We start from the raw sequence: 57,671 nt of genomic DNA, 5'->3' as shown, positions 1-57,671 counted from the left end.
AGGTGTTCGATTATGCGCTTGCGTTCCTCCCGGTCGGAAGAGGCGATTTTGATTTTGATCAGCTCGTGGTGCGTCAGGGTGCTTTCCAATTCCAGCATGAGGTTGTCGGTTACACCGTTGGCGCCAATTAAAATGGTTGGGTTTAGGCCATGACCAAGACCTTTTAAAAAGCGTTTTTGGGTGTTGGTGAGTTTTTTAGATGACATTGAATTTCCAAGAAAGAAGAGTGTGAATGACCCGGTTGAAAGGTGGCCGGGGGATGAATTTCGATAAAACCGTATTTTAGCGGAAAAAGTGATAAAACACGATGGCAAGAAGTAAATCCAGTGCGAGCTGGTTAAAAGAACATTTTGATGACTATTATGTGAATAAGGCCAAACAGGATGGCTGGCGTTCCCGAGCCATCTATAAATTACAGGAAATCGACGAAAAAGACCGCCTGTTTCAAAAGGGCATGACCGTAATTGACTTGGGTGCCGCGCCCGGCGGTTGGTCACAGTGGACGACCCAGCGTGTCGGTGAGAGTGGCGGTGTGTTTGCCTTGGATATTTTGCCTGTTGAACCCTTTGCTGGGGTGACGTTTATTCAGGGGGATTTTCAGGAAGACGCCGTCTATCAAGCGTTGCTGGCGGCTTTGGATGATCGTGAAGTGGATTTGGTGATGTCCGATATGGCACCGAATATGACGGGGAATAAAGGGGTGGATATTCCCCGTGCCATGTATTTGGTGGAGCTCTGTGTCGAGTTAGCCGAGCAGGTGCTCAAGCCGGAAGGGGATTTGCTCATGAAGGTGTTTCAAGGAGAGGGGTATGAGGCGCTTTTGAATCGGTTAAGAACCGATTACACCAAAGTCCTTACGCGTAAACCCAAAGCATCGCGGCCAAGAAGCAAGGAAATTTACGTTTTAGCCCGCGGTAAAAAAGCTTGATCTGAAGGTTAAGATTCGAGCTTAACAGCGGTCATAATCAAGCTTGGCAATGGTTGTGATTAAGAAAAACAATCAGGTTTGACGGCCTCTAATAAACGTTATTAATGACGTTTTGTGGTAAAGTGATCGCAATTAACTCGGAAACGTTTATAAGTTAGGCTAAGTTCGGCACTGTCGCGCCTGCGCCTTGATGCAAAATGACGAATTTTCGAGTTAACCCGATGGTAACGGTTTCGGGTTAACAGACAAAAACACCCAAAGTGTTAGATTCCAAAGGTGGATTATGAAAAATGATATGTTGAAAAACATTTTAATTTGGACAGTGGTCGCGACGGTGATGTTGTCCATTTTTAACCATTTCAGCAGCCAGAAACTTTCTGGAAGCACTTCTCAGCTAGCCTATTCGGACTTTATCGACCAAGTCAGACAGGGAGCGGTCAGTCAGGTTTCGATTGAAGGGGGCACCATTCACGGTGTTTTCACCGACGGCAAGGCTTTTACAACCTATAACCCCGGTGATGCCGGTTTGATGGGGGATTTGCTGAATAATAATGTGAAAGTGACGGCGCGGCCACCTGAAAAGCAAAGTTTGCTGATGCAAATTTTCATTTCCTGGTTCCCGATGTTGTTGTTGATTGCCATTTGGATTTTCTTTATGCGCTCCATGGGCGGCGGTTTGGGCGGCAAAGGCGGTCCTATGTCGTTTGGTAAAAGCAAGGCGCGTATGTTGACGGATGATCAGGTGAAGGTCACGTTGGATGATGTGGCCGGTGCGGATGAGGCCAAGGAAGAAGTCGGGGAGATTGTGGATTTCTTGCGCGATCCGGAAAAATATCAGAATCTTGGCGGTAACATTCCACGCGGCGTTCTGATGGTGGGACCACCTGGAACGGGTAAAACATTGCTGGCCAAAGCCATTGCCGGTGAAGCCAAGGTGCCGTTTTTCAGCATTTCCGGTTCCGACTTTGTGGAAATGTTCGTCGGGGTAGGGGCGTCTCGTGTGCGTGATATGTTTGAGCAGGCGAAAGCGCATTCGCCGTGTATTATTTTCATCGATGAAATTGATGCCGTGGGTCGTAGTCGTGGTGCTGGCATGGGCGGTGGCAACGATGAGCGCGAACAGACACTGAACCAAATGTTGGTGGAGATGGATGGTTTCGAAGGCAGTGAAGGCATCATCGTTATCGCGGCGACTAACCGTGCGGATGTCTTAGATCCGGCTTTATTGCGTCCAGGGCGTTTTGACCGTCAAGTCACGGTTGGTTTGCCGGATGTTCGCGGTCGCGAGCAGATTCTGAAAGTGCACATGCGAAAGGTGCCTTTGGCTGAAGATGTGCGTCCGAGCTTTATTGCGCGTGGTACGCCTGGTTTTTCCGGGGCAGACCTGGCAAATTTGGTGAACGAGGCTGCGTTGTTTGCGGCGCGTAATAATGATCGATTGGTGACGCAGTCCCACTTTGAGAAGGCCAAAGACAAAATCCTCATGGGGGTCGAGCGTAGAAGCATGGTCATGAGTGAGGATGAGAAAAAACTCACCGCTTATCATGAAGCCGGTCATGCCATTGTCGGCTATTTGGTGCCCGAACATGATCCGGTTTATAAAGTCAGTATTATGCCGCGCGGACGAGCGCTGGGCGTGACCATGTATCTTCCGGAAGAGGATTCATACAGTTACAGTAAACGTAAGCTTGAAAGTCAGTTATCGAGTTTGTACGGTGGCCGTATTGCGGAAGAAATGATTTTCGGTGCCGATGCGGTGACCACAGGCGCGAGTAACGACATTATGCGAGCCACGCAGATTGCTCGTAACATGGTGACCAAGTGGGGGCTGTCCGATAAGTTGGGGCCTTTGATGTACGAAGAGGACGATAATGGTTCCTTGATGGGGACTTCTCGTAACGCTAATGTCTCCGGTGAGATTTCGAAAGAAATCGATCACGAAATCCGTCACTTGATTGATCGTAATTATCAGCGATCTCAGCAGATTCTTACGGAAAAGCTGGATGTGTTACATGCGATGGCAGACGCCTTGATGCAGTATGAAACCATTGATGCCGATCAGATTAAAAATTTGATGGAAGGCAAGGAACCAGGTGAGCCGAAAGATTGGCATGAACGTTCTAATGACTCGGATGATCCCTCCTCGTCGGCGGTGGTGTCGGGTGATGGTGTCTCTGACGCAAAGGCCACACACGATTCGCAATCGGATATGACCTCTGACGAGGGCGTTGAAGGTGGTGAGCCGAAATTGCATTGAAGCAATTCGGTGTAATGAAAAACCCCTTAACTGGGGTTTTTTTATGGGGAGATTGGTGTGAATTTGATAGAAAGGTTGCAGGAAGCGCATCAGGCTAGACCGCTGGTAATGGGGATTTTGAATGTCACGCCGGATTCCTTCTCCGACGGCGGGCAGTTTGTTTCCAAAGAGGCGGTCATTCAACAGGTGGTGGCGATGACAGAGGCCGGAGCGGACATCATTGATGTGGGCGGGGAATCGACCAGGCCTGGTGCTGAACCGGTGCCTCTGCAGATGGAATTGGATCGGGTGATGCCGGCGATTGAGTGGGTGAAGCAATATTCAGATGCGTATGTGTCGGTGGATACCTATAAGCCCGAGGTGATGCAACAGGCTTTGAGGCTCTCGGTTGATCTGATTAATGACATCAATGCGTTGGAAGCGGAGGGTGCGATGGCGCTGGTGTCGCAGTCCGATGTCGCAGTGTGTCTGATGCACAAAAGTGGCGACCCTCAGACAATGCAATCGCAGCCGGATTATCCTCAGGGGGTGTTTGATGCGGTTTATGACTACCTCAGTGAACGTGCCCGAGCCTGTGAGATGGCGGGGATTCAATCGTCTGCTATTTTACTGGATCCCGGGTTTGGTTTCGGTAAGAACCTGAGTCATAATGTGACCTTGTTTGAGCGTCTCGAAGAGTTTACGGCGTTAAATTACCCCTTGCTGGTGGGGGTCTCGCGAAAGCGTATGATTGGTGAGTTATTGGGTGAGCTGCCGGTAGACAAACGCCTGGTCGGCAGCGTCGCAGCCGCGAGTCTGGCAGCCATGAAAGGCGCAAAGGTGGTGCGGGTGCATGATGTGGCTGAGACGGTTCAGGCTTTGGAGGTCACCTTGGCGCTTTTGTAAAATCGGTTCGTTGGGGGCACGATCGCCCGCCCTTGCAGCTGAGTATGGAATGGTTTGCAGCGTGATATGGAAGCATTATGAAAAAAAAATATTTCGGAACGGATGGAATTCGTAATCAGGTGGGTAAAGGTTTGATTCGCCCAGATCAAGTGTTGAAGCTTGGCTGGGCAACGGGTCAGGTTTTGAAGTCGCTGGGTGGTTCGAAGGTGATGATCGGTAAGGATACGCGCATTTCCGGTTATATGTTTGAGTCGGCACTGGAGGCAGGGTTTATTTCAGCTGGCATTGATGTGTTGCTGCTGGGCCCCATGCCGACGCCGGCCATTGCTTATTTGACGCAAACGTTTCATGCGGATGCGGGGATTGTCATCAGTGCTTCTCACAACCCGCATTACGATAACGGCATAAAATTTTTCGGTGCCAACGGTCAGAAAATTTCCGATGAAATGGAACTGCAAATTGAGAAAGTGTTTGAGCAGGAGTTAACCATTTGTGACTCCTCCGAGTTGGGGCGCGCCCGGCGAATTGATGATGCGCCAGGGCGCTATATAGAGTTTTGTAAAAGTACGTTTGACAGTGCTCGTAAATTGGATGGCATTAAGCTGGTGTTGGATTGCGCTCATGGAGCCACCTACCATATTGCACCGGCGGTTTTCACTGAGCTGGGAGCCGAAGTGGTGACGATTGGGGTGCAACCTAATGGTGTGAATATCAACCAGGAGTGCGGGGCAACCGATCTGGAGCAATTGCAGGCTAGAGTGCTGATGGAGAAGGCGCAATTGGGCATTGCCTTTGATGGCGACGGCGATCGTGTCATGATGGTGGATGAGCAAGGTGCGGTTTTGGATGGTGATGAAATACTCTACATTTTGGCGAGCACCGCTCCCCCTTCTGTCAAAGGGGTTGTGGGAACGGTCATGAGTAATCTTGGGCTTGAAAAGGCGCTGCAGGAAAAAGGAATAACATTGCATCGAACGCCCGTGGGCGATCGTTATGTGATGTCGGCGTTGGTGGAACGTGGATGGTTGCTGGGGGCTGAGCCTTCAGGTCATGTGCTTTGCCTGAATAAGACCTCAACGGGCGATGGGATAGTGGCGGCACTTCAGGTGGTGGCGAGATGGTTGTCTTCCGGGCATCGACTGTCCGAACTGAAAGCGGGCATGAAAAAGTATCCCCAAATTTTGAAAAATGTGCGCATTGATGGGTTGGCCGATATTCAGTCGAATCAGGCTTTGGAGGCGGCTGTGAAAGCGTCCGAGCTCAGAATGGGCGGTAAGGGGCGAGTATTGATTCGTGCTTCGGGCACGGAGCCTTTGATTCGGGTGATGGTGGAAGGTGAAAATATCGAGCAGGTAGAGAAGGAAGTGTCTGAATTGACACGTGTTGTCGAAACAGAATTTTGTTGAAATTGTCAAGATTGTAATTTAAAAAAGAAACCGCTAATATAGGTGGAATTTTGCGTCGGAGACTAAATGGAATGAGACGATTATTCGTTGCGGGTAACTGGAAAATGCACGGGGATAAAGCCTCAATCAAGCACTTAGTAACTGGACTGAACGCTCAGGCCGAAACCGTTGGGGAAGTGGATGTGGCGATTTGTCCGCCGTCTGTTTATCTGGATTATGTCCAGTCCTGTCTGACGGTTGGAGCCGTTTCTCTGGGGGCTCAGAATATGGCGGTGGAGCCAGTGAGTGGGGCTTTTACCGGCGAAATTTCCGCAGCAATGCTCAAGGATGTGAGTTGCGAATATGTTATTCTAGGACATTCGGAACGTCGCGCGCTTTTTGGTGAAACGGATACGGTTATTGCGCAAAAGGTTAAGACGGCTTTGGCCGCTGGGCTGACACCGATTTTATGCGTCGGGGAAACATTGGAAGAGCGTGAATCTGGTCGCCTGGAAACGGTGATTTCAACCCAGATGCGTGCTGTTCTAGATGTGGTTGGGGTCGCGGCTTTTGAAAAAATTGTGGTCGCTTATGAACCGGTCTGGGCCATTGGCACAGGCAAAACGGCCTCCGCTGAACAGGCGCAAGAGGTGCATGCCTTTATTCGTGGTCTGGTTGCAGGTGACGATGCAGGTGTGGCGGAAAAGTTAGTGATCCAATATGGCGGCAGTGTTAAGCCGGACAATGCGGCTGAATTGTTTGATCAGCCGGATATTGATGGCGGCCTGATTGGTGGTGCGTCTTTGAATGCGGATGACTTTATCGCCATCTGTCGTGCAGCGGGAGCACAATAATATGTTTCAGATCGTTTTGGCGATTCATCTGGTCATCGCGTTTATTTTGATTGTATTGGTGCTGCTGCAACACGGCAAAGGCGCAGACGCCGGTGCCAATTTCGGAGGCGGGTCATCGCAATCTGTTTTTGGTAGCAGCGGCTCCAGTGGCTTTTTACTGAAGGTGACGTCTGTGGTAGCGGTGGTCTTTTTTGTCACCAGTCTGACACTGGCTTATCTGGGAGCGCAACAGGCCAAAGGTTATGAAAGTGTTGTGACCAAGCCAGTGACGCAGAAACTTGAAGAGACAGCGCCGAATACACCGGTTGTACCGGAGTAAAACGAATTTTAATTAATTGAATTAGCCGATGTGGTGAAATTGGTAGACACGCTATCTTGAGGGGGTAGTGGCGAAAGCCGTGCCGGTTCAAATCCGGCCATCGGCACCATATTTAAAATCTGCCAGGCCTGGCAGATTATTGATGCAGTGAGTGCAGGACTGTGCTTACACCATCAAGACGATGCTTAGTCTTGAATCAGAGGGGCTTGAAACCTATGCTAGAAAATTACTTACCCATTCTTGTTTTTATTGTTCTGGGTGTTTTGTTCGGGGTTGGGCCTATTTTAATTGGCTATCTACTCGGTCCGCAGAAGCCGGATTCCGAGAAGCTTTCTCCTTATGAATGCGGCTTTGAAGCCTTCGAGGATTCTCGAATGAAATTTGATGTCCGCTTCTATCTAGTGGCGATTCTGTTCATTATTTTCGATCTTGAAATCGCCTTTCTCTTTCCGTGGGCCATTGCTTTGGAAGAGGTCGGTACCTATGGCTTGCTGGCCATGGCGGCCTTCTTGTCCTTACTGGTCGTTGGATTTATCTACGAATGGAAAAAAGGAGCGCTCGAGTGGGAATAGAAGGCGTTTTGAAAGAAGGGGTGGTGACCACCTCTGCAGATAAATTAATCAACTGGGCACGAACGGGTTCCTTATGGCCGATGACATTTGGCCTAGCCTGCTGTGCGGTTGAAATGATGCACGCTGGTGCGGCTCGCTACGATTTAGACCGTTTCGGGATTATTTTTCGACCGAGCCCGCGTCAATCGGACGTGATGATCGTCGCCGGAACACTCGTTAATAAAATGGCGCCTGCTTTGCGTAAAGTGTACGATCAAATGGCAGAACCTAGATGGGTCATTTCTATGGGGTCTTGCGCCAACGGCGGAGGTTACTATCATTATTCGTATTCGGTCGTGCGAGGGTGTGACCGCATCGTCCCTGTCGATATATATGTCCCAGGCTGTCCGCCAACGGCTGAAGCCTTGCTCTATGGCATTATCCAATTGCAGAATAAAATTAAACGCACCAATACCATCGCGCGTTAGTTTTTGCCTAACAGGAAAATGATATGAAACAATCGGTACTCGATTTACAAGTTCGTGTTCAAGCGCTTCTAGGGGAACAGCTAGTGTCATCTGACATAGTGTTCGGTGAGTTGACACTTGAGGTTTCGGCTTCAGAGGCGTTTTCGGCGCTTGAGTCGATTAAAAATACGTTGCAGTTTGCACAACTCATTGACTTGTGTGGCGTGGATTACCTGGCGTACGGCGAGGTTACTTGGGAAACACGAAAAGTGACATCCCAAGGTTACAGTCGAGGCGTTTTTGACTTTGAAGACACTGAGGAAGCTTCCGAATTGGAGCAACCCAGACGATTTGCCGTTGTTTATCATTTGTTGTCCATTGAGGATAACCTTCGGCTGCGCGTCAAGGTCTACCCAGATGATACTCGCTTGCCGGTAGTGGATTCTGTGGTGTCACTTTGGGCGTGTGCGGATTGGTATGAGCGCGAAGCTTTTGATTTGTTTGGCATTGTTTTCCAAGGGCACCCTGATTTAAGACGAATTTTGACCGACTATGGTTTTGTGGGTCACCCTTTGCGCAAGGATTTCCCACTGATTGGGCAGGTTGAGATGCGTTATGATGCTGACCAGTCACGTGTGGTTTATCAGCCGGTCTCAATTGAAAATCGCGTCAATGTTCCGCGTGTTATTCGCAGTGATGCTGAACCTAATGGATAAGTTGAGTTAATTATGTCTGAAATTCGTAACTACACCCTAAATTTTGGTCCGCAGCATCCATCGGCGCATGGTGTACTTCGACTGGTTTTGGAACTGGATGGCGAGACAATTGTACGCTCCGATCCACATATCGGTCTTTTGCATCGTGGCACGGAAAAACTCGCGGAATATAAACCTTATAACCACTCCATCGGTTATATGGATCGTCTGGATTACGTTTCCATGATGTCGAACGAGCACGCCTATGTCATGGCGATTGAAAAAATGCTCGACTTGGACGTGCCGGAACGCGCGCAGTACATTCGCGTGATGTTCGATGAAATTACCCGTATTTTGAATCACTTGATGTGGCTGGGAGCGCATGCTTTGGATATCGGCGCCATGACGGTTTTTTTGTACGCTTTCCGTGAACGCGAAGACTTAATGGATTGTTATGAAGCCGTTTCCGGTGCTCGTATGCATGCTACCTATTATCGTCCAGGTGGCGTTTATCGGGATCTGCCGGATACCATGGCGAAATACGAGGAGTCCGAATGGCATTCCGGTAAAAAATTGGATCAGCTGAACGAAACACGCGAAGGTTCGTTGCTGGACTTTATTGAAGCTTTTACAGAGCGTTTCCCGGGTTACGTCGATGAATATGAAACGCTTTTGACCGATAACCGAATCTGGAAGCAAAGAACGGTGGATATCGGTATTGTATCGCCAGAGCGCGCGATGCAGTTGGGCTTTACTGGCCCGATGTTGAGAGGTTCGGGCATTGCATGGGATTTGCGTAAGAAACAACCGTATGAAGTCTACGATAAGTTGGATTTCGATATCCCTGTCGGACAAACCGGTGATTGTTATGACCGCTACTTGGTACGTGTCGCGGAAATGCGTGAATCCAATAAAATTATCAAACAATGTGTGAAATGGCTGAAAGAAAACCCAGGCTCGGTCATTTCTGAGGATCATAAAGTGACGCCGCCTTCTCGTGAAGACGCCAAGTCAAGCATGGAGGCGCTTATCCATCACTTTAAACTCTTTACGGAAGGGTATTCTGTTCCGGAAGGAGAGGCCTATGCCGCGGTTGAACACCCAAAAGGTGAATTTGGGATCTACATGGTTTCGGATGGCGCCAATAAACCCTATCGCCTGAAAGTCAGAGCACCTGGGTTTCCACATCTGGCCGCACTGGACGAGATGGCAAAAGGCCACATGATCGCCGATGTGGTTGCTATTATCGGAACGCAGGATATTGTATTTGGGGAGATTGATCGATGACAGCAGCCAATTCATCCATGATTCAAGGTGACGTGAAAGCGCGGATTGATCGCTGGATTTCACATTATCCGCAGGATCAGAAGCGTTCCGCTGTCATGTCGGCGCTTCGTATTGTTCAAGAAGTCAATGGCGGGCATCTCACCACGCAACTGATGGATGAAGTCGCCGACTATCTTGATATGACGCCGATTGCCGTCTACGAAGTGGCCACTTTTTATTCCATGTATGAACATCAGCCGGTTGGTAAGCATAAGATTTGTCTCTGTACCAATATTTCGTGTATGTTGCGCGGCAGCGATGAGATTCTGGAACATCTCGAGAAAAAATTAGGGGTTGGGGTCGGTGAGGTGACCGATGATGGTCGTTTCTCTATCAAAAAGGTGGAATGCCTTGGTGCTTGTGGCGGTGCCCCTATGATGATGATCGGCAAGGAATATTATGAAAACCTGACCGAAGCGTCTGTTGATGAAATTTTAGATGGCTTGGAGTAGTGAAGATGATTCCGTTAAATGAATGTTGCTACCGCTTAAATCATCTAGAGAATCCATGGGATATTGAAACCTATGTGGCCAATGGCGGTTATGCGATTTGGAAAAAAGTGCTGGCGGGTGAGATTTCGCCACAAGAAATCATTGATGAGGTGAAAGCGTCCAATATCCGTGGTCGCGGGGGCGCTGGTTTTCCAACCGGTTTAAAGTGGAGTTTTATGAATCGTGCCGCTCCCGGCCCCAAATACATTCTGTGTAATTCAGATGAAGGGGAGCCGGGAACCTTCAAAGATCGTGACATTATTCGTTACAATCCGCACCAGTTGGTTGAGGGCATGATGATAGCTGGTTATGTGATCGGCGCCTGTGCAGGTTATAACTACATCCGCGGTGAGTTCTGGGAGCCTTACAAGCGTTTTGATAATGCCATTAACCAGGCACGTGAAGCAGGATTGCTTGGAAAAAATATTTTAGGATCCGGCTTCGATTTTGATTTGTACACCCATTTGGGTGCCGGTGCCTATATTTGCGGTGAAGAAACCGCACTGGTCGAATCGATTGAAGGTAAGAAGGGTCAGCCGCGTTTCAAACCGCCTTTTCCTGCCAGTTATGGTTTATACGGTAAACCCACAACGATTAACAATACCGAAACCCTGGCGTCCATACCGGTGATTCTAGCGAAAGGGGGGGATTGGTTCGCCGATCTTGGGGTGCAGAATGCTGGCGGTACAAAGTGTTTTGCGGTTTCAGGTCATGTGGAAAAACCGGGTAATTTTGAAGTTCGTATGGGAACGCCTTTTAAAGATCTTTTAGAAGCCGCTGGTGGCATCTGGAAAGGACGTACCTTAAAAGCGGTCATCCCGGGCGGCTCTTCCACAGCGGTATTGCCTGCCGAAAAAGCGTTGGAAATGAATATGGATTACGATTCTATTGCCAAAGCAGGTTCCTTCTTGGGTGCGGGCTCTGTGGTCATTATGGATGACAGAACGGATATGGTTAAAGCGCTTGAGCGTTTAACTTGGTTTTATTATGAAGAATCTTGTGGTCAGTGTACCCCTTGTCGGGAAGGCACGGGATGGTTATATCGCGTCGTCCATCGTATTCGTCAAGGCAAAGGACGCTCTGAAGACTTGGAATTGCTGAAGAATATCTCTGGAAAAATCATGGGGCGTGTTATTTGCGGTTTGGGAGACGCCTCCACGATTCCGGTCACCAGTTTCTTGCAGCATTTTGAGCATGAGTTCCGCCATTATATTGAGCATGGCTGCAGTATTTACGATAAATAAAATTCCGTGTGCTGTGGCACCCATCCAATAACTTTAGGTTTGAATTATGGTAAAGATTGAGATTAACGGTCAAGTGGTCGAGGCTCATGAAGGTGATATGTTAATTGATGTCGCCGATGAAGCTCACATCTCTATTCCGCGTTTTTGTTACCACAAAAAACTGTCAATCGCGGCGAACTGCCGGATGTGTTTGGTTGAAGTAGAAGGTGCGCCTAAGGCGTTGCCAGCTTGTGCGACTCCGGTCACTGACGGGATGAAGGTGCACACCAAATCGGCTAAAGCGCTGACGGCTCAGAAATCTGTGATGGAATTCTTGCTTATTAATCACCCGCTCGACTGCCCTATTTGTGATCAGGGTGGAGAGTGCGAACTGCAGGATGTTGCCATGGAATACGGCGATGACATCTCTGAGTATTCCGAACCTAAGCGTATTTTGGGCGATAAAAATATCGGTTCTTTAATTCATACCGATATGACACGATGCATTCATTGCACACGCTGCGTTCGGTTTGGACAAGAAGTGGCCGGTATGATGGAGCTGGGGGCAACGGGTCGCAGTGAGTGGATGGAGATCGGAACCTATATTGAGCGTTCAGTGACGTCAGAAATGTCGGGCAATATGATTGACTTGTGTCCAGTTGGGGCCTTAACGTCCAAGCCGTTTCGTTACTCAGCACGTCCCTGGGAGCTTAAAGCGCATAAATCCATAGCACCACATGACAGTATTGGTTCGAATATTATCCTGCACTCTAAAGAGGGTGTCATTAAACGGGTGGTGCCGGATGAAAACGAATCGATCAATGAAATTTGGATTTCCGATCGTGATCGTTTTTCATATGAAGCTTTAAATGCTTCGGATCGCTTAAAGACCCCAATGCTTAAAGAGAAAGGTAAATGGAAAGCCGTTGACTGGGAAACCGCCTTGGGCTTTGTAGCGGATAAGCTGAAGCATTATGCGCAGGATGATGCTTCCAAAGTGGGGGTGTTTGCCTCTCCGAATGCAACCTTAGAAGAATTGCAGCTGTCACAGAAACTGTTTCGTGGTCTGGGCATTGAAAACCTAGAGCATCGTTTGCGTCAGGTCGATTTTGAGATGGATGCTTTTGGTGGCATGATGGCACCGAAATTGAATCATGCCTTAGATGCTGTGGAGTCTTTGGATGCGGTTTTGTTGGTTGGCAGTTATCTGCGTAAAGAGTTGCCGCTTTTGAATCACCGTGTTCGCAAGGCGGCATTGAAGGGTGCCTCGGTGATGTCTGTCAATCCAGTTGATTTTGATTTTAACTACGCCGTTTCGAATGCCTTCGTGGCGGAAACGATGTTGAATGAATTGGCGGCCTTGGCCAAGGCGGCGTTGGAACTGAATAACGAAAATGACCAGGCCTGGTCAAAATCCATTAACGTTACCGACGCCCATCGACAAGCGGTTCAGTCTCTGAATGAGGCTACAAACGCGTCCATTATGGTTGGGCAGATCGCACAGTTGGATGCGAACTACACCAAATTGGTCAAATTGGCCAGCTTAATAGCTGAAACGACGGGCGCCACATTGAATGTCTTACCCATGTTCGCGAATGAAGTGGGCGCGCACATGGTAGGTTTTGTTCCGAAAGCCGGTTTGAATACCCGTGCTATGTTGTCGGAAACTATGCGTTGTTTTATTAATTTAAACGTTGAACCTGAAAAAGATATGTACGATGGCGCTCAGGCCTTGCAAGCAATGCAGCAGGCGGAATGTGTGATTAACTTTACGTTGTTTGACAGTGATGCGCAGCGTGAGTATGCCGATGTCATGCTGCCCATTGCGTCTTTTGCGGAAACGGCCGGAACCTTTGTGAATGCCTGTGGTTTAAAGCAATCTTTTAAAATGGCTGTTGAGCCTGTCGGCGATGCCAAAGCGGCCTGGAAGATTTTCCGTGTGCTGGGCAATTTGTTGGAAATGGACGGTTTTGACTACACGCATAGCAATCAAGTGTTGGCTGACGTTTCCGATGATTTGCGTGCAATTAACGTTTCCGGTATGACGCTAGAATTGCCGGAAAACGCCGACTTGATCGGGACGCAATGGCTTTCAATGTATCAAGTGGATTCGCTGGTTAGACGTTCACCGTCTCTACAGGCCACGCCGGATGCCCAAGCGGTAACAAATTAAAGGTAGAGGGTAAAATAATATGTTTAATGCGTTACAGGCTTGGCTTTCTTCCTTTTTGTATGATTGGTTGGCGATCTTAATCACGTTGTTGCTACAAGCCATAGTGGTGATTTTACCGGTGATGCTGGCGGTGGCTTGGCTCACTTTTGCAGAACGTAAAGTCATAGGTTACATGCAGGTGCGTATGGGGCCAAATCGTGTTGGACCAAAGGGTTGGTTGCAACCGATTGCAGATGCCTTGAAACTGATGTTTAAAGAGGTGGTATTGCCGTCTCAATCCAACCTTTATCTGTTTGTGGTGGCGCCAGTCTTAGCCATCGCACCCGCCGTAGCGGTTTGGGCGGTGATTCCGTTTGATGCCGATGGCGTGGTGGTCGCTGACATCAATGCCGGTTTATTGTATGTATTGGCGGTGTCTTCCATTATTGTGTATGGTGTGATTATTTCTGGTTGGGCATCGAATTCCAAATATGCTTTTTTAGGCGCCATGCGTGCTTCGGCACAAAAGATTTCCTATGAAATTGCCATGGGCTTCGCTTTGGTCACGGTTTTGATGGTGGCGGACAGCATGAACCTGACCGACATAGTCAATGGTCAACAGGGCGGCATCTGGAATTGGTATTGGATTCCGTTATTGCCGATGTTCTTTGTGTATTTTATTTCGGGCGTGGCTGAAACCAACCGAGCGCCGTTTGATGTGGCGGAGGGTGAGTCTGAAATTGTAGCGGGCTTCCATGTTGAATATTCCGGGATGGCGTTTGCGGTCTTCTTCTTAGCCGAATATGCGATGATGATTCTGATTTCGTTTATGACGGCAATTATGTTCTTAGGCGGTTGGTTTTCGCCTTTTGAGGGTATTCCCGGTCTTGAGACGCTGTTCGCATGGGTGCCGGGCTTTGTCTGGCTGTTTATCAAAGTCGCCTTCCTGCTGTTCTTGTTTTTATGGTTCAGAGCGACCTTTCCACGCTACCGATACGATCAGATCATGCGTCTCGGTTGGAAGGTTTTGATTCCTTTAACCATCGTATGGGTTTTCGTCGTCGGAATCATGGAATATTTTAAATTTGGCTCTTGGTTTAATTAATAGAGGTTGCTCATGATTGCTTTTTTGAAACACCAGGTTAAAACCTTTGGCTTAATCGAACTCTTTAAAGGGCTTGCCGTGACCGGTAAGTATCTGTTTAAGAAAAAAATCACCGTTCGTTATCCGGAAGAAAAAACCCCTTTGTCGCCTCGCTTTCGTGGACATCATGCCTTGCGTCGCTATGAGAATGGTGAGGAACGTTGTATTGCGTGTAAATTGTGTGAAGCCGTCTGTCCCGCCAACGCGATCACCATCGAATCCGAAGAGCGCAGCGATGGCAGTCGTCGAACCACGCAGTATGACATTGATATGTTTAAGTGCATCTACTGTGGTTTTTGTGAAGAGGCCTGCCCAGTGGATGCCATTGTTGAAACGCGCGTGTTCGAGTATGAATTTCATGAGCGCGGTGCGAACATTATGACCAAAGAAAAATTATTGGCATTTGGTGATCAACACGAAGCGCAAATCGCAGCCGATCGAGCTGCGGATGCGAAGTACCGTTAAGCCGCCCTGTAAAGAAGAGACTCTATCCCATGACTTTTGAGCAATTTATTTTTTATCTTTTGGCCGCTATCGCCGCCTTTTCTGGCTTGATGGTGATCAGTGTTAAGAACCCAGTCAAAGCGGCTCTCTGGCTGGTGTTGGCGTTTATTGCCACGGCCGGTGTCTGGCTGACCGCTCAAGCTGAATTTTTGGGTCTGGTATTAATTCTGGTGTATGTCGGCGCGGTCATGGTGTTGTTTTTATTTGTGGTCATGATGCTTGACATTAATGTAGCCCAGCTCAAAGAAGGGTTTACCCGTTATTTACCGCTGGGCGCATTGACGGCGATTGCGATTTTTGCACTGATGTATATGGTACTTGGGCCAGAACGGTTCGGTCTGGCACAGTATGCCGCCCCAACCGCAAACGCAAACGCAGAGGATGTGAGTAATACGTTGTCGATAGCGATTCCGTTGTATACCGAACATGCTTATCCCTTTATTCTGGCGGCGGTCTTGCTGCTGGTCGGTATTGTAGCGGCGATTACCCTGACGTTACGCCGCCGTGCGCCGGGTGTAGTGCTTTATCAGGATATTGACAAACAGGTTAAGGTGCAAGCGTCGGATCGGTTCAAAATGGTCAAAATGGCGCCCGTCGTGGAAAAAGATGTCCCAACCAAGGAGAAAGACTGATGATAGCCTTATCCGATTACCTTATTTTCGGAACCATCTTGTTTATGATCAGCATGGCTGGGATTTTTCTCAATCGTAAAAATGTGATTGTGCTTCTAATGGCGATCGAGTTGTTGCTATTGGCGGTTAATACCAACTTGGTCGCCTTCTCACATTATCTTAATGATGTGACGGGACAAATATTTGTGTTCTTTATCTTAACGGTTGCGGCGGCTGAGGCTGCAATTGGTTTGGCGATTATTGTGCTGGTTTTCCGAAATCGTAAAAGCATCAATGTTGATGATTTGGGTTCAATGAAAGGGTAATCTTGCAATGATTTTAAAATTTTTATTAACCATTATCCTTTTATCGCCACTGTTTGGCGCGATAGCAGCCGGTTTGTTCGGACGCCGTATTGGGCGACGTGGTGCCCATACGGTTACTATCTTCGGGGTCGCCGTTTCAACGATTCTGTCCGCCTATGTGTTCTGGCTGTTTGTATTCAATGGTCATGCGACTTATAACGATTCGCTTTACACTTGGTTGGTGTCCGATGGTATCCGTTTTGAAATTGGTTATATGATCGACAGCCTTTCGGCGACGATGATGCTGGTGGTGACGTTTGTGTCGCTGATGGTGCATATTTACACCATCGGTTATATGGATCACGACGAGGATTACGACCACAACAACCCTTACTATCAACGTTTTTTCAGTTACATTTCTCTGTTTACTTTTTCCATGCTTTCGTTGGTGATGGCCAACAATTTTTTACAGCTTTTCTTCGGTTGGGAAGCGGTTGGTCTGGTGTCCTATCTGCTGATTGGTTTCTATATGAAACGAGAGTCGGCCATTCAAGCCAACCTAAAAGCTTTCTTGGTGAATCGTGTGGGTGATTTTGGCTTCATTCTCGGTATTGCCGTGGTGGTGATGTATTTCAATACGCTGGATTACGCGGAATTTTTTGCTGGGCTCGACGCCCACGTCGGCACCCAAATGAGCTTTTTCCCAGGCGCGGAATGGTCGGTGATCACGGTTCTGTGTTTGCTGTTATTCATCGGCGCCATGGGGAAATCCGCTCAGATGCCGCTGCATGTTTGGCTGCCGGAATCTATGGAAGGCCCGACACCGATTTCGGCGTTGATTCACGCAGCCACAATGGTCACGGCGGGGATCTTTATGGTCGCGCGTTTATCGCCAGCGTTCGAATTGTCGGAAGTGGCCTTAAGCACAGTTTTGATAATCGGTGCCACAACCGCGTTCTTTATGGGAGTTCTCGGGATTGTTCAAAATGACATTAAACGTGTGGTGGCTTATTCAACTCTTTCACAGCTGGGCTACATGGTCGCCGCGCTGGGGGTCTCTGCCTATGCCGCTGGTATGTTCCATGTGCTGACGCACGCCTTCTTCAAGGCATTGCTGTTCCTAGCGGCCGGTTCGGTCATTATCGCCATGCATCATAAGCAGGATATGCGCGACATGGGAGGACTACGCAAGTATATGCCAATCACCTATGCGACCATGCTGATCGGTTCGCTGGCCTTGATTGGTTTCCCCGGGTTCTCAGGCTTCTTCTCTAAAGACAGCATTATCATGGGGGTGGGTGAATCGGTCATCTTCGGTGCGCAGTACGCCTATTTCTTGTTGGTCATCAGTGTGTTTGTTACTGCTTTCTATACGTTCCGAATGTTCTTTATGGTGTTTCACGGTAAGGAATCTGACTATGTCCGCAGCCACTCAATCCCTGAGTCGCCCAGAGTGGTCACGGTGCCTTTGATTTTGCTTGCGATACCGGCCGCGGTGCTGGGGATTATGATGGTGGGCAGTATTTTGTCCGGCAGTTACTTTGCCGATGCGATCACCGTATTGCCGCAAACGGATGTGTTGGCTAAAGTCTATGCTGCGGATTTCCAAAACGGGGCTTTGGGCATGATGCTGCATGGTTTTATGACGGTGCCGGTCTGGCTGTCTCTCGCTGGGGTTTTCCTGGCCTGGCTGTTTTACATTAAGCGTCCTGATTTGCCGAGTAAAATTCGCCAGGCCTGCCCGCGGGGGCATGCCTTGCTGGATAACGCTTACGGCTTTGATAAATTCAATGAAATTGTATTTGTCCGTGGTGCGCGACGCTTGGGTGATTTCTTTTGGAAAGCCATTGACGTTAAGGTGATTGATACCGGTATCGTTACAAACAGCTTTATGTCGGTTGCCAATGCGGCCTCGGCCTTGAGGCTGAGTCAAACAGGTTATCTGTATCACTACGCCTTTGTGATGATTTTCGGCCTGCTGGCAATGCTGGTGTGGGTACTTTGGTAATGATGATAAGAACACGAGAGAAGGGAATTACATAACATGATTTTCGATTTACCTATTTTAAGTACCCTTATTTGGCTGCCGATATTGGGCGGTCTTCTGATTCTGCTGGTCGGGCGTAACCGAGATGCGTTTGCCAAGTGGTTTGCGCTGTTCATTTCCATTGTGACCTTTTTGTGTTCCATTCCCCTGTGGACCGATTTCGATACCACGACGGCCAGTATGCAGTTTGTGGAAAAGGTTTCATGGATTCCGCAATTTAATATTTATTACATTCTCGGGGTGGATGGTCTCTCCATGCCGCTGGTGCTGCTAACCACCTTTACACAGGTACTGGTCATTGCATCGGCTTGGGATGTCATTAAAGAGCGTGTTGAACAGTACATGGGCGCCTTTATGATTATGCAAGGTCTGATGATTGGGGTATTTGTTGCGCTCGACGGCATTTTGTTCTATGTCTTTTGGGAAGCCTTGCTGATTCCGATGTTTATCATCATCGGTAAGTGGGGTGGGCCGAATCGTGTTTATGCCACACTGAAATTCTTTTTGTATACCTTCTTCGGTTCGGTTTTCATGTTGGTGGCTTTTTTGTACATGTATTTCCAGTCCGGCAGTTTTTCGATTTTGGATTTCCATACCATGTCACTTGGGCATATGGCGCAGATTTTGATTTTCCTGGCCTTCCTGCTGGCATTTGCCGTCAAGGTTCCCATGTTTCCGGTTCACACCTGGTTGCCGGATGCACACGTTCAAGCGCCTACGGCCGGCTCGGTTGTTCTGGCGGCGATCATGCTCAAGATGGGGGGCTATGGCTTTGTGCGCCTCAGCTTGCCGATTACCCCAGATGCCGCCATGGAGTTGGATTGGTTGGTCATCGTCCTTTCTCTAATCGCGATTTTCTATATCGGCTTAGTGGCGATGGTGCAGTCGGATATGAAAAAGCTGGTCGCTTATTCTTCGATTTCTCACATGGGCTTTGTCACCATCGGTATGTTCTTGGTGTATGACATTGTTCAGAACACCGGCAGTGCGCAAGGTGCCATGATTGGTATGGAAGGGGCGATGATTCAAATGATTTCGCATGGCTTTATTTCCGGTGCTATGTTCTTGATGATTGGGGTTCTGTACGATCGCATGCACACGCGTGAAATATCCGCTTACGGCGGGGTCGTCAATACCATGCCATGGTTTGGTTTCTTTGCCGTTCTGTTCGCCATGGCGAACGCCGGTCTTCCAGGTACTTCCGGTTTCGTCGGGGAGTTTATGGTCATACTCGCGTCTTTTAAAGCGAATGTCTGGTACGGTGTGGTTGCGGCTTCGACGCTGATTATCGGTGCGGCCTATACTTTATGGATGGTGAAGCGGGTGTTTTTCGGTGCGGTTGCCAATGATAATGTGGCGCAACTGAAAGACTTGAACAAACGTGAATTTGCTATTATGGCGATCCTGGCGTTTGCGGTAGTGCTGTTAGGGGTTTACCCAGCACCGTTGATTGATGTCATGCATTCATCTGTTGCGAACTTGTTAATTCAAGCCACTACCTCAAAACTATAAGAATCAAATAGGTGAGTTAATCGTATGAACTTTGTACTTCCCAGTTTTACCCCTGCAACGCCTGAGATTGTTTTGCTGGTGCTGACCTCTTTGTTATTGGTTGCAGACAGTTTCTGGTCCAAGCGTAGTGAATTCGCAACCTATTATGCTTCACAGTTTATTCTGCTGCTGGTGGGGGCGCTGGTCTTATTGAGCTTTTCCAGTCAACCGGAAGTGACGTTCCATGGCGGCTTTATCCGCGATGCTTTCGGTGATGTGCTGAAGTTGTTTATTGTGGTGCTGACAATATTCACCTTCTTGTTCTCTAAAGAATACCTGCTACAGAACAAATTTTACCAAGGTGAATACTTTACCCTTGGACTCTTTGGTGTTCTGGGGATGTTCGTCATGGTGTCCTCTTATAACCTGATTACGCTGTATCTTGGCTTGGAAATTATGTCACTGGCCATTTATGCCATGGTTGCCATGCGTAAAGATAATGCCCTAGCCCTGGAGTCTGCAATGAAGTACTTCGTGCTGGGGGCTTTGGCGACGGGGATGCTTTTGTACGGCTTCTCCATGCTTTACGGTGCCACTGGCACGATTCAGTTCGATGCCATGGCTCAGCAGATTGCTTCAGGTTCGATTGATCATGTCGTCCTTTCGTTCGGGGTGGTGTTTGTCGTAATCGGTCTGGCCTTTAAACTGGGGGCGGTTCCGTTCCACATGTGGGTGCCGGACGTTTACCAGGGTGCGCCGACGTCGGTGACCCTGTACATCAGTGCGGCACCCAAGCTGGCCGCTTTCGCCATTTTGTATCGTCTGCTGGTGGAAGGAATGCCGGGGCTTGTCGCTGATTGGCAGACACTGATCGTGATGATTTCCATCCTGTCATTGCTTGTCGGTGCGGTGGTAACACTGGTTCAGGAGAATCTTAAACGCCTGCTGGCCTATTCGGCGATTGGTCACACCGGCTTCCTGCTGTTGGGGGTCATTGCCGCCAATCCAGATGGTTATTCAGCGGCTTTGTTTTATGTGATTGTGTATGCAATTACTGCCGTCGCCGGTTTCGGTATGATTGTTGCCCTTGCACGCACCGGTAACGAATTTGAAATGATTGCCGACTTTAAAGGGATGAACAAGCGAAATCCTTGGCTGGCTCTGATGATGCTCTTTATCATGTTCTCTATGGCGGGCATTCCACCGTTTGTCGGTTTTTATGCCAAGGTGGTGGTCATTGAAGAAGTGGTTGCCGCCGGATTTACTTGGCTGGCGGTGCTGGCAGTGGTGACCGCTGTTATCAGTGCGTTCTATTATTTGAAAGTGGTGAAGGTGATGTATTTCGACGAGCCGGAGTCCAACGCCTTTAAAGTGGAGCCGATCAGCCGTCAGTTGAATTGGGCGGTGAGTTTGTTAGCGGTTTCATTGTTGATACTGGGGCTGATGCCATCGTCACTCATCACCTTGACATACGCCAGTTTGTAACATTTTATAGAACCCGCACAGCGGGTTTTTTGGGTTAAGAGGATACATTGATGACATTAGATACAGCGGTTTGGGTGCTTTTGGTAACGGCAATCGTGTTGGCGAATATTCCATGGCTGCTCAGTCAGCGTGTGCTGATTTTCATTCCACTGCCCAAGCCTAAGTCTATTTGGTTGAATTTGGTTGAATGGTTCTTTTATTTCCTCCTAACCGGCGTTTTTGCTTACTTGCTTGAACAAAAAGCCATGGGTCATATTCAGCCTCAGGACTGGGAGTTTTATGTGGTGACATTATTTATGTTTGCTATCTTTTCGTTTCCAGGATTCATATATTGTTATAATCTCAAGATGTTCTTAGACCGTGTACGTTCAACGCACTCGTGATGAGATTTTTTTAAAAATGAATTTGGGCTAGGTTAAATTTCACCTCACCTGATTCACGGAGTGGATGGAAAAAATATGACAACATCACATAAGAATGAAACGTCTGATACAGGCTGCCAACAATGCCATAAATCCTTGGGGTTTGATTTTTCATTTGCTTTTCAGCCGATTGTGGATGTCAATCGTCATGAAATGTTTGGTTATGAAGCCTTGGTTCGTGGAACAGATGGTCAGGGAGCCTATTCGATCTTATCGCAGGTGGATGCGAATAATCGCTACGCGTTTGACCAGGCCTGTCGAGTTAAAGCGATTGGTTTGGCGGCGCAGTTGAATCTTCAAAGCGTCATCAGCATTAACTTTCTTCCTAATGCCGTCTACCAGCCGGAGCATTGTATCCAGAGTACATTGAAGGCGGCTCATCAATTTCAGTTTCCAATCGATCGCATTATGTTTGAAATCACCGAATCTGAGCAGGTTTACGACTTGGATCACATGACGCGAATTTTTGACTACTATCAGAAGAGTGGGTTTGTTACGGCTTTGGACGATTTTGGCGCGGGGCATGCTGGGCTCAATACCTTATCGCGTTTCATTCCTAATATTCTGAAAATTGATATTAATCTGGTTCGTGATATTGATGTCGATACCGTTAAGCAATCCATTTTTAAGGGATTGGCTTCAATTGCTAAGGATCTTGAATTTACGTTGCTGGCGGAAGGCATTGAAACAGAAGCGGAAGCTATGTACTTTAAAGGTTTTGGTGTGTCTTTGATGCAAGGGTATTATTTTGCCAAACCTGGTTTTGAAACCCTGCCAGAAGTGGATTTTTCCACCCAAGTCTTCCGCTGAACTCGGAGCTGTCGAGCCTTCCTTTCTCTCAACACGATTGCCAAACCGGTTAGAGTAATCACCCCAGCTGTAATGACACTCGTGCATAACCACTAGGATTTGGAACCAAATCCTAGGGAATCCCAGTGGTTGCTTTGGAATTGAAGCGATGCACGGCTCAGGTGGTACTGACTTTTTTGAATTTTACTAGAGTGTATTCCACTTGTCTTTTCGGGTCGGCATTCTGAAAAAGCGGCCCAATAATAAGCCGAGTAATAAAACGCCACCGCCGGTTAAAAACCATTGCCGTTCGACCACATCTTCCGCCTGATCGATCTGTTCTCGCATAATGGCATTTTCATTTTTCAATTTTTCAATTTGCTGAGCCATTACTTGGTTTTCTTCGTTTAACTGCATGGTTTGACCGGATATGGCTTGGATGTCTTCCAGCTGTTTGTTCAGTTCGAAGTTCTGTTGTTTGACACTTTTCAGTTCGGTATCGGTTTCGTCAAAGCGACTTTGAAGCGTTTCTTTTTCCAGCGTCAGTTGATTCAATTCTTTCTCGATGCGGGCAATTTTTTTGTCTTTTTCTTCCAGCTGCTGCTTGGCAATGGGTTGGCTTTGGATCACACTGGATGGCATCCAGCCTTCTGTTTTACGATTGCCTTGTTTGTAGAGTAATTTAACCCATCCGTCTTCGTTGACTTCCAGAATGGTGACGGGGGTGCCGGATCTTAGCATTCGCTTGATTTTATATTTGTAGCCTGGCTGACTGCGTAATGGAATTTCGATTGAGTCGGTTACGTAATGGGTGTAGCCAGCTTGCAGTTCAGCATACGCTGGTATGGGGCTGAGTAGGGCGCCGGACAAACCAGTTGCCAGAATAATTTGGGCGATTTTGGTTTTAAATTTGGCTGATTTTTGCATATTGATCCTTTAAGTTTTTCAATGCTTTTTCAGTATCACTTAATTTCTGCTTTTCGTTTTCAACGACATCTACTGGTGCTTTTTGGACAAAGTTTTCATTCGAAAGCTTACCGGAAATGCGCTTCACTTCACTGGACAAACGATTGATTTCCTTTTCCAGTCGTGCCATTTCAGCGTCTTTATCAATCAATCCGGCCATGGGAATGAGAATTTTCATTTCACCGACCAGCGCGACAGCCGATTCCGGTGCATCGTTTTCGTTTGACAAGCATTCGATGTCGTTGAGCTTGGCCAATGTTTGTAGGAACAGTTGGTTGCGATTCAGCCATTGCTGATCTTGGGATGATGGATTCGCCAGTAAAATGGCCAGCTTTTTACTGGGAGCAATATCCATTTCTGAACGAATCTTGCGCACGCCCATGACGACTTGTTTGACCCATTCGAGTTCTTGTTCACTGGTCTCATCGACTAAAGCTTCATTGCTGATAGGGTAGGGCTGCAACATAATGCTGTCGCCATTCTTGTCAGCCAAAGGTGCAACGACTTGCCAGGCTTCTTCGGTGATAAAAGGCGTGATTGGGTGCAATAGGCGCAACAGTGTTTCCAGAACGCGCACCAGCGTTCGTCGGGTACCGCGCTTTTGTGCGGCGCTGGCGTCATCCGAATTTAAGATGGGTTTGGAAAGCTCTAGGTACCAGTCGCAATATTCATTCCAAGTAAATTCGTATAAAGTGCTTGCCGCCAAATCGAATCGGTACTGATCAAAATAGCGCGCGGTGTCAGATTCAATTTTCTGCAGTTTGGACACAATCCATTTATCGGCCAACGACAATTCAATTTCCTGAGTATCATCCAAGCCGGTATCCTGGTTTTCGGTGTTCATCAGGACATAACGGGTGGCATTCCACAGCTTATTGCAGAAGTTGCGATAGCCTTCGCAGCGATTTAAGTCAAAACGGATGTCGCGCCCGGTGGAGGCGAGGGAGGCGAAGGTAAAGCGCAAGGCATCGGTGCCGTAAGACTCGATGCCATCGGCGAACTGTTTGCGGGTGGCTTTTTCGATTTGAGCGGCTTTTTCCGGTTGCATCATGCCGGTTGTGCGCTTGGCGACAAGGCTTTCCAGGTCGATGCCGTCAATCAGGTCAATCGGATCCAGTACATTGCCTTTGGACTTTGACATTTTCTGGCCTTCGCCGTCTCGTACCAAACCGTGGACATATACTTGTTTAAACGGCACCTGTCCGGTGAATTTCAATGTCATCATAATCATCCGAGCGACCCAGAAGAAAATGATGTCGAATCCGGTGACCAGAACGGAGGTCGGGTGAAACTTTTCCAGTTCCGGTGTTTTCGCCGGCCAACCGAGTGTGGAGAAGGTCCACAAGGCCGAACTGAACCAGGTGTCCAGGACGTCGTCGTCTTGGTGCAAGGTTGTGTCGTCCGCAAGGTGGTAGTGTTCACGGGCGTCGGCTTCGCTGCGTGCCACATAGACGTGACCGCTGTCGTCATACCAAGCCGGGATACGGTGCCCCCACCAGATCTGGCGAGAAATACACCAGTCCTGCAGGTTGTTCATCCATTCGAAATAGGTGTTTTCCCAGTTCTTCGGGACGAACTCGATGTCGCCGTTTTTGACGGCATCAATGGCCGGCTTGGCCAGTTCCTGCACCGCCACATACCACTGGTCGGTTAGGTAGGGTTCGATAACGGCGTGGGAGCGATCACCGCGTGGTACCATCAATTTATGCGGGACGATTTTTTCCATCAGATCAGCGGCTTCCAGGTCGGCGACGACTTGCTGACGCGCTTCATAACGATCCAATCCTTGGTATTTTTCCGGTACTTCGTCATTCATGGCGGCATCGACTGTCATCACATTCAGCAGCGGTAACTCGTGACGTTTGCCCATTTCGTAGTCATTGAAGTCGTGTGCCGGGGTGATCTTGACGCAACCGGTTCCAAATGCCATATCGACGTAATCATCGGCGATAATCGGAATTTCGCGGCCGACGAGCGGAAGGGTGATGGTTTGGCCGATGAGGGCTTGATAACGTTCGTCGTCCGGGTGAACCGCGACGGCTTGGTCGCCGAACATAGTTTCTGGACGGGTAGTAGCGACAATCAAGTGACCGGAACCGTCAGTCAATGGGTAACGCATGTGCCACAGGCTGCCCATTTCTTCTTCGGAAAGCACTTCCAGGTCGGAGACGGCGGTGTGCAGAACCGGGTCCCAATTGACCAGACGCTTGCCACGGTAAATCAATCCTTCATTGTATAACTGAACAAAGACTTCTTTAACCGCATCGGATAGACCGTTGTCCATGGTGAAACGCTCACGGCTCCAGTCCGGTGACGCGCCTAGGCGACGAAGCTGCTGGGTGATGGTGCCGCCGGATTCCGCTTTCCATTCCCAGATTTTTTGGGTGAAGGTGTCACGTCCCAAGTCGTGTCGGCTCAAACCTTGTGCGGCCAGTTGGCGTTCGACCACCATTTGGGTGGCGATACCGGCGTGGTCTGTTCCGGGTTGCCAAAGCGTTTCATCCCCCTTCATACGGTGGTAACGAATTAAGGTGTCCATAATGGTGTCTTGAAAAGCATGCCCCATGTGCAGACTGCCGGTCACATTGGGTGGCGGAATCATAATGCTGTAGGTGTCGCCGGATGAACTGGATTGCGGTTTAAAGTAACCGCTTTTTTCCCAGGTTTGATACCACTTTGTTTCAATTGATTTGGGGTCGAAATGCTTTTCCATGTTAGGTTCGTGTCTTCTCGGTCTTGTGTCGGTTGCGGTTGGGTCATCGCCAGCGGTTTCTCGGGTGAATACTCCCCGGAAAAGCCTGCGCGGTTAATTTGTGAAATTCTTGGGATTATAGCAAATAGCAGGCCTTTGCACGAGTCAATGACATGGCTAAAAAAGTTTAATCCGAAAAATTCATAAATGCGGCACTCTCTCGCTTGACCTTAATTCTTCAAGCCACATTTTCTCAGGCAGTCGCAATCGGGGGGGGATGACGTCTCTTCGAGAATTCTCCTGTGAAAGCAGAGGGTTGCGGGAACTCGGCGCAAATTTAGCCATCGAGTAATCAAAGGTAAAAATTCGACTTAGGCTTGCGTCATTTGCGCAGGTGAATACACGCCTAGATGAGTGTAATGAGACATGGTTATGCCCCGGCGGTTGTCGGTCTTGAAGGAAAGGCCGGACACCGGGGCGAATCGGAAGAGTTAATATAAAATTATGATTATGTCGCTAAAAGGCTTAAAACGTTTTCATAACTTTGATTGCCTTGTGCCTGCATGGCGACCGAGGCATTGGCCAGAACTTGCTGTCGATTTTGTTCGCTGAAAACCCTAGCCATGTCGGCATCACTGATTTGACTGCGTGCAGCTTGGGTGTTGATGTTTTCGCTGGCGATCGCGTCAATGCTGGCGGTTAAGCCATTTTGCTGGGCTCCGAACTGAGATTGGCTTTCGGTGACAATGCCCAGTGCGTCTTGAAGTCGTTGCTGAGCTACTGCCGCCTGGTCTGGCGAGTCTAAGGAGGCACCTGCAAGACCAAGGCCATCTAAGGTTAGGTTGGGCAAGGTCAAAGTCGTTTCGGTGTCGTCGAGCGCGATTTGAACTGATGCGGTTTCCGCATTGAGTAAGTTGATGCCATTGAATTGAGTGGTGTCCGCCATCTGATTGAGGCTTTCCATTCCTTGCTGAAAGGCTTGGTTGAGCATGTCTCTTTGGCTGTTGGAATAGGTGCCGTTCATGGCCTGCTGGCTCAAAGCGTTTAGAGATTGCAGTTGTTCGTTAATGGATTGCGAGGCGGCATCGGCAGTCTGAATGAGATTGATGCCGGTGCTGGCATTGCGCACAGCCATGTCTTGGGCACCGATTTCAACGGTGAAAGCGGACATAATGGCTTGACCGCTTGGGTCATCGGCCGAGTTGTTGATGCGCAGCCCAGAGGCGGCACTTTGGTTGGCCTGCTGCAGGCGGTTTTCGGTGTTGTATAGGAATGAATCTGACGATGGAATCGAATCGATGGCCATAAGCTGCTCCCAGTAAATGTTTGGGTTAAGGTTGCTATTTTTATAAGTTATTATTTATTATACGCTTTTTGAATCGGGATGAAAGTGGGTTCTTCAAATGTCATGTTGTTCGGCTAACTATTGCCAGTTTCAGTTTCCAGAGGGGCCGCCGCTGACCGATTATGCGGTGACGAATCTAAATGCACGTTATTTGTTTCTCCCTTATGGCACCTTGTTGGAAGAAGGCGAGGTGATTCGTATCTGGATGGAGTCGGGCGACACCAAAACGGTGTTGCTGGAAGCTAAAATTCCGTTGCAGATCTTGCCAACCGGACCCAGTAGCGACTTGCCGGATGTGTTTTTACCCTGGCAATTGATTGCTTTGGATTCGGGTCTGTCGGAAGACGATATTCAGAAATGGTACTTTCACCCGCTTCACAATCCCGATGCTCAGGCGGTGGTATTGAAATTCAAGCACCCTTTGGAGACGAAAGTCACTTGGAAAATGCGTTGGCTGCAATGGCTCTATAAAATCCGAACTTTGTAAGGCTTATAAAAAAACCGCCAGGTCTGGCGGTTTTTAATTCATGCGTCTCAGCGACTGTTTTTTATTTGCTGAATTCCGGATAAGCTTCCATGCCGCATTCGGACTGATCCGCTCCGGCATACTCGTCTTCTTCCGAGATGCGGATGCCCATGGTGGCTTTCAAAATGCCCCACACAATCAGACTGGTGACGAATACCCAGCCAAAGATGACCGCAATACCAATCAGCTGCGCGACCAAGCTGGCATCTGGGTTGGTGAAGGTGACCGCAATCAAACCGAAGACACCGACAACACCGTGCACTGAAATCGCCCCAACCGGATCATCGATTTTGAATTTCGAGTCGAGAATCAAGATGGAGAAGACAACGATGATCCCTGCAACCAATCCGATGATCGATGCGGACAGCGCCGTTGGTGTCAAAGGTTCAGCGGTAATTGCCACCAGACCGGCCAGTGCCCCGTTCAACATCATGGTCAAGTCCGCTTTGCCGAACTTGAGCTTCGACATCAACAGTGCGCCGATCACACCACCGGCCGCGGCCATGAGCGTGTTGACGAAGATCATGGCCACAGCATTGGCTTCTTCGACGTTCGAGATTTTAAGCTCAGAGCCGCCGTTAAAGCCAAACCAGCCCAACCACAGGATAAAGGTTCCCAGTGTGGCCAGCGGAAGGTTCGCGCCGGGGATGGCGTAAGATTCACCGTTGGGGCCGTACTTGCCTTTACGAGCGCCCAGTAGAAGCACACCTGCCAGTGCCGCTGCCGCACCCGCCATGTGAACGATACCGGAACCCGCGAAGTCCAGGAAACCAAGACCGTCCAGGAAACCGCCGCCCCATTTCCAGTAACCTTCAATCGGATAGATCACGCCCGTGAAGATGATGGCGAAAACGAAGAAAGATATCAGCTTCATACGTTCCGCCACCGCACCGGAAACAACCGACATGGCGGTTGCAACGAATACGACTTGGAAGAAGAAGTCAGACATGTTTGAGTAATAAGGTGCGTCATCGCCACCGGCAATAACCGCAGCCGTTGCATTATCACCGCCGATGAAGAAGCTTAGACCAGGAATGATCGAGCTGATGGCATCACCGTACATAATGTTATAACCCACAAACATATACATAATACAGGCAATGGCAAACAGCCCGACGTTCTTAGCTAAGATTTCCGTGGTGTTTTTGGTTCTGACCAGGCCGGCCTCCAGCATGGCAAAACCAGCGGCCATCCACATGACCAAAGCGCCAGACATTAGAAAATAAAACGTATCCAATGCATAGCCGAGTTCTAATACTTGTTCCATAATAAGCTTCCTTTTAGATCAAAAAATCACTATCGTGTGCAGGGTTTAAAGAGCCACTTCGCCTTTTTCCTCGGTTCGAATGCGAACCGCCTGCTCAATTGGGCTGACAAAAATTTTGCCATCTCCGATTTTGCCTGTGCGAGCGGCATTGCCAATGGCCTCGATCACGCTTTCAACCTTGTCTTCCGCAACCGCAATTTCAATGCGGACTTTGGGTAGAAATTCGATGGCGTATTCGGCACCGCGATAAATTTCAGTATGGCCTTTTTGGCGGCCAAAACCTTTGGCTTCGGTGACGGTCATGCCGTGTACATCGATTTCGTGCAAGGATTCACGAACATCATCGAGCTTAAAAGGTTTGATAATTGCGACTACAAGTTTCATACTAACCTCTGTTTTTGTTATGAAAAAAAGGATTACAGAGCCTTCATAGCTTGGCGTGTGCCATCTGATTTTTGTTATTTAAAATCATGTATTTAATTTGGTTTTGTTTGTTTTTCTATAAATAGGATATTCATTTATGGTGCGTAAATGGTTTAATCTGGTGCATGCAAGGGGCGGTGAATGAGTTGGCTTCGGTCGCGCCCTAAAATTGTGCTGGCGCTGTTAGGGCAGCTGATCGCGCTTGCGGTGTTGGCGGTGGTGGTTTGGTTTCTGCCATGGGTGTTGGAGCCTCCGTATCCGTTATGGGCGTTGGTGTTGGCTCAGGGGGTATTGGCTGCGTTATTGAGTTGTCGGATGGGCTTGCCCTGCTGGTGGCGCATTATTCAGTTTGCACTGCCGGTTGGCCTCTATGCAGGGCTGCATTTTGACATCCATCCGCTATGGGCTTTGGGTGCCTTCTTCTTGCTTTGGTTGGTCTTTTTCAATGCCGTTCATGAAAGAGTGCCTTTGTATTTGACCAATGCCACCACGCGACAAGCCCTGAAACGCCTGATAAAGCGCCGTAAAAATGTCCGGTTTTTGGATCTGGGTTGTGGCCTTGGTGGTAACGTGGTGTTTATGGCGCAACAGGTGAATGTGACGGTTTCCGATGGGGTGGAAACCGCCCCGATTCCCTATGTGCTGGCCAAGCTTTATTCGTTGAGCCGAGGCGGTTCCGTGTTTGCCATGGATTTGTGGAAAACACAGTTGGCGCATTATGATGTGGTTTACGCGTTTCTGTCGCCGGAGCCAATGGCGAAACTCTGGCAAAAGGTTCTGGCGGAAATGCGAGAGGATGCGGTATTTGTATCCAATAGTTTTGCGGTGCCGGATGTGGAACCCAGTGATGTCTGGCGCCTGTCCGATCGCCGACAAACAACATTGTATGTATACTATCTAAGCGATTTTAACTCGAAATATTTGAGTTAAACTTCTGCGAGGCGCTTGCGGCGTCGTGATGTGAATTTTCACCAGGCCTGGGTGTTTTTGAAAACTCCCGCTTGGGGTGTTAAACGGATTGAAATAAGAGAAGCGAATCATGCACGAAATTACGATGGAGCAAGTGGCCGACTGGAGTCAGTTTGTCGCGCGAGAAGGTGGGCGTTTTCCAGAATTGTTGCTCGAAGATCACTGGCGGACGGAATACCCGGCGGGTGAAATGGTATCCCGTCTGCATACGGCCTTAGTCGCGTCCGCCAGCTTGGCGCAATTGAATCAGCTTCTCAGGCAGTTTCGTCGTGCCGAAATGGTGCGCATCGCTATTCGTGATTTAAAGGGGTTGGCAGACCTGGCCGAAACCTTGCGGGATCTGTCGGATTTGGCCGATGGCTTGGTGTCGGGCGCTTTGGACTGGCATTATGAGCAATTTGTGCAACGATACGGCCTTCCCATTGGGCAAGAAAGCGGCGAGCCGCAAAAAATGCTGGTATTGGGCATGGGAAAATTGGGTGGGCAGGAATTGAATTTTTCGTCCGATATTGACCTGATTTTTGTCTATCCTGAAAAAGGTCAAACCCAGTCGGATTCCGGACGGAGCCTTGCGAATGACCAGTTTTTTATCCGTCTGGGACAAGCGCTGAACAAGTCTCTGACCGAGTTCAATGCCGACGGCACCGTGTATCGGGTGGATATGCGCTTGCGCCCCTTTGGACAAAGCGGGCCTTTGGCGGTGAGCTTTGCGGAAATGGAGACCTACTATCAAGTGCATGGTCGCGCTTGGGAGCGGTATGCGCTGGTGAAGGCGCGCATTATTGCGGGCGATCAGTCGCAAGGGGCGGCGCTGTTCGACATTCTCAGGCCGTTTGTGTACCGGAAATATGTGGATTTTTCCGCGATTGAAGCGCTGCGTGATTTAAAGACCATGATTAACGCCGAAGTGCAGAAAAAAGCCATGCACCATAATGTCAAACTCGGGCCCGGTGGGATTCGTGAGATAGAGTTTATTGTGCAGGCCTTTCAGTTGGTGCATGGTGGACGCGAAAAAACGCTGCAGGGGCGGTGTTTAAGACCGATGTTGCAACAGCTGGTGGCAAAACAATATCTGGATGAGCCGATTCGTCAGCAGTTGGATCAGGCGTATGTTTTTTTGCGCCGTGCCGAAAATCGATTGCAGGAATGGAGTGATCAGCAAACGCATGATTTGCCAGACGATGCACAGGCGCAGATGCGGCTGGCGCAGTCGATGGGGTTTGCGGATTATCCGGCCTTTTTGGCGGCGCTGAACGCACACCGTGATTTCGTGCAGGCGGAATTCGATACGGTGTTCGCCGATGCCTCTCAAGCCGCGGTAACCGATCAGGTCTTAAAAGAAGCCTGTCTTTCCGAAGAAATTGCCGAGGTGGACTTGCAGTCGTTATCACTGCCCGATCCGCAGGCGGTGGCCAATCTCTTGAATCAATTCATGCAGGATCGGGCCTACACCCATGCCAGTGCCGAGGCGATTGACCGTTTTAAAGCCTTGTTGCCCATGCTGCTCACCGAACTCAGTGGCACTGACAATCAGGTATTGGCACTGGAGCGGTCGCTGAAAGTGATCTCCAGTGTAATGAATCGCAGTGTTTATCTGGTGCTGCTAAAAGAAAACCGTTCTGCGATTCAACACCTGTTGCAGTTGTGTGCCTTGAGTGCTTGGATGGGGGAGGTGCTGGTGAAGTATCCGGCGCTGTTGGATCAGTTGATTGATGCCAGTATTTTATATGAACCCTTGGAGTTGTCGGGCCTCAAGCGAGAAGCGAGTGCATTGGTGGCGGAAACGTTTGATGATGATGAAGCCTTTATGAACGGCATTCGTCAATGGAAGCAGGCGCAGGTGTTTCGAGTGGCAGCGGCGGACATCACCGGGCATCTGCCGATCATGAAGGTCAGTGATTATTTGACCTGGACGGCGGAAGCGGTTTTGGAAGCGGTGGCCGACTATGCGTGGCAGTTTATGCAAAAACGCAGCGGTCTGCCCGGCGGTTTTGAGGCTCAGGCGGGGCGACCGTTTCTGATTATCGGTTACGGCAAACTCGGCGGCATCGAACTGGGATATGGGTCGGATCTGGACATTGTTTTTCTGTACGATGCGCTGGCACCTTCCGCACGCAGCGATGGAGCGAAACCACTGGAAAATAACCTCTACTTTATGCGTTTGGCGCAAAAGGTGATTTCATTGCTGACCACCTTTATGCCAACCGGCATTCTGTATGAAGTCGATACCCGTTTGCGCCCCAACGGGGCCAGTGGAATGATTGTGACGGATCTGGCGTCTTTTCAGGCGTATGAGGAAAATAAGGCTTGGGTTTGGGAGCATCAGGCACTGGTGCGAACCCGTGCGATTGTTGGTTCTGAAACCGCAAAAGGGCATTTTGAGGCTTTTAAAAAGGGGTTTATTGCTCAGGCACGTGACCTAACGGCTTTGAAAACAGAAGTGGTGGCCATGCGTCGTAAAATGCGCGAGTCGCTTGATAAAAGCACGGCGAACCAGTTTGATCTCAAACAGGGGCGGGGTGGCATTGTCGATATTGAATTTATGGTGCAATTCTGGGTGCTGGGGTTCTCGCATCGTTACCCGGGGCTGACGGACTGGTCGGATAATATTCGGTTATTGGAAACCATCAAGTCGGTGGGCATTTTAACGGATGCGCAAGCCGATCAGTTAATTGAAGCCTACCGTCAGTACCGCAATCGCTATCATCGACTGGCGCTGCAGAATGAGAAGGCGTTGGTGCCATCTGAGGAATTTGTGGCGGAGAGAGAAGCGGTCGCCCATTTTTGGCACACAGTTATGGAGGATTTAACCTGAAGCGGCCCTGAAGTAAAAAGCGGCGGGTTAAAGCCGAAATCACCAGGCCTGGTCAAAACGCCCAGGCCTGGTGATTTCGGTTAAGGGCTTTCGTGCCTTGGATTAGGCGGGTTGTGAGCTCATTTTGGAGGCTTCGTACTGTTCAATGCCGCTCAAAATTTCTTGGCGTGCGGCTTCCACATCGCCCCAACCATCCACCTTGACCCATTTGCCGGGTTCAATGTCTTTGTAGTGGCTGAAGAATAATTCCACCTGTTCTTTCAATAGCGGAATGTCCTCCACTTTCTGAACGTCTTTGTAAATCGGCGTTAATTTGTCCACTGGGACAGCAATGACTTTGGCGTCTTCACCGCCATCATCGGTCATGTGAAATATACCGATTGGACGACAGCGAATGACGGAACCGATCATCAGTGGGTGTGGGGTCACCACCAATACATCCACTGGGTCGCCGTCGTTGGACAGGGTGTTGTTGATGTAGCCGTAGTTGGCTGGGTACTGCATGGTGGCACCTTGCAGGCGATCCACCCAGACCAGATCGGTTTCTTTGTCCACTTCGTATTTGATGGGTGGCGCAAAGGCTGGAATTTCAATGATTACATTAATGTCGTTTGGCGCGTCTTTTCCGGCCGGAACAGCTGAATAGCCCATGGTATTTCCTTTGATTAAATGGTTGTTGAATCGTGTGTTCTATTAGTTGATAGACAATGGCTTATAGACAAAAACACCCGCGGTTGCGGGTGTTTTACTGAGTGCTCCGAAGCCAGTGCTTTGACTGGCGACGTAAGCTTCCGCCAAGTCGGTTTACTTATTATGATAAGCAACGACTTTAGCGACTTCATTTTTCGAGCCAAGTACGACGGGTACACGATCGTGAATGCCTTCCGGCTGAACGTCCATGATGTCCATGCGACCCGTTGAGGAAGCGCCACCGGCTTGTTCGACGATCATCGACATAGGGTTGCCTTCGTACATTAAACGCAGCTTGCCGGCTTTGGATGGATCACGGTTGTCGTATGGATACATAAAGATGCCGCCGCGCACCAGAATGCGGTGTACTTCTGCGACCATGGACGCGACCCAGCGCATATTGTAGCGTTTAGCCAAGGGGCCTTCTTCGCCCAGAAGACAGTCGTCAATGTATTGTTTCATTTCCGCTTCCCAGAAACGTTGGTTAGACATGTTAATGGCAAACTCGGAGGTGTCGGCGGGAATCTGAATATTGGCCTTGGTCAGTACGAATTCGCCCACGGTCTGATCCAGTGTGAAGAAGTTGACACCCTTACCGGTGGTCAACACCAAAATAACCGACGGGCCGTAAAGCACATAACCGGCGGCGACTTGTTTGCGACCGTTTTGCAAGAAAATGGTTTGGTCATCGGCGGCACGGTCGTCTTCTGGGGCTTCTAAAATCGAGAAAATGGTGCCGACGGATAGGTTGACATCAATGTTAGAAGAGCCGTCCAGTGGATCGAAGGTGACCAGATATTTGCCCGGTGTGGTGCTGGCGACGGTGTAGTCTTCTTCTTCAGAGCCGATGGCTTTGACGTAAGGGTTATCAATAAGAATGTCTTTTAGCAGGTCGTTTGAAATGACGTCCAGTTTCTTTTGGGTTTCGCCTTGAACGTTTTCATCTTCGGTCGCGCCCAGAATGCCCGCGAGTTCACCCTGGCGAAGCTTGTAGGCGATGTCTTTACAGGCAATCATGACGTGGTCAATGACCAATTCCAACTCGGCAGGAACGCCGTCACGCGCTAAAATCTGATCTAATCTTTTCATTGAGACTCTCTCTTAATAGTCGATAAAAAACTCGCGTAAGCATAACAGGCACTTGGCGAAATATCAAGCTGAGACGTGATGGCGGACGTTGCGGCGAAGGGCGCGACAGTACAAGAAAGCTACACCAGCAGGCCTAGGTGAATTATAATGTATAGTTTATGGTCATTTAAAACGGCCTGAAAATTAAATGGATTGAATGGAAGTCGTCGGGTCAAATTTAAGGCAAGCGCCTGTCAGATGAGTGTTAAATTGCATGGACTTAAAACAACAGATGCTGATTGCACATCAGCAATTAGAGGGGTTTGAAATCCCCACCATTCCGGCGGAGCTAATGGAGCTTCAAGCCCTGTTGCAAAAAACGGAATTTCCCGATTTTGGCGAGATGGCGGAAATCATCGGGCGAAATACCGTGATTTCCGGTGAGCTGGTCAAGGTAGCGAATCAACCCCAGTTTTTATCGAAAGGGTCGGATCCGGTGAAAAGTATTCGCGGGGCAATGGATTCGCTGGGGTTGTGTCGGCTGAAAAATTTGGTGTTCAGTCTTGGGTTCAAAACCCAAGTGGAAGATGCTATTTTCGATGACCTGATGGATCACAGTATTGACGTCGCCAATGTGGCCACCGAGCTCAGTCACTGGGTGGACAATGTCACCTCCGACGCCGTTTATATGGCTGGGGTGTTTCATAACGCCGGTGCCATTGTTATGGAGATGAAGTTCGGTAACTATCACAATAACTTTTATAATACGCTGACCAATTGCTACACCGGTTTGGTGCGTGAAAAAGCAAAGTATCATGCGCATCATGGCGTTTATGGGTTGTTGGTGGCGCGCAAGTGGCACTTGGATTCCAGCTTTGCCCAAGTGATGCTGCTGCACCACCAGCGTGATCTGTCAGTGATTAAAGACGCTTATGTGCGAACGCTCGTAGCGCTTGTTCAGTTGGCGAACGCCATTGTCAGTGAAGCCAGTTATGACAGTTACATGGGGTCGGAAGTTCGAGAAATGTTGGCCAATGCCCAGACCGAGCTGATGATTCAGGATGAGGTCGTTGATGAAATTCGGATGGCGCTTATGAGTAACAGTCTGGTGGGCTAGGCTCTGCTCTCGGGTCAATCTCTGAGTTCAAAATAAAATGTTGTCGATATGAAATTTATTGTCAAACTCTTTCCGGAGATCATGGTAAAAGGCCATGCCGTTAAGAAAAAAATGGTGAATCAGTTGCACTTCAATCTGCGCAATTTGCTTGGCAGGCAGCTGGCTGAGGTTCGCACCAAGCGGTTTGGGGATAAGATTGAGGTGTTTTGCGCGCCGGATGAAGTCGAGTTTGTGCGGCGAATTTTGCTGAATACGCCGGGTGTGGAACAGTTTTTGGAAGTTGAGCAGTCGATTTGCAGCGAGCTGGACGCGGTGGTTGAAAAGGTGGCCGAGTATGCGCGGCCGAAGATTGCTGGTAAAACCTTTGTGGTGCGTGTCAAGCGTACCGGAAATCACGATTTTTCGTCCTATGATATGGAGCGTCTGATCGGGGCGCACTTGTGTCAGGTGGGCGAGCCGAAAAGAGTCGATCTGCATCATCCTGACGTGAAGATTGAGCTGGAATATCATCAGGATCAGCTCAATATCGTCCAACAACGCCGGCCAGGCCTGGGGGGATTTCCCATCGGTTCCTTGGGGGAGGCTTTGTCGTTAATGTCTGGCGGTTTTGACTCAACGGTGGCCAGCTATTTGTCGATCCGGCGCGGTTTGAAAACGCATTTTATTTTTTTTAACCTCGGCGGCGCAGCGCATGAGATCGGCGTCAAGCAGGTAGCACTGTATCTTTGGGAAAAGTTCAGCGCCTCGCACCGTGTAATGTTTATTACCATTCCGTTTCAGGCGGTGGTGGCTGAATTGTTTCGGGCGAATCACGAAGTTTATCTGGGGGTGATGCTCAAGCGTTTGATGCTTCAGGCCGCAGAAAAAGTGGCGGATGATATGGGGATTGATGCCTTGGTTACGGGGGAGGCCGTGGCGCAAGTATCGAGCCAGACATTGCGCAATCTGGCATTCATCGATCAGGCGACGGATAAATTGGTTTTGCGCCCCTTGGCTTTAATGAGCAAGCCGGATATTATGGCCATGGCGGATCGGATTGGCACGCGTGAATTTGCGGAGAATATGCCAGAGTATTGCGGGGTTATCTCGCAAAACCCTGTTACGCACGGCTCTTATAAGCGTATGGCTGTGGACTCGAAAAAGTTTGATGCGTCGGTTTTGCAGCAGGCTGTGAATTCTGCGAAAGCCATTTCTGTGGATTCGATTGTTGAAAATATCAACCAAGCTCAGGCGATGGATGTGGTAACGGAACCCCTAGAAACCGACACGATTATTGATATCCGACAACCGGAAGTGGCCAAGGCGCAGCCATTGAAGGCAGCTTCGGTGATGACCATTCCCTTTTATGATTTAAATCGTGCTTTTAAATCGTTGGATTTGCAAAAGCGGTATTTGCTTTATTGTCAAAAAGGGGTCATGAGTCAGTTGCATGCTCAGTATCTTTATGATGCCGGTTACACAAATGTAAAGGTCTATCGACCGAGTTCGAGTGCATAACATTTGTGGGATTTATTCCGGCGCGGCTTGGACGGCTGGGTAATCGGTTTTTAAGTCGGATTCGGGTTTGTTTTTGAGGTTGGCGGCTGCATCTGGAGGGTCTGGTAATTGGGTGGAGATGTCTTGTATCACCATGCCGTTCAGTTGGTTTTTGGAGTCGATGCGTGCGCGATTCTCGTTCAGAAGCAGCCGCTTATTTTGGTCAAGTTTTTTGGATACCCCTAAGAATAGACGCATCTTTTGAATGCCGGTGACGTAATTCACCGTTTCATGTCCGATGACCTGTCGGGCAATGGTTTCCACATTGTAAAACCACTTTTTCGGATCCAGTCCCAGTTCCGCTGTGCGCTGTTGCATCTGCAGCACCTTGGCCGGGCCGGCATTGTAAGCGGCGAGTGTGAAATTCTCCTGTTCTTCAGGGGTGTAGTCGTGGCTGGAAAAATAGCGATCTCTTAAAAACGCTAGATATTTGATGCCGGCATGAATATTGGTTTCAAGGTCGTCAATGTCGGGAAGATTGACATTGGAATCGCGTGCGGTGGAAGGCTTGATCTGCATGATGCCCACGGCACCGGCATGGCTTTTTTTCTGGTGGTTGAAGTGGGATTCCTGATAGGCCAGAGCCGCAATTAATTTCCAATCAAATTCGTAAAATTCTGCGTAAAGTTGAAAATAGTAAATCAGACATTTAACCCGTTTTAATAGATCGTGCGTCAGGGGTTGTCGCAACCAATAGGTGTCTTCAAAGTATTTGCGGTAAACCGAGTTGCCGAGAAGGCGCCCCGGTTTGGCGTATTCTTGAATGAAAGTGTTGAGCGATGCCAGCAATTTCGGATGATCCTTTTGCACGGCCCAGGCAATGTTGCTGTTGTGACGGATAATAATGTGTTTGTCCAGTTGGATGTTTGGAAGAATTTGCTGCCAAATTTCAGCCAAATGGCTGTCCACCACCGTGTATTGATACAGGTCTTCGTTGAGCATCTCCAAAATATCTTCTGATTCAATCAATGGATCGGCTTTAATGATTTCCATAGGAGGCAACCCGAGTCGCCCCAGTGCTTGGTTAATGCCTTCCAGGTGAATGACATAGCTGCTGTTGCGCACCACCACCACCTGTTTACCGGAAAAGTCGAGTAGCGTTTGGATGGGCGGGGCGTTTTTATTCGATACCAGAATTTCCTGGACATTGCGAATGTAGGGTTGGGTAAAGTCCACCAGAGCCTGGCGTTCCGGCGTAATCGTCAAGCCTGAGGCGGCAATGTCTCCATAGCCGGCTTGCAAGCTGGTGAGAATTTTATCAAAGGTGGTGGGGATGAACGTCAGGTGCGTCTGGTAGCGTTGCCGTCTTGGGCCGCGATTCAAATAGGCCTCGTAAGCCATCAGTAAATCGTATTCAATGCCGCGAAATCCACGAGGCGTCAGAAAGAAGTTGGTGCGGGTGTAGCTGACAAGAACGCGAATAATGCGACGTTCGCGCAGGGCGGGTAGATCACCGTGAAACGGCTGGAGTATGCGCTCGGAAATCGAAAGGTTGGGGCGATCAGAGACCTTTTCCTGTGCACCCGAAAATGAGACGGGCACCATGCAGATCAGTGCGCCAATCAGCCAGCGACGGTGCCGAGTCTGATTGAGACCCCCTAAAGACGGTCGAAAAAAATGGTTTCTGTTCCGCAAAAAAAATGTCTCTTTGGTGGCTGTCATACTTTGATTGTATTTTTACCCTCTCAATAATCAAGTATTAAATTCACCAGGCCTGGTATTTTCTTTAAGTTGTCATAATCTGGCGTTAAAATGTCTGGCATCGTACAATGGCCTGATAATCGAGGTGCCCTAATGTACAATGGCGTGTTGTAACAAACTGATCATAGAGTGTTGAAACTTTGGTTGCAGGCGTTGTTTTTTGAGTAGATGAAATGGGGATGGCAATGAGACAAGTGAAATACATCATATTAGGTGCAGGTTCTTCCGGCTTGACGGCCTTGGGACACATTCGGCGAGAAACCGATGATTTCGTCATGATCAATGGCGGACACTTCGGTACCACCTGCGCCCGAGTTGGTTGCATGCCTTCCAAAGCGTTGATTCATTGCGCGGAGCATTTTCATGCCCGCAAACATTTTTACGATTTCGGTATTGATGGTGCCGATGGTTTGACCATCGATCAGGCAGCGGTAATGAAGCGTGTTCGTGCGTTTCGTGATCGCTTTACCAAAGGCGTTCAGTCGGGATCAACCGAGACCTTAAAAGCGGGGCAGTTGATTAAAGGCTATGCCAAATTTGTGTCGCCGGACACGGTGGAGGTTAACGGCGAGCAGATTCAGGGTGAGCGGATTATTATTGCCACCGGATCGCGTCCTGTCGTGCCAGCGCCTTGGAAAGAGGCGTTGGGTGACCGGCTATTGACCAGTGATGAAATCTTTGAGTTGGAAACGCTGCCTAAGCGAGTGGCGGTCATCGGTCTGGGGGTGATTGGACTGGAATTGGGGCAGGCCTTGTCGCGCATAGGGGTGGATGTGATTGGTTTTGAAATGACCAGCACGCTTGCCGGACTCAGTTCTCCCAGCGTTTCCAAGGAAGCCATTAAGCTGATTTCTAAAGAGTTTCCAGTGTATTTGGGTGAGGCCGCTGAGATAACCGCTCTGGAACAGGGGGCTAAAATCACGGTTTCTTCGGGCAGCTTTGAGGTGGATGCGGTGCTGGCCGCTTTGGGGCGTCGCCCCAATATCGACCAGATTGGCATTGAGAAACTGGGGGTTGAGTTGGACGAACGGGGGATGCCGCCGTTTGATTTGAACACCATGCAAATCGCTGACTTACCGGTCTTTATCGCCGGGGACGTGAATAACTATCGCCCGATTCTGCATGAAGCCGGTCATGAAGGCAAGATTGCCGTGCGTAATGCCATGGCTTACCCGAAGGTGCAAGCCTACAAGCGCAAAACATCGCTTGGCATTGCTTTTGTGGACCCACAGGTCGCGACCTTTGGGTGCCGTTACACCGAACTGCAGCCGGAAGCCACGGTGGTGGTGGATTTTAATCTGGAACGCAATAATGGCCGTGCCATCGTGATGGGGCAGGATCGCGGCATGATTTCGCTGTTTGCCGACAAGCAAACCAAGCGTTTGATTGGCGGCGAATTGCTTATGCCGCAGGCCGAGCATTTTGCGCACTTGCTGGCTTGGGCGGTGGAGCAGGAAATGGATGTGTTGCAGCTGGTGCGAATGCCTTATTATCATCCAGTTCTGGAAGAAGCGGTGGAGTCGGCTATCGGCCTGTTGGCCGAAGCCCTTTACACCCCAGAAGAGAGAGCCTCTTTGGAAAAAGCCTGAATTTCGACCTCCGTCAGCGCTGGCTTTAGGGCGCAAGGCTGGCGGTGGGAAGAGACGGACGTTTTTCAAATCAAAAGGTTAGTGCTTAATGCGACCTATCATGGTTTATAATATGGTATATAATAAATCGTTTTTTAAAGCGAGCCGCCTGTCGAACTTAACCCAAACGGCTGCTCGGCGCGTTAAAGTGCGAGGGGTCGGTGGACGTAAATTGTGACCCGCTTTTGAAAACACCTGAAATGAACCAGGCCTGGCGGATTGCGGGCATGGTTGTTTGAACTTTCAACAAGTTTGCTGGCTTTTATCCTGAGTGCTTTTAGTGCCTTTGAGAATGTCGGCATTGCCATAACGATATAAAGTAACGCCGAGCCGAAGTTGTTGAAATAATCGTTGAATAAAAGACCTGGTTAGCGTAATGCGCGCTCATTGCGAGTAATTGCAAAGGTGCCATAAACGCATAAGGTCTCAATAAATAATAGTAGAATTCCGAGTGACTGAAAAATCTAATACTGAAAATACCGAAACCTTGTCTGAAACAGTGGCATCCGAAAACCTTCCAGAAACTTCTCCCCCGAATCAGCCGTTAGCGGCAGACCCGCACGCGGATCGGGAGGCCGTGAAATACGAAAACCCCATCCCCAGCCGCGAGTTTATCCTGAATTATATGGAAACCGAAGGCAAACCGATGCGCATGAACCAGATCGCAGAAGGTTTGGGGGTTGACGGTGATGAGCAGTTTGAAGCTTTGTCACGTCGGCTTAAAGCCATGGTGCGCGACGGGCAGTTATTACGCAATCGTCGCGGCGCTTTCGGGCTGATCGAAAAAATGGATTTAATCAAAGGCAAGGTCATCGGGCACCCTGGTGGCTTCGGATTTGTTCAGCCAGAAGAGGGCGGCTCGGATTTATTTTTAGGTGACCGTGAAATGCACAAGGTTTTTCATGGTGACCGCGTCATTGCCTCGGTAATCGGTGTGGATCGCAAGGGTCGGCGTGAAGGCATGATCGTTGAGGTGATTGAACACGCTAACCAGCAGGTGCTGGGGCGCCTGCACTTGGAAGATGGCCTGGCCTGGGTGCAACCGACCAATAACAAAATTGCTCAGGATATTTTCATTCCGCAGGACGGGCTTCTTGGGGCGGAAGAAGGGCAGATTGTCATGGTGGAGGTGATTCACCAGCCGACAAAACGTTCCAGCGCCATCGGTAAGATTGTCGAGGTCGTGGGGGATTACATGGCACCGGGCATGGAGATTGACTCGGCCATCCATGCATACGATATTCCAAATGTCTGGTCTCAGGAAGCTCTGAACCAATTGGACGCGATTGCCGATGAAGTGACCGAGGCGGATAAAGAAGGGCGTAAGGATATCCGCGCTTTGCCGTTGGTCACCATTGACGGTGAAGATTCTAAGGACTTTGATGATGCCGTTTTTGCAAAACGCCGTAAAAAGGGCTGGCGACTGGTGGTGGCGATTGCAGACGTATCTCATTACGTCAAGCCGGGCACGCCTTTAGACAAAGAAGCCTATGAACGCGGCAATTCCGTTTATTTCCCGCAGCAGGTGGTACCGATGTTGCCGGAAAAACTGTCCAATAACCTGTGTTCATTGAACCCCAATGTGGATCGCTTGTGCATGGTGTGTGACATGTATATTGATGAGCAGGGTAAGTTAGAGCGCACTCAGTTTTACGATGCCGTTATGAACTCCAAAGCCCGTCTGACCTACAATCAGGTGCACGACATGCTCACGAACGAAGCCTCCGAGCACAGACAGACCTTTGCGGACTATGTGTCGAATATCGAAGATTTGAACGAGCTTTATGGGCTGTTAAAGCAGGCACGCGAAGAACGCGGTGCGCTGGATTTCGATACCACAGAAACCCGCATCGTTTTTGATGAACATCGCAAAATTGAAAAAATTGTGCCCACGGTGCGCAATGAAGCGCACAAACTGATTGAGGAATGTATGTTGATGGCGAATGTTGCCACGGCGCGTTACCTCAAGTGGCACAAAATTCCGATGCTGTATCGTGTCCATGAAAAACCTTCCGAGGAACGTTTAAAAAATCTCAGAACCTTCTTGGGCGATTTTGGCTTGTCTCTGGAAGGTGGCGATACGCCGGATGCGCAGGATTACGCTGCGATTTCCGCCGCTGTTAAAGGTCAGCCACACGAACATCTGGTGGAAACGGTGCTGCTGAGAAGTATGAATCAGGCCGTTTATCAACCGGAAAATCTTGGGCATTTTGGTTTGAATTATGAGTATTACGCGCACTTCACATCCCCGATTCGTCGTTACCCTGACTTATTGATTCATCGCGCTATCCGCTTTGCATGGACGAAACAACCCATTGAAAAGTTTACCTATTCTGAAAAGGATATGGACAGCTTTGGCGAGCATTGTTCCTCCACAGAGCGCCGTGCGGATGAAGCCACGCGCGATGCGGTGACTTTCCTGAAATGCGAGTTCCTGTCGCACCGCTTGGGCGAAGAATACGATGCTGTGGTCGCCGCGGCGACCAATTTTGGTCTTTTTGTCGAACTGGAGCCTTTGTATGTGGAAGGCTTGGTGCACATCACCGAATTGGGTGAGGATTATTTCCATTATGATGCCTCTCGACATTGTCTTAAAGGTGAGCGCACTGGCAAAACCTTCCGCCTAGGCGACCGTTTACGGGTGCAGGTCGCCCAAGTGAATCTCGATGACCGTAAAGTCGATTTGCGCTTTTTGTCTTCAGAGGATAACGACCACGCGCTGTCTGGAACGGAAAACTCCCTGAATGATTCGGACGCCTCGCCCGAGCACAAAGCCGGGGGCGAAGAGGATGAGCAGGCTCCGACACGAAAAAAACGGCCTTACCGCAAAAAGCGCGGCGGGCGCAATCGTAATAAGAAAAAAGCGAGCAGTGTCACTTGAAGCAGGATACGCTTTACGGCATACACGCGATTGAAAAGTTTCTCAAGCAGTCTCCGCACCTTGTTTATGGCTTGGTGTTTCAAAAAGGCGTCGATAACAAACGCATTCAGAACCTCAAGCATCAGGCTCAATCCTTGGGTGTGCGCTTTGAGCTGCAGCCGAAGTCCTATTTCAATCGTTTGGAGGGCGTCCATCAAGGCGTTGTGGCCACGATAGCGAAGCAGGCGGAGCTGCAGGAGTCGGATTTGATTTCAATGATGGATGCGACCGCCAAACCGTTGTTTTTGTTTCTGGATGAAGTCCAAGACCCCCATAACCTCGGTGCCATCTTGCGGACGGCGGATGCCGTTGGTGTGACGGCCGTTGTTTTGCCAAAACACAATTCCGTTGGGGTGAATGCAACGGTTCGCAAGGTGGCGTGTGGCGCGGCTGAAACGGTGAAAGTGGTGGTGGTTTCGAATTTATCGCGCACACTGAAAACGTTACAACAGGCTGGGTTATGGGTCACGGGCTTGGCTGGCGAAACGGACAGCACTATTTACGATATGGACTTTAGCGGCGCGGTCGGATTGGTTATGGGAGCAGAAAGTACGGGTTTGCGCAAGCTGACGCGCGAAAGCTGCGACCACCTGGCGGCCATTCCGATGCAGGGCAGCGTCGAAAGCTTGAATGTTTCGGTGGCGGCCGCTGTCTGCCTGTACGAGGTGTTGCGTCAGCGTTCACAATAAAGGCACTTGTTTCGATCAAAAATCCAGAAGAGTCGTTTATAGAAGATGATTTTGGGGTCTGTTTGTTGACTTTTTATCGCAAATGTTCGATGTAAACCCTTCACCAGGCCTGGTGATGAGTTCGATTGTGTCCTAACTAAGAAGTCCATTGGGCGAATGTGCTGTTCTTTGTGCTTCCTTGACTCACCGCTCGGCGGCTGGCAACGGCTGATTCTTGATTCCCTCGCCAAGATTATTTCGCTAAATATAAATTTCCCTCTTCATCCACGTCAATGTCAACGGGCGTTAGCTCCTCATTCAGACACGGCCCTGCCACGCAGACACCGTCTTCAATGTTAAAAAAAGCATCGTGAACGGAGCACTTCAGTGTTTTATCAAAGGGATTGACATCAATTTTATAGACTTCATTTAACGGCACGTCCTGGTGTGGACAATTGTTCTGATAGGCTTTGATCGTGTCGTCATGCTTAATCAGCACCACGGAATGCGGCCATTCATCACAGGGCACCACCAGTGTTTTTGCATTCGTGACCTGTTTAATGTTTGCCAATGGCTGACGCTCTTGAAGTGCACTTAACAAGTCATCCAGCCCAGCTTGTCGGCATTTTCGAGCGGCCAAGCGATGACCTTCTGCCACGGCTTGCTGCAAATCCAACCCACGGATGAAAGCGTCAATCACCGCCGCGTTAAAGGTGTCACCCGCGCCAAGTGTGTCTACGGCCTGCGGTAGGGTGTGACTGGGTAAGTGATCTACAGCTTGGTTTGGGGCGCAAAACCAAGCGCCTTCGCTGCCCCAAGTGCAGACTAACTGACTGTGCGGTGCCAAGCGTTTCATGGCTTCCAGCAGATCTTGGCCGTTTTGGTACCCTTTGGCTCGTGCATAATGGTGCGAGAAAAAAATCACATTGGCTTGTGGCAATAAATCTTCCAAGCCATCGCGTGGTTTCTCAACCTCCAGCGATATGGGTTGATGCGTCAAAAAGGTTTTGGCTATGTTGAGCATGCCCTTTAGGTTTTCGACATTGCGGCCTTCAAAATGAAGCCAGTCATAGTGTTCGATTTCAATTTTGGCAAAAAAATCAAAGCTCAACTCTGGCAGATTCCGGTAGTGGGTGATGGTTCGGCTGCCGTTGGCCTGGTTGACAAACACATACGAAGTCGGCGATTGTCCCTGAATAAAACGTTGTAGGTGATCGGTTTGAATGTGCCGCTCCTCTAGCCCCTTTATCAATTGTTTGGCGGCCTGGTCGCCCCCAATGCTGGCGGCAAGGCTGCAACGATGACCGAGCTGAGACAAAACGTACAGCGAGTTACACGCATTGCCACCCACTTGGTAGTGCCGAGTGAGGGCGCGAAGTTCTTCGTCTTCTTGTGGGTAGTGTGAGGTTGTTAGAAGGGTGTCGAGCACCACATTGCCAATGCCCAGAATGTTCGCCATAAATCTTCCTTGTATGAAATCGGGTTAAACCGACGTTCGCCTTCGCGGCTTTGCTGTACAAACATTTGCTGATTTTGTTTGTCGTAAAATGCAACCTGTTGACTGCTAAAATTTGCCAGGCCTGCCATCCTGTCTGCTAACGGCGTGGGTACCAGGCGTTAGGCTGAATTCTGCGGAATTTTAGCATAAACCCGTTCAAAATGGCTTGACATCCTTGTGGGTGGCGGGGCGGGTGAATATAAGTGAATAATTTTAAAAAAAGCTTGACACGGCGATAGTCAATATTAGTTTTTTTACTTCATTTGCATTCTCTAAATCATATATAAGTTATTGAAATTAATGGATTAAATATTAAAATAGCGCTTTTTTAAGCGACTGGGTGCGGGTGTTTATAATCCACAGAATCTGTGGATAACTTTGTGCAAAGAACTTTTGCTTTTCCTGAAATCCGTTATAAATATGACACTTTTAATAAATTGATTAAAAAGTAAGCATCGTGATTGAGCGCGGTTATTTTTGTTTCCTATTTGGGGCTGATTTTGGATTGTTCGATTAAAAATTGGCTGGAGCCGCAGCGCGTTTGGAAAGTGGTATTTTCAACCGATTTCTTTGGAGCCGACGGCGTGTTTTGTGACACATTCGTGAAACCGCTCGGTTAAATTTGGTAGAATCGCAAAAAATGGATTTTTAAAAAGCAGTTGTATGATTCAAAAACATTCAGGCTTCCATGCCAGTTGTGGCAAATGCGCAATGCAGAGCATTTGTTTTACCAGCGGTTTGTATCAAACCGAAATTGAACGATTGGATCAGCTGGTGGATCGAAAACCCTCTTTATTAAAAGGAGAGTTTTTGTATCAGTCAGGCGAGCCTTTTACCGCTTTGTTTGCGATCCGTGCCGGCATGGTCAAAGTGTTTTCGGTAAACGATTTATCGCAAGAGGTGATTCATGGTTTTTACGTGCCGGGGGATATTGTTGGCATGGAGGCGATGGCCTGCCAACGTCACGAGTTCTGTGCGGTGGCCTTGGACACGACCAGCGTTTGTGCCTTGCCCTATCCTCAACTGACCCGTCTGGCGATGGAAGTGCCCAACTTAAATGCGCAGATTTTCAGTTTAATGAGTCAGGAAATCGTCACCGGTCGCCTGCATTCCACAATTCTAGCGCAAAAAACGGCGGAGCAGCGCTTGGCGGATTTTGTGTTGATGATGTCAGGGCGTTTGCGTGCCAGAGGGTATGAGTATACTCAGTTCCGACTCAATATTTTGCACCGTGACGTGGCCTGTTATCTGAATTTAACGCCCGAAACCGTATCGCGTATATTCGGCAAGTTCCAAAAACTGCAACTGATGTCCTGGAAGAAAAAAGAAGTGCTGATTCAGGATTTTGACGCCTTGCAACAGATTGCACAGTCCAGTGATCAAGGCAACTGAAAATAAACTTTGCAAATAGGTGCATAAAGCTGGAATTGGCATTCAAATTTTCATAGAATTAAGACATATTCTGAAATTGGTAAAATTTACAATGGGTTTGAGTGTTTCATAAATCGGTGTCCGAAGTGCGGCTGTTGAGTTGCGTTGTTTAGCGGCAAAGCGGGAGCGGGAATCATCGGTACGGATTTATGAAGCATTTTGGCATTACATTAACGTCAGGGAGATTTAAATGAAGACAGCATACAGTCTTAAGCAATTATTTATGGTTGGGTTTTTAGGGTTAACGCTGGTGGGTTGTAGCTCGACACCGACCACCGAGCAGAAAGACGCTTCGGCTAAAAAAGCGGATTCAGGCTTACAGCCAGAAACGGTTATCATTGAAGAGAAAAAACTGGTTGAAGTGGTTGAACTCACCAATGCCGACGGTCAGACCGCTTCGGAACTGGAAGCCGCGATTGCAGGGCAGATGGTGCATTTCGATTTTGACCGTTCGGACGTGAAACAAGAGTTTTACGACATTATTCGCGCCAATGCCGAATACATGTCTTTGACGCCTTCCGCCAATGTCACCATCAAAGGTTACTGTGACGAGAGAGGCTCGCGTGAATACAACTTGGCTTTGGGTGAACGTCGTGCCAACGCTGTTAAAAATGCCTTGATTGCAGAAGGGGTTAACCCGAATCGCATCAATGTGATCAGCTACGGTGAAGAAGATCCGATTGATACCGCACACAACGAAGCCGCTTGGGCAAAAAACCGTCGCGCTGAATTCTCATATTAATCGCGACCGCTTGACCTGAAAAAGCTCTTCTGTCTGTGGCAGAAGGGCTTTTTTTTTAGACACAACGGAATCGAACCGACTGTCCCCGAATCCTCGGGTTAACCAAGAAACCACCAAGAGACTACTGCTACATGACGCAACGCCAACCGACCGTCCACTATTTAGCCGATTATCAGCCGCCTGCATTTGATATTCAGAGTGTTTACTTGACCTTTGAACTCCATGCCCGCAGCACGCGGGTGACCAATCACATGGTGTTCAGACGACTCAATGATCAGGATGAACCGCTGATACTGGATGGGGAAGAGCTGAATTTATTATTGGTTGAGTTGGATGGAGTGGCGATGCTGCCCAGCCAGTATCAGCAGACGGCGTCAAAGCTTATGCTGACCGATCTGCCCGATGCGTTTGAGCTGACGATAGTCACTGAAATTGACCCGGAAAACAATACCCGCTTAGAAGGGCTTTATCGCACCAGTGGCAACTATTGCACTCAGTGTGAAGCGGAAGGCTTTCGCCGCATGACCTATTACTTGGATCGCCCCGATGTGTTGAGCTACTTCACCACGAAAATCATTGCCGACAAAGCGGAAAACAGCGTGCTGCTGTCAAACGGAAACCTGTTGGAAGTGGGGGATTTGCCGGATAATCGTCATTATGCCATTTGGAAAGACCCCTACCGCAAACCCTGTTATCTGTTTGCTTTGGTGGCGGGGCACCTGGCGGAGGTCGAAGATACCTTTATCAGCCGTGACGGTCGCCAAATCGATTTGCGGATTTACGTGGAACCGAAAAACCTGGATAAATGCGACCATGCCATGCAATCCTTGAAGCAGGCGATGAAGTGGGATGAGGAACGCTTCGGGCTGGTGTACGATTTGGATATTTACATGATCGTGGCGGTGGACGATTTCAATATGGGTGCCATGGAAAACAAAGGGCTGAATGTGTTTAATGCCAAGTACGTTTTGGCCAGGCCTGAAACCGCCACCGATGCCGACTATGAAGGCATAGAATCGGTGATTGCCCATGAATATTTTCATAACTGGACCGGCAACCGTGTTACCTGTCGGGATTGGTTTCAGCTGACGTTAAAAGAAGGGCTGACGGTGTTTCGCGATCAGGAATTCACCGCCGATCAACTGTCGCCAGCGGTGAAACGCATTGAGGACGTCAAGCGATTGCGAAACAATCAATTTCCAGAAGACGCCGGCCCTATGGCGCACCCGATTCAGCCGCAATCCTATATTGAGATGAATAATTTCTACACCATGACGGTGTATGAAAAGGGTGCTGAGGTGGTGCGTTTGTACCATACCTTGCTGGGTGAATCCGGTTTTCAGAAGGGCATGCGATTGTATTTTGAGCGGTTTGACGGTCAAGCGGTCACGGTTGAGGATTTCCGCGATGCCATGGCGGAGGCCAATGGCGTGGATTTAACTCAAATGCACCACTGGTACACACAACCCGGCACGCCCACCTTGAAAGTGACGCAACATTTTGACCCCGCAACCGGTGTTTTGCAATTGCACTGCGAACAGTTTCTCAAGGGGCAACAATCGCACTTGCCTTTGCTGATGCCGGTGTTGTTCGGTTTGATTGGTCAAGATGGCCAGCCCTTGGCGGTCAAGCCGGGTGAAAACACCCAACACAAGGTGTTTGAAACCGAAAAAGGCACCCTGATGAAAGTCACCGAGCTGTCGGAAACCTTTGAATTTACCGGCTTGTCTGAGTCGCCACACCTGTCGTTGTTGCGGCATTTTTCCGCACCGGTGACACTGGATTACGCCGCAAGTGATGACGAGTTGATGGCACTCGCCTCACACGATACGGACAGCTTTGTGCGTTGGGAATCCCTGCAGACGCTGGCAATGAACAACCTCAAGCGCAATATCGAACGCTATCAAAATGACCAGGCCTGGGCGTTTTCGGAACATTATCATCAAGCGTTTCAAGCCGTGTTGGAGGATAAAACCCTCGACCCAGCGCTCAAGGCTCTGGCCGTGGGGCAGCCGGATATTCCTTATGTCTTTGCGCAATACGACTCGGTTGATGTTGATGCGGTACTGGCGGCGCTGGCGTATCAAAAACAGCAGCTTGCGCAACGGTTTGAAAGCGCCTTGAAGTGGCAGTACCGCCAGCTGCAGCAACCGCAAGCGTATCGCTATCAAAAAGAAGACATCGCCGCGCGTTTGCTGAAAAATCAATGCTTGGCGTATTGTGCCTACACCGACGACGGCGCGGCCATGGCACAAACGCAATATGAACAACAGCAAAACATGACCGATGTGCTGGCGGCCTTGAACGCCTTAAACCACTTGGATGTGCCACAAAGAACCTTGTGTCTGGAGGATTTTTATCACCGCTGGCACAAGGACTCACTGGTCATGGATAAGTGGTTCTCACTGCAGGCAAGCTCCGAATCCGACCATGCGCTTGACGTGATTCAGTCTTTATTGCAGCACCCCGATTTCAGTTACCGCAATCCCAACCGGGTGCGCAGTGTGCTGGGGGTGTTCGGGCGTTTGAATATGAAAGCGTTTCACGAGGCCGAGGGTCGCGGTTATCAGCTTCTAGCGCAACAAGTGCTCAAGCTGGATCCCATTAACCCTCAGGTGGCTGCGCGTTTGGTGTCGGCCTTTACCCGCTGGCGAAGCTTTGATGCGGCACGGCGGGGCAAAATGCAAGCCGCTTTGCAACGGATAGCGGCGCATAAATCCTTATCGAAAGATGTGTATGAAATTGTGGCAAAGTCACTTGAATAGTGAACTCGATAAGCCGCGAGAATCCCACTCATTAGGTGGGAGCTGTTTGCCTTGGAGCGGTTTATTTTTATGGATGGTGATGGCAATATTTGCCTTCCCTTGGAGTGTCTTGGCGCAGGATTTTGATGGCCGCGTCTCTGAAGACGGTCTAACCAGTCCCAAGGTTAGTGCGCAAGCGGTGCCTGAGATAGATCGACAAATTCAATTGATTGAAGTTGAAATACTGTTATTAAAGGCCGAGCTGGCCTGGCAGAATCAGGAAAAGGCTCAGCTGGGTGCCTATCTCAATGAGTTGGCGCGGCTGGCTGGGGTGCAGGCATTTTCGCCCGCTTTTCAATCGCGTTACGCGCGGTTACAGCGGCAATATCAAACCGTCGCCTCACGGGATTCAACAGCACACGCGCCGTCCAATTTCCAATTTAACCCCAGTCGAATGCTGGCACTCTTGCCGATGTCCGGACCTTATGCGCCAGCGGGTGAGGCGGTTTATCAAGGTTTAGAGGACACCTTTTATGCTCAGTCCCGCCCTTATGATCTTCAGGTGCTGGACACCCATATCTATGATTCCATGTTCGAAGTTTGGGAGTGGGTGCGGCGATACCAGCCCAGCTTTATTTTCGGTCCCTTACAGAAACACAATGTAGAACAGCTGCAAACGCTTGATTTGCACACGCCCATTTTAGCGCTCAACGAGATGGAAAAACCCGATTCCAGAACCGCCATTCGGTTTATGTCCCCCTCGGCTAAACGGGATGCCATTGCCGCCTTAGTGCGGTATCTTGAACGGAACCATTTGACGCGCATCGGGGTACTGGTATCCGGTGAACCGAAATCGCAAGACCTGTTGAAACGCTTTCAGAAGGCGTTGTCAACGTCAACTGAACACGAACGCCAAGGCGAGGCGTTACCAAGTGGGTTACCGAATACGTCATCTGGCGAAACCGGCTTGGAAGAAGAACAGAGGTTTGCGCTGGATGAGCCTTCGCAGTCCTTAGCCATTGTCAAAGTGGTGACGGTCAGTCGTCATGTGGATGAATCCATGGAAGCGGTTTTGCAAGTGCGCCAGTCTCTGGCTCGAAAAAATTGGCTGCAACAAACCACCGGTCAGCGCCTGAATTTCGTAGAGCGTCCACGACAGGATGTCGATGTGCTGGTCAGTTTTTTGCCCTATCGCCAAGCCATGCAGGTGTCGCCCTTGCTTTCTTATTATCATTTGAATCGTCTGGCACACTATTGGCTGCCGCCGACCCTTCCACCGGTCAGTCAACTCCTGACCAGCCTGCCTTATTGGCAAGCCACCACTGCGGTTCTTCCGGTTTATTACGCTCAAATCCTACAAAAAAAACGCCGAGCGCAACCGCATGATTCAGAAATTGGCACTTTTTATGCTTTAGGAAAAGCAGCCGCAGAAGCGGTGTTGAAACTGAACGGTGCCGGTCAACAGGTTTTGCAAACGGATGCGCTGGGCACCTTGACGATTGATGATGACCAGGGGTTGCATTTCTACCCCGAACTCTACTGGTTGGACACAGATGCCTTTGAGCGTCTGACGCCTTAGACTGGGTGAAAAAGCCAGGCCTGGTCAATTGCGCTGGTGACCTTGTCTTCATCGATCCATTCAAAACGTAAATATTTAACGCTGATTTTGGGGAAAAGCCGTGGCGGAATCCAACGACACCATCGATCCGAATGATCTTGACAGCATTGATGCCTTATTGGATGAGGCTGAGCTGGATGCTGTCGAAGATGATCAGCCGTCAGAGTCGGCTGAGTTGCCGGATGTGCCCGACGAACTCGATAATTTACCGGAAGAAGACGTACCTGAGCCGGAACCGGAACCGGAACCGGAACCGGAACCAGAATTGCCGCAGCCATCGGGTGGCATTATGGATAACTTTCCATCACCGGATGCCGAAGACACCCCTCAAGAGGCGGCCGAACCGGAACTGGAGCCTTTGCCGGATGACGCCGAGACACAAAAACCCAAACCGCCCAAAGAAACGCCAGCGGCACCTTTGACGGAAGATGGTGCCGAGCAATTTATGCAAAAGCGTGCGGCGAAAAAAGCCCAACTCAATCAAGATCCCCAAAACAAAAACACGTTAACGGTGGCCGAAATGGATGCAATTAAAAAACTGATTATCACCTTTAGCTCAATCATTATCGCGTTGGTTGTGGTGGCCATTGCTACCGGAGTTTGGGCGGCACTGGCCACCAGTCCGGCGTTGGATGAAGAAGCGAAAACCCTATTGGGCGACATTCGGGACGGCTCAACGCAAAGCATGATCAAGAGTGCCAGTTCGGAAGAAATTGTCAAGAAAGTGGAAACCAAGCTGGATGCACTGAGTTTTCAAATTGAAGAGCTCAATCGAGACCTGTTACAGATGACCCCAGACCAGTTGGCGGCTGCACCTGCAAAACCGGCCGCACCGGCAGAAAAAGCGGAGGTGAAGCTGGATTTAAAACCCACCGAAACGGCGGTTAAACCTCAATCCACGCCACCGGTGTCGCCAGCGACCATGCAGGTCACCGGTATGGACCCGGAACTCGTTAAGAAAATGGACACCGTCAATTCGAGAATGTTGAGCACCCAACGCCGCGTGAACGAGATCAATAACCGAGTGAAATCGCTGCAATCGGAATACAAGTCCATTTTAAGAACGGTCATGAAAGTGGAAAAAGAACTGTTGGCGGAGAAGGTGAAGGTGGACGCCGAAACCAAAAAAGAGCTGGCACAACAGGAAGCGGATCGTCAACGTCAGGAGCAGCGTGCCCGTGAACGCGCCAGAGCCTATGAATACAGCGCACCCACCAGCCCGTACTTCGACAGTTATTAACCCGAAGGTAAAGGACATTCCCATTTAATTAACCGGTGCAGGGCAGGCCCTGTTGGGAAAACAGTGATGAAACCATTAGGTGTCAAAAAATCAACATTGGTACAACTTATGCTAGTAATGGTTACGGTGGTGACCGCGGGTTGCAGCCATACGGATACCAAGTACCGAGTGCCCGACTATTACAGTCAGGAATTGGTGCCCAAGCATTATCAACCCGGGCCGGAATATTCGGTGAATGCCATGCGCTGCAGTCAGCAGTCGCATCAGTGTCGCCAAGGCGAAGACCGCAACTGGATTCGGCATCGCCATTATCCGGTGCCTTATTTTTTTGAATGATTCAACGAGAGTGAATCAACGATTTTGAGTGAAACGGAGATACGGTTATGAAAAAACAAAGCCTCATGCTAACGGCCATCATCGGTGTGATGATGCTGGCGGGCTGCAGCAACCAGCCCAGAGTGGTTCAAACCTCGCCGGCTCAGCAAACGCAGCCGCCTCAGCAAACGAACTACAATGCCAGTCAAAACGCCCCAGCGGGTTCGGCTCAGATGGGCAGTGGCGTTGGTGGTGCCGCGCAGAGTCAGCCACAGCAGGTGGTGTATAAAGTGCCGAAAAGCGCTTTGAAACCGCAACTGATTAAAATTACCGGTATCGGCTACGGTGCCGAAAGCACCTACGATGGCTACACGCCCGGGCAGCGTCGTCTGATGGCGATTCGCGCGGCCAAATTGGACGCGTATCGCTCCCTGGCTGAACAGCTGTACGGCATTAAAATCGACAGTAACACTTCCATTGCGACCCTGACCGCGCAGAACGATAGCTTCCGTGCTCGTGTCAATGCGATTGTGCGCGGTGCGCGGGTGGTGAGCATTACGCCCATGGCGGATCACAACTACGAAACCACACTGGAAGTGTATATCGACAAAAGCTTCTTTGAAAATGCCTTTGTCTATTCCGATCGTGAAGAAGAAATGACCATTTCCGCGGAAGACTTGTGTCAAACCATGAACTGCCAAACCATTGGCGGTCGTTAAGCGCGTTTGATATGACGAAACAGCGCGCCGAAGGGATGAGGTGGATACCATCATGAACAATCACCCAAAAACACCAGGCCTGGTCAAAACGACGCTCGCCGGTCGCATGCCCACCAAAACCATACTGGCTTTGCTGTTGATTGGTTTTCTCGGTCTGCAGTCGATTGCCGAAGCGGCCAGCATCAGTACGCGCGTGCGCATTCTGGAAAGCAAGGTGTATCAGCAAGGCAAACTGATTCGTGAGCAGAGCAAAAAGGACAGCGCCTACACCAGTGACTTCAAAAAAGGCCTGAAAGAAATCGAGTTACTGCGGCTGGAATTGCAGGCGTTTATGGCACAACAGGAGCAGGCGAAAAAGCCTGCCGCCATCGGCCCGCAAGGACGCTATTCCTACCCATAACCCCGTTTCCAGAGGCGAAAGCCTCCACTCAAATCCCACCCGGCACCCGCCGGGTTTTTTTTGCCTCACGTCAAACCAGTACAGCTAACTGTGCATGTTGCTATAATATCGCGAACTTGACCAATAAATATATGGGTTACTTGAAGTACCCAAGGAGAAAAACAATGCAAGTGATCAGTTATACCGAAGCCAGAAACCGTTTAAAGTCGGTGTTGGATTCCGTGGTCGATGATGTGGACTGTACCATTATTACGCGACGAGATGCTGAGAATGCGGTCGTAATGTCGCAGGACTATTTTAATAGCCTTATGGAAACGGTTCATTTGTTGAAATCTCCAGCCAATGTGGCGCACTTAAATCAATCCATAGAACAATACCGATCCGGGAAAGTCGTTCAAAAAGAGCTGATTGATGAAAATTGAGATTTTATCTTGGACTGAAAGCGCCTGGTCGGATTACGAATATTGGCAAGGCCAAGATAAAAAAACGTTGAAACGTATTAACAAACTCATTCGTGATACGATGCGCTCGCCGTTTGAAGGCATTGGAAAGCCAGAACCTTTAAAAGAGAATCTTTCAGGCTTTTGGTCCAGAAGAATTGATGAGTCGAATCGTCTTGTTTATGTTGTAGATGCCAGCCAAATCACCATTATTTCCTGTCGTTATCATTATTGAGCGTTGAACTCAAAACCGCTGTAAACCCGTTGGTTAATGAATGTTTTGCATCTTTCGCTGTCGTCACAGCGGTTTGATCCAGGGTTGAATGTTGAGTTGGGTTTTGAGTTTTTGGGCGTCGGCTTGCGCCGCTTGGCGTGTGGGGTAGTGGCCGTAGATGACGGCAAACATCACGTCGCCATTGACTCGGCGCGGTTGAATTTTCGCCTGCGTCAGGCCGTTGCTTTCAATGTATTCTTCGGCGGCAAATTCGCCGGACACGCTGACCAGTTGGATGGTAAAGCCGTTGCCTTCGATTTTCGGCGGCGCTTTGGTAGCCATCGGTGCTGTTTTGACCGGTGTGGATTCGGATTTTAGACGTTGTGCAGGTGCTTCGTTTTTCACCAGGCCTGGTGGTTTCGTTGCTGGTGGTGTCACGGCGGTGGTTTTCGTGGTTGGAGCGAGTTTTGACGGTTTCGCCGGTTGCGGGCTGGCGAGAGGGCGGATTTGGCACGGCAAGCCTTCCGAAGCCAAGGCCCCACACACATATTTCGCCTGATCCAGATCCTGCAGTGGTGCCAGGCTGAGATTCACTTGCCCCAGTTGATTTTGCTGCATGGCGACTTCAAAACCGTTTTCCGAGGTGGCTTGCCCCAGTGCTTGTGGGAAGACCTGACGCAGGGCGTTCAAGACCATGCGGGCATTTTTCTCCGACAAAAAGGTGCCGAAATCCAGCGCAAACGACTGACCGGAATCATCCGCATCGTTCTGGTAGCGATACAGAGATTCGGGGTAAATGTCAAAATTTGCGCCCACAATCAAGGTGCCGCGTGCCCCGATTTTCACTTGCATTGGGCGGCGACTGGCCAACTGGTGTTTTTTCAGATAGTCTGGATCGACGCTTAATTCATAGTCACCGGGCGGAATCATATCAAACAGGAAAAAGCCGTCAAACGCCGACCGGGTGGTGAAGCTTCGATCGCGCTGATGGTCGGTTAAGATCAACGGCACACCGCCCTGATCCTGTTCGTCACTGAATAATTCGGACTGAAACGCCACCTGACCTTCCACTTCACCGGCGGTGACAATAGGAATTTCCACCACTTTCACCAGGCCAGGTCTGGGCAAAAAGGCGGTGCCGTCGCCGGAGGGAATCCAGAAAGGGTCTTCCAGCGACTTGGGCACCACTGTGACGTCGGTCGGGGTGGTGCCGTACAGCCCGGGAATAAAGGCCTTGCCGTCTTCATCGGTTTTGGCGCGGCGGCGTTGTTGGGTGGCGATGACCTGTGCATTTGGAATCACCGGTTCATTGGCCTGGCGTTGCTGATCGTTATTCAGGTCTTCATACACCACAGCGGACACAGAGCCGGTATTGGCTAACCTTTGTGCCGACACTACCGGCAGACTGTCCAGCGGATCGTGCCCGAGGCTGAAACTAAAATTCAGTTGAATGCTGTTATTGCCCTCGGTTTCAAAATAGCGCAAGCTGCTGAGAAAATAACGGTTTTGCCAGTTGATTCGGTAGCCTTGGGTCAGTTGGTCTTGCAGCAAACTGTAATCGTAGCTGGCTTCGGCATTCCAGTCGGAATTAAAAGTCCATAAAAAGTCGATATTGCCGTATTGCACTTCCTGATTCGGTTCCAGCCCA

The 57,671-nt window shown here is 49.4% G+C and carries 51 protein-coding genes and 1 tRNA gene (1 of these 52 running past the window's edge); 41 read left to right on the top strand and 11 right to left on the bottom strand.

Annotation, left to right across the window (positions count from 1 at the left end):
• A protein-coding gene (gene yhbY, locus ACP5D0_RS01395) for a ribosome assembly RNA-binding protein YhbY (protein ID WP_472363759.1) crosses the window boundary here: on the bottom strand, window positions 1–206 show its 5' portion. The gene continues 97 nt to the left of window position 1, outside the view; 206 of the gene's 303 nt are visible here — the first part of the coding sequence; it begins with the start codon at window positions 204–206; the stop codon falls past the left edge of the window.
• Between the two features lie 101 nt (window positions 207–307).
• Between yhbY and rlmE the strand changes: the two genes are divergently transcribed.
• The 23 genes from rlmE (at window position 308) to ACP5D0_RS01280 (ending at window position 22,352) form a co-directional block, all read left to right on the top strand.
• On the top strand, window positions 308–928 hold the full coding sequence (gene rlmE / locus ACP5D0_RS01390) for a 23S rRNA (uridine(2552)-2'-O)-methyltransferase RlmE (protein WP_472363758.1): 621 nt from the start codon (window positions 308–310) through the stop codon (window positions 926–928).
• 283 nt (window positions 929–1,211) lie between these two features.
• The gene (gene ftsH / locus ACP5D0_RS01385; protein ID WP_472363757.1) at window positions 1,212–3,185 is read left to right on the top strand and encodes an ATP-dependent zinc metalloprotease FtsH; all 1,974 of its coding nucleotides are present in this window, start codon (window positions 1,212–1,214) and stop codon (window positions 3,183–3,185) included.
• A 57-nt stretch (window positions 3,186–3,242) separates the two neighbouring features.
• Entirely contained in the window at window positions 3,243–4,070 is an 828-nt protein-coding gene (gene folP / locus ACP5D0_RS01380) for a dihydropteroate synthase (protein WP_472363756.1), read from the top strand.
• Window positions 4,071–4,147: 77 nt separating this feature from the next.
• Window positions 4,148–5,476 carry a phosphoglucosamine mutase gene (gene glmM / locus ACP5D0_RS01375; RefSeq protein ID WP_472363755.1) on the top strand — a complete coding sequence of 443 codons (1,329 nt, stop codon included), beginning with the start codon at window positions 4,148–4,150 and terminating at the stop codon, window positions 5,474–5,476.
• A gap of 71 nt (window positions 5,477–5,547) precedes the next feature.
• A complete protein-coding gene (tpiA, locus tag ACP5D0_RS01370; RefSeq protein ID WP_472363754.1) occupies window positions 5,548–6,309 on the top strand; it encodes a triose-phosphate isomerase in 762 nt (253 codons plus the stop codon).
• Between the two features lies 1 nt (window position 6,310).
• Entirely contained in the window at window positions 6,311–6,628 is a 318-nt protein-coding gene (secG, locus tag ACP5D0_RS01365) for a preprotein translocase subunit SecG (RefSeq protein WP_472363753.1), read from the top strand.
• 24 nt (window positions 6,629–6,652) lie between these two features.
• Window positions 6,653–6,737: transfer RNA gene (locus ACP5D0_RS01360), tRNA-Leu, on the top strand.
• 106 nt (window positions 6,738–6,843) lie between these two features.
• On the top strand, window positions 6,844–7,200 hold the full coding sequence (locus ACP5D0_RS01355) for an NADH-quinone oxidoreductase subunit A (protein WP_472363752.1): 357 nt from the start codon (window positions 6,844–6,846) through the stop codon (window positions 7,198–7,200).
• Window positions 7,191–7,667, top strand: a complete 477-nt coding sequence (locus ACP5D0_RS01350) for a NuoB/complex I 20 kDa subunit family protein (protein WP_029937666.1) — start codon at window positions 7,191–7,193, stop codon at window positions 7,665–7,667. Before ACP5D0_RS01355 ends, ACP5D0_RS01350 begins: the two co-directional genes overlap by 10 nt.
• Before the next feature lie 23 nt (window positions 7,668–7,690).
• The gene (locus ACP5D0_RS01345; protein ID WP_472363751.1) at window positions 7,691–8,362 is read left to right on the top strand and encodes an NADH-quinone oxidoreductase subunit C; all 672 of its coding nucleotides are present in this window, start codon (window positions 7,691–7,693) and stop codon (window positions 8,360–8,362) included.
• Window positions 8,363–8,374: 12 nt separating this feature from the next.
• Window positions 8,375–9,628: an NADH-quinone oxidoreductase subunit D gene (locus tag ACP5D0_RS01340; RefSeq protein WP_472363750.1), complete on the top strand. Its 1,254-nt coding sequence runs from the start codon at window positions 8,375–8,377 to the stop codon at window positions 9,626–9,628.
• Window positions 9,625–10,119 carry an NADH-quinone oxidoreductase subunit NuoE gene (gene nuoE / locus ACP5D0_RS01335; RefSeq protein ID WP_472363749.1) on the top strand — a complete coding sequence of 165 codons (495 nt, stop codon included), beginning with the start codon at window positions 9,625–9,627 and terminating at the stop codon, window positions 10,117–10,119. Before ACP5D0_RS01340 ends, nuoE begins: the two co-directional genes overlap by 4 nt.
• 5 nt (window positions 10,120–10,124) lie before the next feature.
• Complete coding sequence (gene nuoF / locus ACP5D0_RS01330) at window positions 10,125–11,402, top strand: NADH-quinone oxidoreductase subunit NuoF (protein WP_472363748.1); 1,278 nt, start codon at window positions 10,125–10,127, stop codon at window positions 11,400–11,402.
• A 46-nt stretch (window positions 11,403–11,448) separates the two neighbouring features.
• Window positions 11,449–13,554: an NADH-quinone oxidoreductase subunit NuoG gene (nuoG, locus tag ACP5D0_RS01325; protein ID WP_472363747.1), complete on the top strand. Its 2,106-nt coding sequence runs from the start codon at window positions 11,449–11,451 to the stop codon at window positions 13,552–13,554.
• Window positions 13,555–13,573: 19 nt separating this feature from the next.
• The gene (nuoH, locus tag ACP5D0_RS01320; protein ID WP_472363746.1) at window positions 13,574–14,638 is read left to right on the top strand and encodes an NADH-quinone oxidoreductase subunit NuoH; all 1,065 of its coding nucleotides are present in this window, start codon (window positions 13,574–13,576) and stop codon (window positions 14,636–14,638) included.
• Window positions 14,639–14,650: 12 nt separating this feature from the next.
• Complete coding sequence (gene nuoI / locus ACP5D0_RS01315) at window positions 14,651–15,142, top strand: NADH-quinone oxidoreductase subunit NuoI (RefSeq protein WP_472363745.1); 492 nt, start codon at window positions 14,651–14,653, stop codon at window positions 15,140–15,142.
• 29 nt (window positions 15,143–15,171) lie between these two features.
• Entirely contained in the window at window positions 15,172–15,813 is a 642-nt protein-coding gene (locus ACP5D0_RS01310; RefSeq protein ID WP_472363744.1) for an NADH-quinone oxidoreductase subunit J, read from the top strand.
• Window positions 15,813–16,118, top strand: coding sequence for an NADH-quinone oxidoreductase subunit NuoK (gene nuoK / locus ACP5D0_RS01305; RefSeq protein ID WP_472363743.1), 306 nt, complete (start codon window positions 15,813–15,815; stop codon window positions 16,116–16,118). The genes ACP5D0_RS01310 and nuoK overlap by 1 nt, the downstream gene beginning before the upstream one ends.
• Before the next feature lie 7 nt (window positions 16,119–16,125).
• The gene (gene nuoL, locus ACP5D0_RS01300; protein ID WP_472363742.1) at window positions 16,126–18,105 is read left to right on the top strand and encodes an NADH-quinone oxidoreductase subunit L; all 1,980 of its coding nucleotides are present in this window, start codon (window positions 16,126–16,128) and stop codon (window positions 18,103–18,105) included.
• A 36-nt stretch (window positions 18,106–18,141) separates the two neighbouring features.
• Complete coding sequence (locus ACP5D0_RS01295) at window positions 18,142–19,656, top strand: NADH-quinone oxidoreductase subunit M (RefSeq protein ID WP_472363741.1); 1,515 nt, start codon at window positions 18,142–18,144, stop codon at window positions 19,654–19,656.
• A 24-nt stretch (window positions 19,657–19,680) separates the two neighbouring features.
• The gene (gene nuoN, locus ACP5D0_RS01290) at window positions 19,681–21,120 is read left to right on the top strand and encodes an NADH-quinone oxidoreductase subunit NuoN (protein WP_472363740.1); all 1,440 of its coding nucleotides are present in this window, start codon (window positions 19,681–19,683) and stop codon (window positions 21,118–21,120) included.
• A 50-nt stretch (window positions 21,121–21,170) separates the two neighbouring features.
• Window positions 21,171–21,503, top strand: a complete 333-nt coding sequence (locus ACP5D0_RS01285; RefSeq protein ID WP_472363739.1) for a DUF2818 family protein — start codon at window positions 21,171–21,173, stop codon at window positions 21,501–21,503.
• A 75-nt stretch (window positions 21,504–21,578) separates the two neighbouring features.
• Entirely contained in the window at window positions 21,579–22,352 is a 774-nt protein-coding gene (locus tag ACP5D0_RS01280) for an EAL domain-containing protein (RefSeq protein ID WP_472363738.1), read from the top strand.
• A 186-nt stretch (window positions 22,353–22,538) separates the two neighbouring features.
• Here ACP5D0_RS01280 and ACP5D0_RS01275 read toward each other — a convergent pair whose 3' ends face one another.
• The 3 genes from ACP5D0_RS01275 to ACP5D0_RS01265 form a co-directional block, all read right to left on the bottom strand.
• On the bottom strand, window positions 22,539–23,258 hold the full coding sequence (locus tag ACP5D0_RS01275) for a TIGR04211 family SH3 domain-containing protein (protein ID WP_472363736.1): 720 nt from the start codon (window positions 23,256–23,258) through the stop codon (window positions 22,539–22,541).
• Window positions 23,236–26,010, bottom strand: coding sequence for a valine--tRNA ligase (locus ACP5D0_RS01270; RefSeq protein ID WP_472363735.1), 2,775 nt, complete (start codon window positions 26,008–26,010; stop codon window positions 23,236–23,238). Before ACP5D0_RS01270 ends, ACP5D0_RS01275 begins: the two co-directional genes overlap by 23 nt.
• Window positions 26,011–26,497: 487 nt before the next feature.
• Window positions 26,498–27,295 carry a flagellin gene (locus ACP5D0_RS01265; RefSeq protein WP_472363734.1) on the bottom strand — a complete coding sequence of 266 codons (798 nt, stop codon included), beginning with the start codon at window positions 27,293–27,295 and terminating at the stop codon, window positions 26,498–26,500.
• Between the two features lie 97 nt (window positions 27,296–27,392).
• Between ACP5D0_RS01265 and ACP5D0_RS01260 the strand changes: the two genes are divergently transcribed.
• Window positions 27,393–27,821 carry a hypothetical protein gene (locus ACP5D0_RS01260; RefSeq protein WP_472363733.1) on the top strand — a complete coding sequence of 143 codons (429 nt, stop codon included), beginning with the start codon at window positions 27,393–27,395 and terminating at the stop codon, window positions 27,819–27,821.
• A gap of 61 nt (window positions 27,822–27,882) precedes the next feature.
• Here the strand turns inward: ACP5D0_RS01260 and ACP5D0_RS01255 are convergent, their stop codons facing one another.
• Entirely contained in the window at window positions 27,883–29,127 is a 1,245-nt protein-coding gene (locus ACP5D0_RS01255; protein ID WP_472363732.1) for an ammonium transporter, read from the bottom strand.
• Window positions 29,128–29,172: 45 nt separating this feature from the next.
• The gene (locus tag ACP5D0_RS01250) at window positions 29,173–29,511 is read right to left on the bottom strand and encodes a P-II family nitrogen regulator (RefSeq protein WP_472363731.1); all 339 of its coding nucleotides are present in this window, start codon (window positions 29,509–29,511) and stop codon (window positions 29,173–29,175) included.
• Window positions 29,512–29,691: 180 nt separating this feature from the next.
• Here ACP5D0_RS01250 and ACP5D0_RS01245 point away from each other — a divergent pair, with 180 nt between their 5' ends.
• Window positions 29,692–30,480 carry a methyltransferase domain-containing protein gene (locus tag ACP5D0_RS01245; RefSeq protein ID WP_472363730.1) on the top strand — a complete coding sequence of 263 codons (789 nt, stop codon included), beginning with the start codon at window positions 29,692–29,694 and terminating at the stop codon, window positions 30,478–30,480.
• A 109-nt stretch (window positions 30,481–30,589) separates the two neighbouring features.
• Window positions 30,590–33,334, top strand: coding sequence for a bifunctional [glutamate--ammonia ligase]-adenylyl-L-tyrosine phosphorylase/[glutamate--ammonia-ligase] adenylyltransferase (glnE, locus tag ACP5D0_RS01240; RefSeq protein ID WP_472363729.1), 2,745 nt, complete (start codon window positions 30,590–30,592; stop codon window positions 33,332–33,334).
• A 102-nt stretch (window positions 33,335–33,436) separates the two neighbouring features.
• Here the strand turns inward: glnE and ppa are convergent, their stop codons facing one another.
• Window positions 33,437–33,985 (bottom strand): inorganic diphosphatase, encoded by a 549-nt coding sequence (ppa, locus tag ACP5D0_RS01235; RefSeq protein WP_472363728.1) that lies wholly within the window; start codon window positions 33,983–33,985, stop codon window positions 33,437–33,439.
• A gap of 153 nt (window positions 33,986–34,138) precedes the next feature.
• Window positions 34,139–35,113: a class 1 fructose-bisphosphatase gene (locus ACP5D0_RS01230; protein WP_472363727.1), complete on the bottom strand. Its 975-nt coding sequence runs from the start codon at window positions 35,111–35,113 to the stop codon at window positions 34,139–34,141.
• Window positions 35,114–35,366: 253 nt separating this feature from the next.
• On the opposite strand from ACP5D0_RS01230, the gene ACP5D0_RS01225 reads away from it, so the two are divergent.
• Window positions 35,367–36,209, top strand: a complete 843-nt coding sequence (locus tag ACP5D0_RS01225) for an HDOD domain-containing protein (RefSeq protein ID WP_472363726.1) — start codon at window positions 35,367–35,369, stop codon at window positions 36,207–36,209.
• Between the two features lie 48 nt (window positions 36,210–36,257).
• Window positions 36,258–37,706 carry a tRNA uracil 4-sulfurtransferase ThiI gene (gene thiI, locus ACP5D0_RS01220; protein WP_472363725.1) on the top strand — a complete coding sequence of 483 codons (1,449 nt, stop codon included), beginning with the start codon at window positions 36,258–36,260 and terminating at the stop codon, window positions 37,704–37,706.
• A 12-nt stretch (window positions 37,707–37,718) separates the two neighbouring features.
• On the opposite strand, the gene ACP5D0_RS01215 is transcribed toward thiI, so the two are convergent.
• A complete protein-coding gene (locus ACP5D0_RS01215; RefSeq protein WP_472363724.1) occupies window positions 37,719–39,380 on the bottom strand; it encodes an MltF family protein in 1,662 nt (553 codons plus the stop codon).
• A gap of 251 nt (window positions 39,381–39,631) precedes the next feature.
• On the opposite strand from ACP5D0_RS01215, the gene ACP5D0_RS01210 reads away from it, so the two are divergent.
• The 3 genes from ACP5D0_RS01210 to rlmB all read left to right on the top strand — a co-directional run bounded on the left by ACP5D0_RS01210 (window position 39,632) and on the right by rlmB (window position 44,683).
• A complete protein-coding gene (locus tag ACP5D0_RS01210) occupies window positions 39,632–41,035 on the top strand; it encodes a dihydrolipoyl dehydrogenase (RefSeq protein WP_472363723.1) in 1,404 nt (467 codons plus the stop codon).
• A 538-nt stretch (window positions 41,036–41,573) separates the two neighbouring features.
• On the top strand, window positions 41,574–43,955 hold the full coding sequence (gene rnr, locus ACP5D0_RS01205) for a ribonuclease R (RefSeq protein WP_472363766.1): 2,382 nt from the start codon (window positions 41,574–41,576) through the stop codon (window positions 43,953–43,955).
• On the top strand, window positions 43,952–44,683 hold the full coding sequence (rlmB, locus tag ACP5D0_RS01200; RefSeq protein WP_472363722.1) for a 23S rRNA (guanosine(2251)-2'-O)-methyltransferase RlmB: 732 nt from the start codon (window positions 43,952–43,954) through the stop codon (window positions 44,681–44,683). The genes rnr and rlmB overlap by 4 nt, the downstream gene beginning before the upstream one ends.
• Window positions 44,684–44,915: 232 nt before the next feature.
• Here the strand turns inward: rlmB and ACP5D0_RS01195 are convergent, their stop codons facing one another.
• Entirely contained in the window at window positions 44,916–46,121 is a 1,206-nt protein-coding gene (locus tag ACP5D0_RS01195; protein WP_472363721.1) for a PfkB family carbohydrate kinase, read from the bottom strand.
• 750 nt (window positions 46,122–46,871) lie between these two features.
• Here ACP5D0_RS01195 and ACP5D0_RS01190 point away from each other — a divergent pair.
• The 10 genes from ACP5D0_RS01190 to ACP5D0_RS01145 all read left to right on the top strand — a co-directional run bounded on the left by ACP5D0_RS01190 (window position 46,872) and on the right by ACP5D0_RS01145 (window position 56,044).
• Window positions 46,872–47,552, top strand: coding sequence for a helix-turn-helix domain-containing protein (locus tag ACP5D0_RS01190; protein ID WP_472363720.1), 681 nt, complete (start codon window positions 46,872–46,874; stop codon window positions 47,550–47,552).
• A gap of 229 nt (window positions 47,553–47,781) precedes the next feature.
• Entirely contained in the window at window positions 47,782–48,333 is a 552-nt protein-coding gene (gene pal, locus ACP5D0_RS01185) for a peptidoglycan-associated lipoprotein Pal (protein ID WP_472363719.1), read from the top strand.
• A 131-nt stretch (window positions 48,334–48,464) separates the two neighbouring features.
• A complete protein-coding gene (pepN, locus tag ACP5D0_RS01180) occupies window positions 48,465–51,098 on the top strand; it encodes an aminopeptidase N (RefSeq protein WP_472363718.1) in 2,634 nt (877 codons plus the stop codon).
• A gap of 79 nt (window positions 51,099–51,177) precedes the next feature.
• Window positions 51,178–52,656: a penicillin-binding protein activator gene (locus ACP5D0_RS01175; protein ID WP_472363717.1), complete on the top strand. Its 1,479-nt coding sequence runs from the start codon at window positions 51,178–51,180 to the stop codon at window positions 52,654–52,656.
• 100 nt (window positions 52,657–52,756) lie between these two features.
• Window positions 52,757–53,935, top strand: a complete 1,179-nt coding sequence (locus tag ACP5D0_RS01170) for a hypothetical protein (RefSeq protein ID WP_472363716.1) — start codon at window positions 52,757–52,759, stop codon at window positions 53,933–53,935.
• Between the two features lie 108 nt (window positions 53,936–54,043).
• On the top strand, window positions 54,044–54,271 hold the full coding sequence (locus ACP5D0_RS01165; protein WP_472363715.1) for a hypothetical protein: 228 nt from the start codon (window positions 54,044–54,046) through the stop codon (window positions 54,269–54,271).
• A 47-nt stretch (window positions 54,272–54,318) separates the two neighbouring features.
• Window positions 54,319–54,969 (top strand): LPP20 family lipoprotein, encoded by a 651-nt coding sequence (locus tag ACP5D0_RS01160; RefSeq protein ID WP_472363714.1) that lies wholly within the window; start codon window positions 54,319–54,321, stop codon window positions 54,967–54,969.
• A gap of 52 nt (window positions 54,970–55,021) precedes the next feature.
• A complete protein-coding gene (locus tag ACP5D0_RS01155; RefSeq protein WP_472363713.1) occupies window positions 55,022–55,369 on the top strand; it encodes a hypothetical protein in 348 nt (115 codons plus the stop codon).
• A 164-nt stretch (window positions 55,370–55,533) separates the two neighbouring features.
• Window positions 55,534–55,791, top strand: a complete 258-nt coding sequence (locus ACP5D0_RS01150) for a type II toxin-antitoxin system Phd/YefM family antitoxin (protein WP_472363712.1) — start codon at window positions 55,534–55,536, stop codon at window positions 55,789–55,791.
• Window positions 55,781–56,044: a Txe/YoeB family addiction module toxin gene (locus tag ACP5D0_RS01145; protein WP_472363711.1), complete on the top strand. Its 264-nt coding sequence runs from the start codon at window positions 55,781–55,783 to the stop codon at window positions 56,042–56,044. The genes ACP5D0_RS01150 and ACP5D0_RS01145 overlap by 11 nt, the downstream gene beginning before the upstream one ends.
• A 63-nt stretch (window positions 56,045–56,107) precedes the next feature.
• On the opposite strand, the gene ACP5D0_RS01140 is transcribed toward ACP5D0_RS01145, so the two are convergent.
• Window positions 56,108–57,671 (bottom strand): SPOR domain-containing protein (locus ACP5D0_RS01140; RefSeq protein ID WP_472363710.1); only part of this gene is annotated, 1,564 nt, incomplete at its 5' end.

The organism is Hydrogenovibrio sp. (genome assembly GCF_049975065.1).
In the GTDB taxonomy this organism is placed as follows: Bacteria; Pseudomonadota; Gammaproteobacteria; order Thiomicrospirales; family Thiomicrospiraceae; genus Hydrogenovibrio.
Note: the sequence above shows the minus strand (reverse complement) of the source record. Positions and strands in the feature narration are given on the sequence as shown.

Bases quoted from the DNA above. Each gene is read 5' to 3' on its own strand.
- ACP5D0_RS01230 (WP_472363727.1), bottom strand. From the start codon at position 35,113: ATGAAAAGATTAGATCAGATTTTAGCGCGTGACGGCGTTCCTGCCGAG.
- ACP5D0_RS01285 (WP_472363739.1), top strand. From the start codon at position 21,171: ATGACATTAGATACAGCGGTTTGGGTGCTTTTGGTAACGGCAATCGTG.
- tpiA (WP_472363754.1), top strand. From the start codon at position 5,548: ATGAGACGATTATTCGTTGCGGGTAACTGGAAAATGCACGGGGATAAA.
- glmM (WP_472363755.1), top strand. From the start codon at position 4,148: ATGAAAAAAAAATATTTCGGAACGGATGGAATTCGTAATCAGGTGGGT.
- ACP5D0_RS01265 (WP_472363734.1), bottom strand. From the start codon at position 27,295: ATGGCCATCGATTCGATTCCATCGTCAGATTCATTCCTATACAACACC.
- ACP5D0_RS01160 (WP_472363714.1), top strand. From the start codon at position 54,319: ATGAAAAAACAAAGCCTCATGCTAACGGCCATCATCGGTGTGATGATG.
- ACP5D0_RS01260 (WP_472363733.1), top strand. From the start codon at position 27,393: ATGTCATGTTGTTCGGCTAACTATTGCCAGTTTCAGTTTCCAGAGGGG.
- glnE (WP_472363729.1), top strand. From the start codon at position 30,590: ATGCACGAAATTACGATGGAGCAAGTGGCCGACTGGAGTCAGTTTGTC.
- ACP5D0_RS01270 (WP_472363735.1), bottom strand. From the start codon at position 26,010: ATGGAAAAGCATTTCGACCCCAAATCAATTGAAACAAAGTGGTATCAA.
- ACP5D0_RS01275 (WP_472363736.1), bottom strand. From the start codon at position 23,258: ATGCAAAAATCAGCCAAATTTAAAACCAAAATCGCCCAAATTATTCTG.
- ACP5D0_RS01175 (WP_472363717.1), top strand. From the start codon at position 51,178: ATGGCAATATTTGCCTTCCCTTGGAGTGTCTTGGCGCAGGATTTTGAT.
- nuoE (WP_472363749.1), top strand. From the start codon at position 9,625: ATGACAGCAGCCAATTCATCCATGATTCAAGGTGACGTGAAAGCGCGG.
- nuoL (WP_472363742.1), top strand. From the start codon at position 16,126: ATGATTTTAAAATTTTTATTAACCATTATCCTTTTATCGCCACTGTTT.
- ACP5D0_RS01340 (WP_472363750.1), top strand. From the start codon at position 8,375: ATGTCTGAAATTCGTAACTACACCCTAAATTTTGGTCCGCAGCATCCA.
- ACP5D0_RS01165 (WP_472363715.1), top strand. From the start codon at position 54,044: ATGCTAGTAATGGTTACGGTGGTGACCGCGGGTTGCAGCCATACGGAT.
- ACP5D0_RS01155 (WP_472363713.1), top strand. From the start codon at position 55,022: ATGAACAATCACCCAAAAACACCAGGCCTGGTCAAAACGACGCTCGCC.
- pepN (WP_472363718.1), top strand. From the start codon at position 48,465: ATGACGCAACGCCAACCGACCGTCCACTATTTAGCCGATTATCAGCCG.
- ACP5D0_RS01250 (WP_472363731.1), bottom strand. From the start codon at position 29,511: ATGAAACTTGTAGTCGCAATTATCAAACCTTTTAAGCTCGATGATGTT.
- ACP5D0_RS01355 (WP_472363752.1), top strand. From the start codon at position 6,844: ATGCTAGAAAATTACTTACCCATTCTTGTTTTTATTGTTCTGGGTGTT.
- rlmE (WP_472363758.1), top strand. From the start codon at position 308: ATGGCAAGAAGTAAATCCAGTGCGAGCTGGTTAAAAGAACATTTTGAT.
- thiI (WP_472363725.1), top strand. From the start codon at position 36,258: ATGAAATTTATTGTCAAACTCTTTCCGGAGATCATGGTAAAAGGCCAT.
- ACP5D0_RS01345 (WP_472363751.1), top strand. From the start codon at position 7,691: ATGAAACAATCGGTACTCGATTTACAAGTTCGTGTTCAAGCGCTTCTA.
- ACP5D0_RS01210 (WP_472363723.1), top strand. From the start codon at position 39,632: ATGAGACAAGTGAAATACATCATATTAGGTGCAGGTTCTTCCGGCTTG.
- nuoG (WP_472363747.1), top strand. From the start codon at position 11,449: ATGGTAAAGATTGAGATTAACGGTCAAGTGGTCGAGGCTCATGAAGGT.
- nuoH (WP_472363746.1), top strand. From the start codon at position 13,574: ATGTTTAATGCGTTACAGGCTTGGCTTTCTTCCTTTTTGTATGATTGG.
- nuoI (WP_472363745.1), top strand. From the start codon at position 14,651: ATGATTGCTTTTTTGAAACACCAGGTTAAAACCTTTGGCTTAATCGAA.
- ACP5D0_RS01150 (WP_472363712.1), top strand. From the start codon at position 55,534: ATGCAAGTGATCAGTTATACCGAAGCCAGAAACCGTTTAAAGTCGGTG.
- ACP5D0_RS01195 (WP_472363721.1), bottom strand. From the start codon at position 46,121: ATGGCGAACATTCTGGGCATTGGCAATGTGGTGCTCGACACCCTTCTA.
- pal (WP_472363719.1), top strand. From the start codon at position 47,782: ATGAAGACAGCATACAGTCTTAAGCAATTATTTATGGTTGGGTTTTTA.
- ACP5D0_RS01310 (WP_472363744.1), top strand. From the start codon at position 15,172: ATGACTTTTGAGCAATTTATTTTTTATCTTTTGGCCGCTATCGCCGCC.
- ACP5D0_RS01255 (WP_472363732.1), bottom strand. From the start codon at position 29,127: ATGGAACAAGTATTAGAACTCGGCTATGCATTGGATACGTTTTATTTT.
- ftsH (WP_472363757.1), top strand. From the start codon at position 1,212: ATGAAAAATGATATGTTGAAAAACATTTTAATTTGGACAGTGGTCGCG.
- ACP5D0_RS01225 (WP_472363726.1), top strand. From the start codon at position 35,367: ATGGACTTAAAACAACAGATGCTGATTGCACATCAGCAATTAGAGGGG.
- nuoF (WP_472363748.1), top strand. From the start codon at position 10,125: ATGATTCCGTTAAATGAATGTTGCTACCGCTTAAATCATCTAGAGAAT.
- ACP5D0_RS01145 (WP_472363711.1), top strand. From the start codon at position 55,781: ATGAAAATTGAGATTTTATCTTGGACTGAAAGCGCCTGGTCGGATTAC.
- ACP5D0_RS01295 (WP_472363741.1), top strand. From the start codon at position 18,142: ATGATTTTCGATTTACCTATTTTAAGTACCCTTATTTGGCTGCCGATA.
- secG (WP_472363753.1), top strand. From the start codon at position 6,311: ATGTTTCAGATCGTTTTGGCGATTCATCTGGTCATCGCGTTTATTTTG.
- ppa (WP_472363728.1), bottom strand. From the start codon at position 33,985: ATGGGCTATTCAGCTGTTCCGGCCGGAAAAGACGCGCCAAACGACATT.
- nuoN (WP_472363740.1), top strand. From the start codon at position 19,681: ATGAACTTTGTACTTCCCAGTTTTACCCCTGCAACGCCTGAGATTGTT.
- nuoK (WP_472363743.1), top strand. From the start codon at position 15,813: ATGATAGCCTTATCCGATTACCTTATTTTCGGAACCATCTTGTTTATG.
- ACP5D0_RS01245 (WP_472363730.1), top strand. From the start codon at position 29,692: ATGAGTTGGCTTCGGTCGCGCCCTAAAATTGTGCTGGCGCTGTTAGGG.
- ACP5D0_RS01280 (WP_472363738.1), top strand. From the start codon at position 21,579: ATGACAACATCACATAAGAATGAAACGTCTGATACAGGCTGCCAACAA.
- ACP5D0_RS01190 (WP_472363720.1), top strand. From the start codon at position 46,872: ATGCAGAGCATTTGTTTTACCAGCGGTTTGTATCAAACCGAAATTGAA.